Source organism: Amphritea sp. (assembly GCF_048266285.1).
Classification (GTDB): domain Bacteria; phylum Pseudomonadota; class Gammaproteobacteria; order Pseudomonadales; family Balneatricaceae; genus Amphritea.
Genome location: NZ_JBLWZV010000010.1, coordinates 1 through 56538 on the forward strand (window position 1 = coordinate 1; position 56538 = coordinate 56538).

The window sequence follows — 56538 nt, forward strand, 5'->3', positions numbered from 1 at the left end:
GCGCAAAAAAATCATTTAATACAGTGTGCATTGCCTTAGCGAATAAGCTATCGAGAATAGCCTATGCCATTTTAAGTAAGAATGAGCCTTATCAGGTGCAACAAGTTTAATTGGGTTTGCAATAATAGAGCGTGATGATGAAAACGGTTGACCGTCTGGGTAGTAAACCTGTCATAAAAAACAGCTGTTATAAGCTGTCGGCTTTTTTAAGGGCTATCTGGCGCGGATGCTCATCGTGGAGCGGGAATAAAAGCTTCCCAACTTAAGACTCCGAATACATTAGCGCAAAACCACCTCACGATCACAAATCTATGTTGCAATCATGAGGGGAACCATACATTTTTATGTCTGGCATTTGTCGAACTATCAGCTGCGACTATGCCAGTTGCTATTGTGAAGTGATTATTGAAACTATTGTTGAAACACCAGCGCACCATCCAAAAGGGTGTAGCGTACGACGCCTTTCAGTGGAAAATTCATAAATGGCGTATTTGCCCCTGCCGAGCGGCGATTTTCATCGGTCAGCATCCACTCCTGTTGTGGATCGAAGATGCAGATATCCGCCGTACTTCCGACTGAGAGTGTCCCTAGTTCAATACCTAGCACGCTGGCAGGCCCTGAGGTTAGCTTAGCCAGCATTTGCGGCAGAGAGATAAGCTCTTGCTGTACCAGCATTAACGACAGCGACAGCAGCGTCTCAAGCCCTGTCATGCCCGGTTCGGTTGCGGCAAAAGGTGCTTGCTTAGCAGCTAATTCATGGGGCTGGTGGTCGGAACAGATCGCCTGAAAGCCATCGGTGACTAGCGCGTGGCGCAAACCGGCGCGATCAAGTTGGCTGCGAAGTGGTGGAATCAGGTGGAAGCTCGGGTCGAAGCCATTGACGTTTTCATCGGTCAGTAGCAAATTCTGGATGGCAATATCCGCGGTTACTCGCAGTCCTCTATCGCGGGCATCCATGACCATTTTGACGGAACGTTCGCAGGATAGTTGACCAAAGTGCGCCTTCACGCCGGTTTGTTCAACCAGTAACAGACAACGGGCCACTTCGATGGTTTCAGCGCTTTCTGGAATGCCGCTCAGGCCCAGCCGGGTGCAGGTGATATCATCGTGCATGGTGCCGCCGGCGGCTAGGTCAGCGTCCATTGGCTGGAAAATCACCAACAGATCGTGGGTAGCTGCGTATTCTAGGCAGCGCACCAGTGTCAGCGAGCTACGGATCGGCTGCCGAGCGTTGGTAAAGCCGATACAGCCGGACTTACTTAGGCCATACATCGGGCTAAGTTGTTCGCCTTTCAGTTCCTGAGTCAGGGCACCCATCGGCAGTACTCGGGCATTACCCGCTTGCTTGGCTAGATCTTCGATGAGATCAATTACCGCTGAGTTATCCGCGATCGGTTTGGTCAGTGGTGGCATGCAGAGGGTGGTAATCCCGCCAGCTGCAGCCGCAGCCGTTTCGCTAGCGATTGTGCCTTTACGGCTGTAGCCGGGTTCGCGCAGGTTCGCGCACAGGTCGATCAGTCCTGGGCTGACGACCAGATTACGGGCATCGATCTGTTGGTCTGCGACAAAGCCGTCTGGGGCTTGGCCTAAGGCGGCGATCTTGCCATCGCTGATAAACAGGTCGGTGATCGTATCGATCTTGTTAGCAGGGTCGATGACCCGGCCATTCTTGATTGCAATATTGATACTCATAACGTTACTCACTCTCCCGGCGGGCCTGATGTTCTGTCATCTGTCCGCCCATCGCCATCGACATAACCGCCATGCGCACGGCAATACCATTGGTTACCTGTTTCAATATCATCGATTTGGGGCCGTCCGCAACGGAGGTTTCGATCTCAACGCCACGGTTAATGGGTCCTGGATGCATGACAATTGAATCGGGGTGGGTGAGCTTTAGCTTCTCTTCAGTGAGACCGTAAAGGGTATAGAATTCTGATTCGCTGGGCAGTAAAGCGCTCTGCATGCGCTCTTTCTGCAGCCGCAGCATCATTACCACATCGACATCCTTGAGGCCCTGTTTCATATCGGTGAACACGGTAACGCCGAGTGCTTCGATATGTCGGGGGAGCAGGGTGGTCGGCGCAATCACACGTACTTCAGCCGCGCCTAAGGTACGCAATGCATGAATCTGTGATCGGGCTACCCTAGAGTGGAGGATATCGCCGACGATCGCTACTTTAAGCGGTTCAAAAGCGCCTTTATGCTGGCGAATGGTTAGCATGTCTAGCATCGCTTGGGTCGGATGGGCATGACGTCCATCGCCGGCATTAATCACCGCCACATGGGGGGTAACATTGCTAGCGATGTAGTGGGCAGCGCCGCTGTCTGAGTGACGCACGACAAACATATCGGAGTGCATCGCTTCCATCGTCATTAGGGTGTCTTTGAGGGTTTCGCCCTTAGAGGTTGATGACGTTTTAATATTCAGGTTAAGCACATCGGCAGATAGACGCTTAGCCGCCAGCTCAAAGGTGCTGGCGGTGCGGGTGCTGGCCTCGAAAAACAGGTTAACAACGGTTTTGCCTCGCAGCAACGGCACTTTTTTAACCTGCTGTGCGTTCATATCCACAAAGGAGTCGGCGGTATCGAGAATCTCGGTTAGCATCTCCCGACTTAGCCCTTCGGTGGTCAGAAAGTGTTTCAACTGACCGGCGCTGTTAAGCTGGATCAGATTGGGATCTTGTTGTACAAACATGGCAGATTCCGACGATGGGTTATAAGTTAGCTTTCTTGCGGATTTCCAGTGCCAGCGGCTCCGGCCCGGTGAGTTTGACCTGCTCATCATCGGCTAATAGCAGCGTGTCGCCGGTGACATCCGCCTGAATCGGTAGCTCTCGCCGATTTAGATCGAGTAGGGTTACCAGTGTGATGGATGCTGGACGGCCATAATCAAACAGCTCATTCATGGCGGCACGAATGGTTCGGCCGCTCATAATGACATCATCAACCAGAATGATATGGCGGTCTTCAGTCGCACTAGGCAGGGCCGAGGGCTGTACTTTGGGGTTCAAGCCGACGCGGGTAAAATCATCCCGGTAGAATGATATATCCAAGGTGCCTAGCGGACTGTCGAGGTTGAGTTGCTGATGTAGGTGTTCCGCTAGCCAAACGCCGCCGGTGCGGATGCCGATCATCATCGGATCATCAAGTTGTCGCGCCTTGATGAGGGTGGTTAGCTCGGTCGCCATTTTAGTTAACAGGTGATCGACTTTAATTACGCCCGATACCATAAAGGTCCTCCAGTCGGGTTTCACTGGATATCAGTTGGTCTGATTCAAACCAGCTTTCCAGAATCAGTTGAGCGGCAATGCCGTCAACGGAATTTTCTTTAAAATTACTGCTGCCGCCCCGAGACAGACTGATCTGTTTGGCTTCACGAGTCGTGAGCCGCTCATCGATCAGATAGCAGGGGAGTTGGCAGCGTTCTTTGAGACGGTTGGCGAATTTTCGTGCCCGGCGAGACATATCGCTGATACTACCATCCATATTCAGAGGGATGCCGACAACAATGGCAGCGGCCTGCCATTCGGTGATAAGTACTTCAATCACATGCCAGTCGGGAATGCCATCGCGGGCGCTGATCGGCGCTAAGGGGGTGGCTGTGCCGGTGATCGCCTGACCGGCGGCAATGCCAATCCGGGTGGTGCCGAAATCAAAGCCTATTACTGGACCTGAGAGTGTGATCATTCCGCTTCTTTGAGTGGGTGAATGGCGAGGAAGCTGATTAGGCATGGCCGCTTTGGGAGGTTAATAGATTAAGATTAATCCCCATCGTTGCCGCTGCCGCCTGAAGTCGTTCCTCGGCCGGAGTGCGGAACATTATATCTAAATTAGCCGGGCAACTTAACCATGCATTGGCAGACAATTCTTGTTCTAATTGACCTGGACCCCACCCCGCATAGCCAAGGGCCACCAGAAAGGCGTCTGGTCCATGGTTTTCACTGACTGCTCGGAGAATATCTACCGAGGTGGTAAGGGTCACATCTGCGGTGATTTTATAGCTGGAATCCCATTTCGCTATGGTGGGACTATGGAGAATAAAACCGCGATCACTCTGTACTGGTCCGCCGGCATACACAGTAATGTTGGCGGGTGCATTATGGTTGAGTTCGAGTAGTTGGAATAGCTCGTTGAGGTTCATCTCGGTGGGCCGGTTAATGACAATCCCCATCGCCCCGGATTCGTTGTGCTCGCAGATATAGATCAGGCTCTGGGCGAAGCCCGGATCGTCTAAGTGGGGCATAGAGAATAGGAAATGCCCCTGCAGGCTGCCGGGCAGGTAGAGTGAAGAGGCCTCTGTTGTCATAATGAATACCTGCCCTTGAGTTGTGCAGACGGTGAGTAAGTCATCAGGTCTGTTATGCTCAGTTTAGTAAGGTTTTAGTATACCCGGGTCGATTTCTCAAACTTCCAGGTACGGATAATCTCCAAGACATCGGTATTTTTGCGCATCTCAATAGGAAATTTTTGGAACGGTGCGGCCAGTTGCACGATCCGCACGGCGGCATCATCGAGTACCTTGTTGCCGGATGAGTGTAAAATACGAATATCTTTGACGCTACCATCGGGCAACACGCTAACCATCATCCGTAAGCTGCCGTACAGCTGATTCATTTGAGCTTCTTTGGGGTAGTTCAGGTTGCCCACCGATTCAATTTTACGTCGCCAGTTGGCCAGATAAACGGCATCGTTATGGCTTTTGGTGGCCGCTGAAGTCAGTCGTTTCACCCGTGGACGCTTGGCGTATGTCTGCCGCTCAAAATCTAACTGTGCTTGAAGGCTGGCGATCTCAAGGCTGCGGGATAGCAGTGACTGAGAGCTGCCGGGCGGCGGAGGGGGTGGTGCCGATTTATGGCGCTGCTCCAATAGGGTAGAGCGTTTTTTATCTTGTTTAGCGTGGGTGATAATCACCTGCTGTTCCGGCGCACTGTTAATGTTTTGCTCAACGCTTTCGGCAATATCCGCTGGGGCCGGGGCTTTCGCCGGGGTGGGAAGCGGCACCATCTGCGCGGGTTCTGTCAGTGGTTGCAGCGCGGCGGTTTCTTGAATATCTTGATGTTGAAAGTCGGCCTGTTCACGGGTAGATGGCAGCGCTTTCTTGTCAAGCTGGCCGCTGCCCTGCTGGTCAACCTGAGCGAGAAAATCCGCCTCTTCCGGCGGTTTGTCGCTTTTGAACTGCGCCAAGGTGATTTCCAGCGTCTGAGCCGGAGGCACTTTGGGCGTGATGGCAAAGCCAATGCCAAGAATAGCGGCGGCATGCACCGCTACGGCTAAAAACAGAGTAAAGCCGAGGCGGTCGGCTGCGGAAACAGCGGCGACGGCTTGGCTCATCTGAAGTGCCTAACAGGCAGGGAGTTAAGGGCGTGATTATGCATGGCGCTGCTTAAGTTTTTCTTCAATAACATCCATTAATTGCATCCCGATATCTAAACCGAATTGATTATCCAGTTCGCGGATACAGGTTGGGCTGGTGACATTGACTTCGGTGAGGTAATCACCAATGACATCCAACCCGGCAAATAAAATGCCCTGTGCTTTCAGTGTGGGTCCTACCTGTGCCGCGATCCATAGTTCCCGTTCGGTAAGAGGGCGGCCTTCGCCTCGGCCACCGGCGGCTAAGTTGCCTCGGGTTTCGCCATTGGTTGGAATACGCGAGAGACCATAAGGTACCGGCTCGCCATCGATCATCAAGATACGTTTATCGCCATCGACAATTTGAGGCAGATATTGCTGCGCCATAATAGTCTCGGTGCCGAACTTGGTTAGGGTTTCGATAATCACCCCTAGGTTAACGCCCTCTTCCTGAATGCGGAATATAGAGGTGCCTCCCATACCATCGAGAGGTTTGAAGATGACATCTTTGAATTCCGCATGGAATTCGCGCAGCAGGTCGTCACGACGGGTAACCAGTACCGGTGGGCAGCATTGTGGAAAATGGGTCGCAAAGATTTTCTCGTTATAATCCCGCAGCGCCTGAGGTCGGTTGACCATCAGGGTGTTGCCCTGCATCGCGGCCATTTCGAGGAGGTGGGTTGAATAGATAAACTCATTATCGAAGGGCGGATCTTTACGCATCAGCACGGCATCGAGAGTACTTACTTCCTGCACTTGATATTCACCACGATCGAACCATTTATCTGGGTTCATGTCGACGGTCATCGGTGCCATTTTCGCCAATACCTTGCCATCACGCAGATAAAGATCTTTCTGCTCCATGTACCAGATCTCCCAGCCTTTGCTTTGAGCGGCCCAAAGCATGGCGAGAGAGCTGTCTTTTTTGAAGCTGATGGACTCGATGGGATCCATCACAATGCCGATTTTAACTGTCATTGATGCGCCTTGTTTATCTATAAATTAGCTGTCGTTAATGTAGAAGGATTCTACCCGCCTGTTCCGGTCATCACCAGCCTTACTATGGTTGGTTCAGCTTAGCCTAGGTCGCCCCAGAGGTATTGTAATACCGAAAGGGCCGCCACCGGAGCGGTTTCAGTACGAAATACTCGAGGACCAAAGGCTACGGGTTTGAACCCATTTGCTAGCGCGAGTTCCACTTCGGGTTCACTTAATCCGCCCTCAGGCCCAATGAGTAGAGCAATAGAGCTTGGTTTGGTGAAATCGCCTAGGGGCTGTTCGGTATGGTGATGTAGCACCAATTTTAAATCGGCTTCAACTGTATTGATCCAGTCATTTAGGGATTGGGGCTCGCCGATTTCAGGTATATCGCAGCGCAGGCTCTGTTCGCACGCGCTGACGGCCACCTGTTGCCAATGCTGCCGGCGTTTGTCTTGACGTTCGCTGTTTAAGCGTACCTCGCAGCGTTCGGTAAACAGGGGCACCAACTGATTCATGCCGAGTTCGGTGGCTTTCTGTACCGCATAATCCATCCGTTCGCCGCGGGAGACCGCTTGGCCAATCGTCACCTTTAACGGTGATACTCGGTGTGGCTGTGATGCTTGAGTGATACGGGCAGTGGCGTTGCGTTTAGCTACTTCAGTCAGTTCGGCGGTATATTCAAAGCCATCGCCATTAAACAGCGCGAGTGAATCGCCGGGGCGCATACGCAGTGCCCGACAGACATGCTGAACGACGCTATCGCTGAGGCAAAGTTCACTGCCTTCGGTGATAGCTTGAGGCTCATAAAAACGTGGAATTCTCATGTGTATATCAATCAGATCTGCGGTTTAAGGCGCTATTATGCCACGGAGAAAAGAGATCAGTTAGCGGGATATTGATGCTGAAGGCCATTGTGGCGCTCGGTGTCGAGTCGAATGAGGTGTTTTGGGGTGGTTTTTGCGCTGTCGGCATCATTCGGCATCATAAAGATGAATGCTTAAATGAAGAACATAAAAAAGGGCAGAGTAAATAAATACTCCGCCCTTTTTTGATTAGCGCTATTAACAATCGCGATAAGCCTTTAAAGCAATACCTACAGACCGGCTGCTGCGCGCAGTTCGTCGGCTTTATCGGTTTTTTCCCAAGAGTAAGCGGTAAAGGTTTCGTTACCGGATGTCATCTCATAAGGGTTATGACCGAAGTGACCGTAAGCCGCAGTTGGGCGATACATTGGGTGTAGCAGATCTAGCATCCGGGTAATCGCATGTGGCCGCAGATCGAAGTGGTTGTTGACCAGTTCGATGATTTTCGCGTCAGAAATTTTGCCAGTACCGAAAGTGTTGATCGATACGGAGGTTGGCTCTGCTACACCGATAGCGTAAGAGACTTGGATCTCACACTTGTCAGCTAAACCCGCGGCAACGATATTCTTAGCCACGTAGCGTCCTGCGTAAGCCGCTGAACGGTCAACTTTGGATGGGTCTTTGCCGGAGAATGCGCCGCCACCATGACGGGCCATGCCGCCGTAGGTATCAACGATAATCTTACGACCCGTCAGACCACAGTCGCCCACAGGTCCGCCGATAACGAAGTTGCCGGTTGGGTTGATGTGGAACTTAGTGCTTTTGTCGATCCACTCAGCGGGCAGGGTATGCTTGATGATCAGCTCCATCACGGCTTCTTGCAGATCCGCCATGGAGACTTCTGGATTGTGTTGTGTGGACAGTACAACCGCATCGATGCCGACTGGCTGGCCGTTCTCATAACGGAACGTTACCTGACTCTTGGCATCCGGGCGTAACCATGGCAACAGGCCCGACTTACGCGCTTCGGCCTGACGTTCAACTAGACGGTGAGCGTAGCAGATTGGCGCGGGCATCAGCACATCGGTTTCGTTGCTGGCATAACCAAACATCAAGCCCTGATCGCCGGCACCCTGATCTTCCGGGTTGGCGCGGTCAACACCTTGGTTGATATCCGGTGACTGCTTGCCGATGATGTTAAGAACACCGCAGGTCGCACCGTCATAGCCAACGTCGGACGAGGTGTAACCGATATCGCAGATAACGCCACGAACGAGCGCTTCTAGATCGACCCACGCTGACGTGGTGATCTCGCCAGAGACAATCGCGACACCGGTTTTAACCATGGTTTCGCATGCCACACGGGCGTATTTATCTTCAGCAATAATTGCATCAAGAACCGCGTCAGAGATCTGATCGGCGATCTTGTCAGGATGACCTTCGGAAACAGATTCCGAAGTAAACAGGCTGTATTCGCTCATTACGCGTCTTCAATCCTAGCTTATGAGAATTATGTATGGCATCGGACCGATGGCCCGGGTATAAGAATGAACGCTATTTTAATCGTGTTGAGGCCTGATTGCATGGCCGGCGTTCCTGTTTTAGATGATTTTTTTACTTTTTTAGATGAAAACGGCTCATTTTCATTAAATTTCTCTGAAATAGGTTTGAAGCTGACGGACGGTTACGAGAAAATAGCGGCCTATTTTTCATCGGTGCCCAACCTCAGCTCTTCGATAAGAGATGATGGCTCTGCATCAAAACACTTTTTAATCTCAACTTGGGCTTCTTCGGCCCTGGAGTGAATGAATGTCCTCGCGTAGAGAACTTGCCAATGCAATTCGTGCCCTCAGTATGGATGCTGTCCAAAAGGCTAAATCTGGTCACCCTGGTGCGCCGATGGGAATGGCTGATATCGCTGAAGTACTATGGAATGATTTCCTGAAACACAACCCGGCGAATCCGCATTGGCTGGATCGCGACCGTTTTGTTCTGTCGAACGGTCACGGCTCTATGTTGATTTATAGCCTGCTGCACCTGACCGGTTATGATCTGTCCATCGATGATCTGAAAAACTTCCGTCAACTGCATTCAAAAACCGCTGGTCACCCGGAATACGGTTATGCACCGGGTGTTGAAACCACGACTGGCCCACTGGGTCAGGGTATTACCAATGCGGTCGGTTTTGCGATTGCCGAAAAATCCTTGGCGGCGCAGTTTAACCGTGAAGGCCATGAGATTATCGATCACCACACCTATGCCTTCCTTGGCGATGGCTGTTTGATGGAGGGTATCTCCCACGAGTCTTGCTCACTGGCCGGTACTTTAGGTTTAGGTAAGTTGATCGCCTTCTACGATGACAACGGCATCTCTATCGATGGTGAGGTTGAGGGTTGGTTTACCGATGATACGCCGAAGCGTTTTGAAGCTTATGGCTGGCACGTTATTCCGAATGTTGATGGTCACGACGCTGAACAGATTAAAGCTGCCATCGAAGCGGCACAGGATAATGAAGATCAGCCTACTCTGATCTGCTGCAAAACTATTATCGGATTTGGTTCGCCTAACAAACAGGGTAAAGAAGATTGTCACGGTGCGCCGCTGGGTGATGATGAGATCGCCTTGGCTCGCAAACAGCTGGGTTGGGAATACGAACCTTTCGTTATTCCTGAAGATATTGCTGAGCAGTGGAACGGCCTTGAAAGCGGCGCGGTATTGGAAAATGATTGGGAAGAGCGCTTTGCCGAATACAGCAAAGAGTACCCCGCTGAAGCCCGTGAGCTGATCCGTCGTTATACTGGCGAATTGCCAGCTGACTTCTCTGAGAAAGCCGATACCTATATCGAAGAGCTGCAAGCGAAAGGCGAAACGATCGCTTCACGTAAAGCGTCTCAGAATGCACTGAATGCTTATGGCCCACTGTTGCCTGAGTTGTTAGGTGGTTCTGCTGATTTGGCAGGTTCTAACCTGACACTGTGGTCTGGTTGCAAGGGGATCACGAAAGATGATGCTTCCGGCAACTACATGTTCTACGGCGTACGTGAGTTTGGTATGTCAGCGATTATGAACGGTATCGCGTTGCACGGTGGTTTTATCCCTTACGGTGCAACTTTCTTAGTGTTTATGGAATATGCCCGTAATGCACTGCGGATGGCGGCGTTGATGAAGATCCGTGCTATTCATGTGTATACCCATGATTCTATTGGTCTAGGTGAAGATGGTCCGACCCATCAGCCGATCGAACAGATCGCTAACCTGCGCCATACACCAAATATGAGCACTTGGCGTCCAGCGGATGCGGTTGAGTCTGCTGTCGCTTGGAAGTCAGCGCTGGAGCGTGCCGATGGCCCGACCGCGATGATCTTCTCCCGTCAAAACTTACCACATCAGGCGCGTGACGCTGAACAGCTGGCGAATGTTGCTCGCGGTGGATACATCTTGAAAGATACTGTTGGCACTCCCGATGCGATTCTGATCGCGACCGGTTCTGAAGTGGGTCTGGCGATGGATTCAGCGGCGACTCTTGAAGCGGAAGGTAAGCAGGTGCGTGTGGTGTCAATGCCATGTACCGACCTGTTTGATAAACAAGATGCGGCCTACCGTGAATCGGTACTGCCAGCCGCTGTGAAGGCACGGGTAGCAGTAGAAGCAGCACAAGCGGATTATTGGTATAAATATGTCGGTCTCGATGGTGCGATTGTTGGTATGACCAGCTTCGGTGAGTCGGCGCCAGCGGGTGATCTGTTTAAATTGTTCGGCTTTACCGTCGACAATGTCGTTGAGAAAGTGAAGTCTGTTCTATAAAACAGACGGTTCGAAAGGCCAGCTGATTCAGTTGGCTTTTTTTGTTTGACGAGGTGATATGGCTTTCCGGGTTGCAATAAATGGTTATGGCCGGATTGGACAGAGTGTCCTGCGGGCGATCTATGAGTGTGGCTATCGAGATCAATTAAAAGTGGTCGCGATCAATGAATTATCGGATATCGAAACGGTCACCTACCTGACCCGTTATGATACGACCCACGGTCGTTTTCCGTTACCGGTAGAACATAATGGCCGCGATTTATTGATCGATAGCGACGCAATCCGGGTGCTTAACCAGTCCCATCCCGAGGCGATGCCGTGGCAGGAGATGGACGTTGATCTGGTACTCGAATGTTCGGGTTCCTTCAGCGACCGTGTAACCGCTCAGAAACATCTCGATAGTGGTGCACGACGGTTGTTATTTTCTCAGCCCGCCGAAGCCGATGTTGATGCCACTATTATCTATGGCTTTAATCAGCAGCTATTAGCGGCGGATCAAACCATCGTAGCGGCGGGCTCCTGTTCCACCAACTGTATTGTGCCGATACTGAATCTATTGCACCGAGAGTTAGGCATTATCAGCGGTGTGACCACCACGATTCACTCGGCGATGAACGATCAGCCGGTGATTGATAGTTATAACCAGACCGATCTGCGTCTGACCCGTAGCGCTATGCAATCCATTATCCCGGTGAATACGGGTTTGAATCGCGGTATTGATCGTCTGTTGCCCGAATTGGCGGGGCGCTTTGAGTCCCTGCATGTGCGGGTGCCGACCATCAATGTGTCGTTGCTGGATATCTCTTTAAACGTGAGTGAGTCGACCTCGGCGGCGCAGGTCAATGAGATTCTGCGGATGGCGGCCGAAGGCCCTCTGCGCGGCTTGCTGGGGTATACCGAAGAGGCCCATGCATCGGTGGATTTCAATCGTGATGCCCGTTCAGGCATTGTCGATGGTACGCAGACTCGTGTCAGCGGTGGCAAGATGATTAAGCTGATGTGTTGGTTTGATAACGAGTGGGGCTTTGCCAACCGTATGCTCGATGTGGCGCAAGGCTGGTTAAACATTAAGTAATTGAAGGCGATAGGCTGCCACAGGCTGTTGTTGAAATTTTTAGTATTGAGAAGCAGGAATAAGTATGAGCGTATTGAAAATGACCGAGCTGGATCTGAAGGGCAAGCGTGTCCTGATCCGTGAAGACCTCAATGTGCCAGTCAAGGATGGCCAGGTGACCAGTGATGCCCGAATTCGTGCTTCACTGCCCACTATTAAGCTTGCGCTTGACGCGGGTGCCAAGGTGATGCTGATGTCACATTTGGGTCGTCCGACGGAAGGCGTTTATGATGAAGCCAGTTCGTTGGCGCCGGTAGCCCGTCATCTGGGTGGTCTGTTAGGCCGCGATGTTCCGCTGATTAAAGAGTGGCTCGAAGGCGATTTTGATGTGGCTGAAGGCGATGTCGTGTTACTGGAAAACGTCCGCTTTAATGTCGGCGAAAAGAAAGATGATGAAGCCTTGTCCAAAAAAATGGCAGCGTTGTGCGATATCTACGTGATGGATGCATTCGGCACGGCTCATCGGGCGCAGGCTTCGACCCACGGGGTTGCTCAGTTTGCGGCAGTTGCCTGTGCCGGGCCATTACTCGCCGGTGAACTGGAAGCCTTAGCGAAAGCCTTAGGTAATCCAGCACGCCCGATGGCAGCAATTGTTGGTGGTTCTAAAGTTTCGACTAAACTAACAGTGCTTGAGTCACTGTCTGAGAAAGTTGATCAGTTGATTGTGGGTGGTGGTATCGCCAATACCTTCCTTGCAGCCGCCGGTAAGCCGGTGGGTAAGTCATTGTGTGAACATGATCTCGTGCCAACTGCTAAAGCGTTGATGGAAAAAGTAAATATTCCATTGCCGGTCGATGTTGTTGTGGCCACTGAGTTTGCTGAAACCGCTACTGCCACCGTGAAGCTGGTGGATGATGTGGCGGAAGATGACATGATTTTGGATATTGGCCCACAATCAGCGGCTAATCTGGCGGAATTACTGAAAAGCGCCGGCACCATTATTTGGAATGGCCCCGTCGGTGTGTTTGAGTTTGATCAGTTTGGTGAAGGTACCAAAACACTGTCATTGGCCATTGCGGCTAACCAAGGCTTCTCTATTGCCGGTGGTGGTGACACGTTAGCCGCTGTGGATAAGTATAATATCGCTGATCAGGTGTCTTATATCTCGACCGGCGGCGGTGCTTTCCTTGAATTTGTTGAAGGCAAGGTTTTACCGGCCGTGGCAATGCTGGAATCCCGCGCATAATTAAAGCCGAGCGCTTTAATCTTTATGCAAAGGGGATTTAAACAGTTGCAATTTATAGTTGAGTAGCTGGCTTTATAGCTGCTTAAAATAGAATTTATAGCCGCACAGGCTTAATTTAAAAAGGTGAACATATGGCTCTTATCAGTATGCGTCAGTTGCTGGATCACGCAGCAGAAAACGACTACGGTATCCCAGCGTTTAACGTCAACAACCTGGAACAGATGCGCGCTATTATGGAAGCGGCGGACAAAACTAACTCTCCAGTTATTGTTCAGGCATCTGCCGGCGCGCGTAAATATGCAGGGTCTAACTTCCTGCGCCATATGATTCTAGCGGCGATTGCTGAATTCCCGCATATCCCGGTTTGTATGCATCAGGATCACGGCACCACGTCGGCGATCTGTCAGCGTTCTATCGCGATGGGCTTCTCCTCTGTCATGATGGATGGTTCATTGATGGCGGATGGTAAAACTCCGTCTGATTATGAATATAACGTCGATGTAACCCGTCGTACTGTTGAAATGGCGCACGCTTGCGGTGTTTCTGTTGAGGGTGAATTGGGTTGCTTGGGTTCTCTTGAAACCGGACAAGCTGGTGAAGAGGATGGTGTTGGTGCAGCGGGCACTCTGTCCCACGACCAGATGTTGACCGACCCTGATGAAGCGGCTGACTTTGTGGCGAAGACTGGCGTTGATGCGCTGGCGATTGCTTGTGGTACTTCTCACGGTGCTTATAAGTTCACCCGCCCACCGACCGGCGATATCCTGGCAATCGATCGTATTAAGGCGATCCATGACCGTATTCCAGGTACTCATTTGGTAATGCACGGCTCCTCTTCTGTACCGCAGGAGTGGCTGGCGATTATCAATGAGTTTGGTGGTGAGATTCCTGAAACTTACGGTGTGCCAGTTGAGCAGATCGTCGAAGGTATTAAGCACGGCGTGCGTAAAGTGAATATCGATACTGACTTACGTCTGGCCTCTACCGGTGCGGTACGTCGCTTTATGGCGCAAAATCCATCGGAATTTGATCCACGTAAATTCCTTAAGGTAACGATGGATGCGATGAGTGAAATCTGTATCGCTCGTTATGAAGCGTTCGGTACCGCGGGTCACGCGGATAAGATCGTGCCTGTTTCTTTGGAAGGTATGGCGGATAAATACGGTTTGTAATAACGGTATTTAGCGAAAAAAACGCTCCCCAGCTTTTGCTGCGGAGCGTTTTTTTTATCACAGCGATTGTTTAAACTTCTTCTGCCTCGATCACTTCGCTTTCCTGTTGTGCCAGTGATAGCCATTCTTGGCAGGCAGGCAAGGCGAGCATACGATCACAGTATGCTTGCAGTTGTGTGGGCAACTTCACGCCATAGCCGGTCAGGCGGAAAACGACCGGTGCATAAAAAGCATCCGCGATGGAAAAATCTCCGTATAAAAACTGCTCTGAACCACTTTGGGTTAGGGCTTCACGCCATAAAGTATGGATACGTTCGATATCCTGCTGAACGTCAGCCGACACAGTAAAATTATCTACGTGGCGACGACAGTTCATCGGCATGGCGTGGCGCAGTGCCATAAAGCTACTATGCATTTCGGCACAGCTGCTACGGGCATGGGCGCGCAGTGACGGGTCGCTTGGCCAGCCTTTATTTTGCAGGTGCATCTGGCTGATATGTTCACAAATTGAGAGAGAATCCCAGACGGTTGTCCCATTATCTAACAGCACCGGCACTTTGCCCGCAGGATTGTAGGCTTTAATCTGTTCAGCAGAGCCAGGAGTAAAGAGGGCGATGCGGGTAGTATCGAAGGCTAGATCAAAGTGGCGTAGCATCAGCCACGCGCGTAGTGACCAGCTTGAATAATTATGATTACCGATAATCAGTTGCATCTCTAGATTCCTTTTCTCTGCTAAGTCGATTAGTTTAGAGACCAGTCTGGCGTTTAATGTGAGCGCTCTCAAACGAATAAATCTGATAACAGGTATCAATACCCTTGATGTTAGACAATGAACTGCTTCGCAGCTTTATCGCGGTAGTCGATAGCGGCAGCTTCACCCGAGCTGCAGCCCAGCTGTTTCGTACTCAGTCGGCGGTGAGTATGCAGATGAAACGGTTGGAGGAGCAGCTGGATAAAAAGCTGTTCCTAAAGGATGGCCGTGAACTACAACTGAGTGATGATGGCTTAAAGCTGCTGAGTTATGCACGACGGATTATGAAGCTGCATGATGAAGCGCTAGGGGTTATGTCATCAGAGACGGGATCTCGTCCTTTGATGTTAGGTTGTCCGGATGATTATGTCACCGGTGTATTGCCGCAGTTGTTGTCTGAGATCCAGCTACAGATTCCCGGTTTGCAGGTACAGGTGCGCACTGGTACGTCGGCACAACTAAGGGCATTGATTGATCAGGGGGAGTTGGATCTGACAATTCTTACTCGTCGCCCTGAAACCGAGGAGGGCTATCTGTTACTACAGGATCAGGGCGTTTGGGTAGCACCCACGGCGGATTTTATGAAACCGGATCAGCCGCTTCGGCTAGCGCTGGTGGACGCTGATTGTAAATTTCACAGTACCGCCGTGGATGGTTTGAGCAAGCAGGGGCGTAATTTTGAAGTGATCTGTATTAGCGGTAGTTGTGCATTGTTGATTGAGCTGGTTAGGCGGGGTGAAGCGATGACCACCTTGGCGTCTTGTTGTGTGCCTGAAGATCTGTATCGTCTGCCGGTAGAATTAGGCTTACCGGAACTGGCAACGGTGGCGGTGGTATTGCAATCGGCGGCACGGCCGCATAAAGCATTAGGCACTGACCGTATTGTCTCACTGGTGGAGCAAACAGCCCTACGATTGAGTGTTTGAGTCGCTGTGGGTGTGTAGCCGCCTAGGCTAGCAGCCAGGCGGTCTCGATTGAATCCGGTCCAGCCGGATACGCAATTGTTGGCCGTTCTGGTCGGCGGCAACAAGAAATTCGGCACCATCACGGGTATCGGTGTTGATAAAGCGCAGTTTATCCCGTTGTAAACGACCGTCGTCGTCCTGCCAGATCACCTGATCGACCAGTTTACGCATACAGGCCATTTCAAAGCCATCATGCAGATCGCATTGAATCGGTTTGTAATCAGTCATAGCACCACTCTTATCGTTTCTCTTATTTTTATAAGGCGGTACACCATAGCAGATAACGTCGGGTAGTTAACACTCTCTGCGCACTGTTTTGTGGCAATGGGGGCCATGATGGTGGCCCTCATTAGGTGACTTTTGCACTGTTGAGCGAGTTGTAGGCCGATTGGCTAGTTAAGCAGGGCTTCGTAGCGCTTATCGGTGAGGGTTTTCATAAAGGCAACCAGTGCGTCGATCCGCTGATCGGTCAGTGCTGGGCCGCTTTCGAGTTCTTTAAGGGATAAATTCTGGCTCACTTCGGGCGCTTGCCACGCTTGTCCTGTTTCCGGATTGATCTGTCGGGCGCGGCTACGGCTGTTGTACTTGTTGTAAAACAACACCACGGTTCGCAGATCTTTAAACACACCGTTATGCATATAGGGGCCGGTGACGGCGACATTGCGCAGTGTCGGTACTTTAAATTTACCCGCTTGAGCTGGATCGGAAACGGCGGGGTTTTCCAGTAATCCCCGGTCGATATGATCACTGGCAATACCATTGACTGCCCGAGCCGCGTGGTTAATCGGCACACCGATATTGTGGTATTCATAATTACTGAAGGTTTCACCTTCAGCTCGCTGGCTGGTTTTTAGCTGGTGGCACTGGTTGCAGTTGGTAAACTGTTGCGAGAAAAACAGTGTGCGACCGAGCTCTTCTTGCTGACTGAGTTGATATTCGCCGCGTAAGAAACGGTCATATTTAGAATCAAAGGGAGCAAACAGCTCGGTGCGTTCAAAGGCAGCGATGCTGTCGGTCATAGCGCTGTAAGCGTTATCCGGTTGATTAAAAATATCCTTGCCGTAAAGCACCGTGAAATTTTTCCGGTAGAGCGGGTTCTCTTGCAGACGTGCCACTAATGCAGCGGCCGATGGCATACCCATTTCAATCGGGTTAGTGGGTGGTCCGCCGGCTTGTTCTTGTAGGTCTTTGGCGCGGCCATCATGAAATTGACCACCTTTATAGACCCCTTTATCGCTGCGTTGAAAATCGGGACTGAACATCGCATAAGCGGCCGTTGGGGCGTTGCGATCCCCTAATGAATGGCCATCATCACCCAAGGATACCGCCCCCTGGGCAGCGTTGCCGCGCGGGTCGACAAAGCCTGCTTCTGGGGCATGACAACTGGCGCAGCTTTCACTGCGGTTGGCGGATAAGTTGGTATCAAAATACAGCTGTTGCCCCAGTTCGGCTTTATTCAGCAAAGGTTGATCCGGCGGCGTATCAGAGAGGGTGCAGCCGGTAATCATGGTGGTTAAACTAAGCAGAAGTGCGGTGTATTTCATGGCAAATGCAAATGATAGTGAATCGTATTTGCAATATTATCAGAATCGTTTGGTGTTACGGGAATTTTTTCAGCCAGATCATCCTATTAACTGACCTGAGTCAGCCTAATTCTGCTGGATACACCAATTGAGCAGTCTTTGTCCGGCCGCCAGTACGCCAGAGAGTGATAATGAGGTTTAGCTGTTCACTAGCTCGCCGGACAGCTGTAGCGGTGCTGCAGGTTCGCTGACGATGGTCATGGTAGGCCACTCGAGTAACTGTAGTTTGCCGCTGTCAGTTTCGACCAGTGCCGTACAGTGTTCAACCCAGTCACCATCATTACAATACAGCGCGCCTTTGCGGTGGGTAAATCCAGCCTGATGAATATGCCCGCCAATATACCCATCTAGCGATTGTCGTCGGGCTTCGGTGCAGGCGGCATCTTGGAAGTGTTCGATATAGCGCTGGGCGCTGCTAAAGCGCTGTTTAATCATCGCCGCTAGAGAACGGTAGGGCATCTTCAGCCATTGGCGTACTCGGTTATAGCTGCGGTTTAACCAGAGCAGCAATTGATGCCCATGATCGCCCAGCAGTAGCATCAATGGATGAATACGTACATGACCATCAAACTCATCCCCATGAGAAACTAAAAAGCGGCGGCCATCGCGGGTTTTATGAATCGCTTTACGGCGGATCTGCAAGGTGCCTAGTTTCAAACCGCAAATTTTGCGCAGAGGGGCGTCATGATTACCCGGAATGTAGATAATGTCGCAGCCCTCTCTGGCCATCTGCCATAATTGTCCAATCAGTAATTGCTGATCCTGAGGTAGGATGGCTTTACGGCGCATGGCTGCTAGATCGATGATATCCCCAACCAGATAGAGCTTTTTCGGCGCAAGTTGTTTCAGTGCATCACTAAGCAGTTTGGCCTGACAATCCGGCGTTCCCAGATGTACATCTGAGATAAACATGGTGTGGATATTTTGCATAATGCTGCCCAATATTCGGTTTAGAGCAGTATGCTGTGACTTGATGACAGCGCCTTTTAAAATAGATGAACAGATGGTTACAGCGGCGGTGATTATTCGTGATGCCGGTTTTGCTGGGGACGAACTAGCTGATCCGAGGTTGAATCAGTACACTGTTAGGTCGTGATGGGTTATCCGCAACCCATCAAGCCCCGGTTTAAGTGAGGGAATGGAAGATGGAATCTGATCAGCAGTTGATTGCACGGGTGAAAGCCTGTGATATCTGCGCTCCCTTTCTGCCCGATGGCGTACGGCCAGTGATTCAGTTCGATCCTGCCGCGCGCATTCTGATTGCCGCTCAAGCGCCGGGTCGTCGAGTGCATGAAACGGGCATTCCCTTTAATGATCCCAGCGGTGAGCGTTTACGCGCATGGATGGGGATCACCGCCGAGACTTTCTACGGTGCCAAGCAGTTAGCGATTCTGCCGATGGGATTTTGTTACCCCGGCACCGGCAAATCTGGTGATCTACCTCCCCGGAAAGAGTGCGCTCCGCAATGGCGACAGCTGTTATTAGATCGCCTCCCTAATTTGCAACTGATATTGGTGATCGGACAGTATGCTCAGGCTTGGCATCTGCATGAAAAAGGGTCGGTAACACATATCGTATCTCATTGGCGAGATTACAGTTGTTCAGGCCAGTCTCCCGCCGTATTTCCCATGCCCCACCCTAGTCCGCGTAACAACATCTGGTTGCGCAAGAACCCTTGGTTTGAAGCGGAATTAGTGCCCGCGTTACAGCAACGGGTTCAAACGGTGCTGACCGGTGAATAACATGCCCGAAGGGCTAGTAAAGCTAGTGATCGTGGTGCTGCTACCAATGGTGATGTGCTTTGGTTATTACTCGGTTGGTGTGCAGGCCGCTTCAGGCTGGGTGGTGTTTTTGGCGATGTTGGCGTTGCCGCTGTTGTTGTTAGGTATTGGTGGCCTTGTTTGGAGTTATTCTGGTGGTATTCAGCGGCTAAAGAGTGTTTGGTGGAGTTGCATCATTGTGGCTGTCGCCAGCTTAGTCTGGATTTGGGGCTAGTGATCATGATCAGGGTGTGGCAATTGAATGGTTTTTCGGCTTCAGGCACACTCTACGGCATCCAATCGAGTGTTGAGTGAGACATACGTAGCGGATTGCCATTGTCTGTGGATAACCATGGTTGCATGGCTCAGGCCTCGCTATAGTTAAACGGCTTGGCGATAATATGAAAGGTTTCGATCAACCGCTTAATTGATCGAGTGAACGATGGAATGAAGATGAACGAGATAAAGCAAAAGATAGCCCTGTTTATTGATGCGGATAACGCACCCGCCAGTAAATTTGAGGATGTCCTCAGTGAAGTGGCTAAATATGGTGTGGTCACTATTCGTAAAGCCTACGGCAACTGGAAGTCGCCGACCCTAAAGTCTTGGGAAGAGCTACTGCATGAGTATGCGATTCAGCCGGTACAGCAATATGATTTAATCAAAGGAAAGAACGCTTCGGATATCGCCTTGGTGATTGATGCTATGGATGTGATGTACACCAAAGATATCGATGTAATGTGTTTTATCTCATCTGACTGTGATTTTACCCCAATGGTGACCCGTGCCCTAGCCGAAGGCAAAATGGTGCTAGGCTTTGGTGAACGTAAAACCCCCTCGCCGTTTGTGAATGCCTGTTCAAAATTCCTCTTTCTGGATCAGCCTGAAGCGGTGGAAAGCGCCAATAACACCAAGCCTAAAAATATTAAATCAGATACCAAGCTGGTTAACTTGTTGCGACAAGCCATTGAAGCTAACGAAGATGAGGATGGCTGGGCGCCTCTGGGACCAGTGGGAGCCAATATTTCCAACAGAACTTCGTTTGATTGCCGTAACTACGGTTTTAAGAATTTAAGCAGCCTGTTTAAAGCGGTCGACCTGTTTGAACTTAAGCGCGGTCAAGGCCGCTCGTTTCTGGTGCGGGATGTGCGTAAGAGTAAGAAAGGCTGAGGCTATTAGCGTTGGTTAGTCGAACAGTGAGAAATTGAGCGGGTCGCTTTATAGGCTATATCTTGAGGTGAGGGTTAGCTATTAAGCTGCAATATTGTTAATTCATTATCAATTATTGAGTCGTTATGAATATAAAAAGAATATCAATAGAAGCGTTAGATGATTTAGTCACACTTTTTGACCAATATATGGTTTTTTATCAGCAACCTTCGGCGCCTGAAAAATATAGCAAGTACTTGCATGAGCGTTTATCAAATAACGAAGCAACCGTCTTTATTGCTTATAGTGCAGAGAGCGATCCCGTTGGTTTTGTTTTGAATTATCACTCATTTTCGTCAGTTTCCCTTGGAAAAGTGATCGTGCTGAATGACTTATTCGTATTACCCTCTCAGCGCCAAAAAGGCGTTGCCAGCGGCTTAATTGATTCCTCCATTCAGCTAGCCAAAAGCACGGGTTCCGTTCGAGTCGATTTAGGAACCGCGAAGGATAATTATTCAGCGCAATCGTTATATGAAAAAATGGGCTTCGTTAAGGATACCGAATTCTTTTCATATAGCTTGGCTGTGGAATAGTACGTTGATTGATGCTCATATGAATCAGTGCTGGATCGGATTGAAGTGGGTCAACAGAAGGGGCATATAAGCAAAGCACTTTAGAAATGCGGCTTGTCATTATTTATGAATAATTATCAGAGTAAAGTCATAAAAATATTATCGATTTATTGAAATAAATATCTACCGTATAAACCTGTTTAGATTATTATAAGGATTTAATATGAAAATAATTTTGCCTGAATTGGAAATAAAGCCGGATGCAGGTTTTTCGACTGATATTGATATTTTTAAAAGAGCAGGGTTTGGTGAGCGTCTATCTAATTTAATTGCAAATGCAGATGACTATCCTGTAATAGCTCTTGATTCTGGATGGGGGGAAGGTAAAAGTACATTTATAAAAATGTGGCGTGGATATCTAGAGAATCATAGAAATACTAGGATCAAGACTATTTATTTTGATGCTTTTGAAAATGATTATCAAAAAGATTCATTTTTGACACTTGCATCAGAAATCTATCAGCTTATTTCGTCTGAAGACGAAGAAAAACAAGTTGAATTTAGAGAGAAAACAATTAAGGCTTTTAAGTCATTCAGTCGTGGTGCAATTAAAATTGCAGTAAAGGCAGGAACTGCAGGGGTGGTTGACGGAAGTGCATTTGATTCTGTTGAAAAAGAAATTTCCAATTTAGTATCTGAGCAAGTTGATGACATAGTAAAAGATAAATTTAAAAATGTACAAAGAGACAAATTGGCGCTAAAAGAGTTTAAGAGTTACTTAGAGGTTTTTGCGGAGACTGCCGGTGAAGGTAGTCCAATTATATTCATAATCGACGAGTTAGATCGTTGTAAACCTGATTTTGCATTGAGTTTACTAGAGCAAATTAAGCATTTGTTTTCGGTGAATGGAATATCCTTTCTTTTGGTGACAAATAGAGTTCAGCTTGAAGAGATCATAAAAACTAAATATGGTAAAAATATAAATCCAACAAACTATTTGCATAAGTTTATTAATCTGTGGTTATCACTCCCAAGAACTAGTGGGCAATATAATGATGATGGTGTGGTTTTTTTAAACTATGCAATAAAATCTATGATGGTAAATGATGAGAAAATTGTAAATAGTAGAACAATTGAAGCTTTTACTGAAATAGTAAAATATCGACAGCTTTCTTTTAGAGAAATTGAGCGGATGTTGTCATATTATTCAGTGATTCAAAATATGACTGGTGAGACAAAGTACTATAATAGTTACCAGATTTTAATAGCTTTGGCTTGTTTTTTAAAAGCAAGCCATCCTGAAGCTTTAAAGGAACTAAATGGAAAGCTTAATTATGATGATATCATAAAACTATCTAGGTTGGATGAATTGGTTGATGAAACGGAATACAATACTCTTTTTCATATGAAAAAATTATTGCGCTTTGATTTAGGTAGTGAAGAAGTGCGAAGTAAAATGATGGATGAGAAGGAAATTCAAGCTGATAGCTTTAGGGGGATATCGAAAAATATTATTGTTACTATTAATAAGTGGTTATCAGATATTAATCATAATTAACAATTTTGAGTATGGTCGCAAAGAATAAAAACTATATTTCATATATAACTAAAAAAAGAGAGCCATAAGGCCCTCTTTAATCTTTTGATCTTATGCTTTTTCAAGCCAAGTCTCAGTTCTTGATGCTTAATGCACTTCCGCATATTTGCGCTGTATCGCCACCAGCGCAGGCTGGGCTTCCAGTGGGGCATAGGCGATGGCTTGGTCGAACAGTTCTTTGTTCTCTTCGGAGAGGCGCTCTTCTTCGTTCATTGCAGAGAGTTTCTGCATGGCTTCAACAAACTTGGGGTGCTGTTTCTGTTTTTTGGCCGGTTTCATAGGAACTACCTCTTTAAGTTGGCGACTTTTATCACAGACTTATCGTTAGCTGCGATAGAGGGTCTGAATAAGATGAAAACCAAATTTTGTTTTCACCGGTCCGTGGATCTCCAGTAATTTCTTGCGGAAAACCACATTGTCGAATGCTTTAACCATGGTGCCAGGCCGAAATTCACCCAGATCACCACCCCGTTTGGCAGAGTTACACAGAGAGTGTTTTTTTGCCAGACGGGCAAAGTCCTCCCCTTTCTCCAGTTGTTGCTTCAGCTTTTCAGCCTCGGCCTTTGTTTTTACCAGAATATGCCGTGCTGATGCTACCGCCATATTAAAATACCTTTGCTAACACAGTAAAACGTTTTATAGCATTCTTACTTTAAAACGACGGCCTTTGATCTTGCCTTCGAGTAAGCGGCTATGGGCTTTACGGGCTTCTTCACGCTTAACGGCGACATAGGCGGCATAATCGTAAATGTTGATTTTACCCACCGCACTGCCATCAATACCGGCTTCGCCGGTGAGCGCGCCAAGGATATCGCCTGGACGTATCTTATCCTTTCGACCACCGGCGATGCAGAGAGTTCGCATAACCGGCTTAACAGGCTCTTCAGAACTGGTTTTTTTCAGGCTGCTGAGGGATTTAGTCTCGAGCGTCTGCGACAGGTATTCGCTGATGATATCCATCTTGTACTGTTCAGAATCTCGGAACAGGCTGATGGCCATCCCCTCTTTGCCGGCGCGGCCAGTACGACCGATACGGTGAACGTAGATCTCAGGATCACGGGGTAGGTCGTAGTTGATCACCAGTGATAGATCACTGATATCCAGTCCACGGGCGGCCACGTCGGTGGCGATCAGAATGGTGTTACTGCGGTTGGAAAACTGCACCAGCACCTGATCGCGGTCACGTTGGTCCAGATCACCGTGGAGCGCGGCGGCAAAATAGCCCAGATTGCGCAGGTGTTCGGATACTTCACGACACTGATCTTTGGTGTTACAGAAGATTACCGTGGATTCAGGGCTGAAATGGCTGAGAATACGTGCTAATGCTTCGGGCTTTTTGGTTTGCTCGAGTGCATAGAAGGATTGTTCGATCTGACTGGTGCTGTGCACCGCTTCGACGGTCACCTCCACCGGATCACGCTGCAGGTCGGCGCTGAGCTTCTTAATGCCGTCGGGATAGGTGGCCGAAAACAGCAGGGTTTGACGCTGCTTAGGTGTGTGGTTGATCACCCCTTCAATCTGCTCATAAAAACCCATGTCTAGCATGCGGTCGGCTTCATCGAGCACCACGGTGCCGCAACGGGATAGGTCGAGTTTGCCTTTGCGGATCAGATCCTGAATCCGGCCGGGTGTGCCAACGATAATATGCGCGCCATGTTCCAGTGAACCAATTTGTGGGCCGACGGATTGGCCACCACAGAGAATCACCAGTTTCAGGTTGTCTTTAAAGCGTGCTAGCCGACGAATCTCCTGCGCCACCTGGGTGCTGAGCTCCCGCGTAGGGCAGATAACGAGTGCCTGAGTGCCGAAATCCCGCTGATTAATATTTAGCAGTAAGCCGATAGCAAAGGCCGCGGTTTTACCACTACCGGTTTTTGCTTTGGCTATGAGATCTTTGCCGTCTAGCACATGTGGCAGGCTGCGGGCCTGAATGGGAGTCATCTCGTTATAGCCAAGGTCAGCAAGGTTGCTAAGCATGGTAGGAGGCAGGTTCAGGGAGGAAAAAGCGGTATCAGACACAGTTGTACTCGGAATCAGGATTCAATTGGCCGCCAGTATACCTGATACGTACGGCTATCGCTGCTTTGTTAAGCGGGTTGTTCACTTAATGAGCAGTAAAGTTGAGGCTAAAGGCGCTGATCTAACGCGCTGACGCTGGGTGTCAGAAAGGCGCTGATATCGCCATCGAGTTTTAAGCTAAGGAGTTCATCGGCGCGGGTTTTTCCGTGGGTGATGGCGGCAATGGGGATGTTTCGTTGCGCGGCTTGTTTACAGAAGCGAAAGCCGGAATACACCATCAGCGAAGAGCCAATAACGAGTAACGCATCGGCTTGTTCTAAGCTATCGAGGGCGCTAAATACCCGTTCTTTAGGGACATTATCGCCGAAGAACACCACATTCGGTTTGAGCATACCGCCACAGGCAGCGCAGCCGGTGACTTTAAAATGGCTAAAGTCGACGCCTTCTAAGTCGGCATCGCCATCCGGTGCGGCACTGGCGGTATAGTGAGCAAAGGCTGGGTTTTCAGCGGCCATCTGTTGGTGTATCTGGTTGCGATCATGCAGTTGCTGGCAGTCCATACAGATGACTTGGTCAGAACGGCCGTGAAGGTCAATGACCTGTTGCTGGCCAGCCAGTTGATGTAACCGGTCTACGTTCTGTGTGACCAGTTGCTGACAATAGCCTTTTTGTTCCAGTTGCTGCAGGCTGTTATGCACACTATTGGGCCGGGCATTGGCCATTAACGGCCAGCCTATCAGGCTGCGAGCCCAGAAACGTTGGCGGGTAGCGTGGCTGGTGAGAAAGTCACGATGCTGCACCGGCGGTTGGCGTTTCCACTGACCATTGCTATCGCGGTAGTCGGGAATGCCCGATTGAGTACTGCAACCGGCACCGGTCAGGATAAACAGACGTGGATGCTGGTGGATAAAATCACTGAGGGGCTGGCTGATAGCCACAGCGTTTACAGACGAGTGTTTAAGTGTCGGCATAGGGGTAGATGGCATAGGCGTAACTTGTTTTGGAATCGATGGCATAGGGATAGTGTAATCCATAGTGGCCGTGCTTGCGCGTTAACTAATAGCTATGTTCGTCGATGACCTGTCTGACGGTTTCTAAGGCGCTCTGTAAGCGTTCTAGGCAAACCGACCCGAGTGCTAAGCGAATAGCATGGGGTACATGCTCACTGGTGGAGAAAGGGTCGGCCGTTGAGACGGAAATATTGGCATTACTGAGGGCCATCACGACTTGATCGGCGCGGGCCTCTTCTGGCAAATAGAGCCAGATAAAATATCCGTTAGGGTGGCTGGCCTGATGTAACCCTTTAAACACTTTATGGGCCAGTGCTTGCCGAATGGCGGCATCTTGGCGTTTATCCGTTTCGAGTTGCGCGACAGTGCCATCTTCGATCCAGCCACAGGCGATAGCGGTGATCAGTGCTAGGGTATTCCAAGCGATCGCTCTGATGGTGCGTTCGAGCAACGGTACATCCGCCAGTGGGGCAGCAATAAAACCGATGCGCAGGCCTGTGGCCACACTTTTCGATAACCCCGAAACATAGAATGTGCGTTCTGGCGCTAGCGTCTGTAATGGCGGTGGCGGATTGTCTGCGAGGAAGGCGTAGGCAGCATCTTCGATGATTAATAGTTGGTGTTGCCGGGCTATGGCAACCAGCTGCTGTCGCTGTGCCTGCGTCATTATCCAGCCGAGCGGATTATGTAGTGTTGGCATTGAGTAAACTGCCTTGACCCGCCGCTGTTGGCAGAGTTGGGCTAAGGCTGTCAGGTTAGGCCCGTCATCATTGATAGGAATGGGTACTAACTCGAGATGATGAAGTTCAGCCAGTACTTTAAATCCAGAGTAAGTGAGGGCATCCACAGCAATGACATCGCCGGGCTGTAAGCGTGACATAACGGTGGCCGCTAGCCCCTGTTGGGCGCCACTAACAATAACAATATTGTCGGCACGGACATTCAGGCCTCGGGCATCAAGGTGGTGGGCAATAATCGCTCGTTCATGGGTACGTCCAGCGTGGGGTTGATAATGCAATAGGGCATTGATATCGCCGGAGATCGCTACTTGACGCAGCGCTTTACGCAGCATTTCTGTTTGCCGGGGTAGTGCCGGTGAGTTGAAGTTAAGGTCGATCATACCTTCGCGTGGAGCGAGTTGGTCGATACCGTGCCCAGGCGGTAGCGCGGTTTCTCTGACAAAAGTACCACGGCCCGTTTCACCGCTGACCAGCCCCATACGCTCGAGTTCGGTATAAACCCTTGAGGCGGTGACTAGGGCAATTTTTTCTTGGCGAGCTAGTTGGCGATGGGTTGGTAGCTGAGTGCCGGGGGACAGAAGTCCGTTGTGGATATCTGCCGCGAGGTTATCAACTAGTTGCTTGTAACGGGCCTGCACCATCTACATTGTATCCATGACAATAATTTTATCGTCATGAATTTAGGTCATATAATCGGTTAACGCAACTGATCTTATAGGCTTAACCGGTTAAATAGTAGGGTTTTATGCCGGCTGCATATCTAGAAGGAATCCCATGATGCATATTGCTATTCTAACCTTTGATGGTTTTAATGAACTTGACTCCTTGATCGCACTGGGAATTTTAAACCGGGTTAAGCGACCCGGTTGGCGAGTGTCTATCGCCAGCCCGACATTAAGGGTTGAGTCGATGAACGGTGTCATATTGGAACGGCATATCGATTTGAGTGAAGCCAGCGAGGCGAATGTCGTCTTAATCGGTAGTGGCATGAAAACCCGCGAGGTGGTGGCCGATGCTGATTTGATGTCGCAGCTCGAGTTAGACCCAACGCGCCAGTTAATCGGTGCGCAATGCTCTGGAGCGTTGCTGTTAGCTTCGCTTGGATTATTGAATGGGATACCCGCCTGTACTGATTTGACCACTACCCCTTGGGTTAAAGAGGCGGGGATTGAGGTGTTACCGCAGGCCTTTTTTGCACAGCATAATATCGCCACTGCCGGTGGCTGCTTGGCCTCGCAGTACTTAGCTGCTTGGGTGCTGACTAGGTTGGAAGGAATAGAGGTGGCGCAAGAGGCATTGCATTATGTTGCGCCGGTGTCAGAAAAAGATGACTATGTTGCCCGAGCAATGGCTAATATCAGCCCTTATATCATGGGTGAATAATCTTAATTGTTGGCAATAAAAAACCGCGCGGGGCGCGGTTTTTAGTCGGTGAAGGGCTAGAGCTTACGCGTTCTGCTTGGCCTTCGCTTCTAAGCGGCGACGGTGCAGAACGGGCTCGGTGTAACCATTTGGCTGAATCCGGCCTTGAATGACGAGTTCTAATGCCGCTTGGAAGGCAACACTCTCATCGAAGTTCGGTGCCATCGGCTGGTACAGTGGATCAGCTTCATTCTGACGGTCAACCACGGCCGCCATGCGCTGCATGGTTTCCATGACCTGCGCTTCGGTACAGATATTGTGATGTAGCCAGTTAGCGATATGCTGGCTGGAGATCCGCAGTGTTGCACGGTCTTCCATTAGGCCGACATCGTTGATATCCGGTACTTTAGAGCAACCCACACCTTGATCGATCCAGCGCACCACATAGCCAAGGATACCTTGAGCATTGTTGTCCAACTCGTTCTGAATCTCTTCAGCTGACCAGTTGGTGCCGGTTGCTACTGGGATAGTCAGAATATCATCTAAGCTGGCACGAGGGCGGCTTTTCAGTTCTTCCTGACGGGCGAAAACATCAACCTTATGGTAGTGCAATGCGTGCAGTGCAGCAGCCGTTGGTGATGGTACCCAAGCGGTATTGGCGCCGGACATCGGATGCGCGATCTTAGCGGTTAGCATGTTGGCCATCTGATCGGGGATAGCCCACATGCCTTTACCAATCTGTGCGCGTCCTTGCAAGCCGCAAGCGAGGCCGTTATCGACGTTCCAGTCTTCATAAGCACCGATCCATGCCGCGGCTTTCATTTCACCTTTGCGGATCATGGGGCCGGCTTCCATTGAGGTATGGATCTCGTCACCGGTACGGTCGAGGAAGCCGGTGTTAATAAAGACCACCCGGTCTTTGGCTGCGCGGATACACTCTTTCAAGTTAACCGTGGTGCGGCGTTCCTCATCCATGATGCCCATTTTGATGGTGAAGTTTGGCAATCCTAGGGCGGTTTCTATCCGACCAAACAGGGTATTGGCAAAGGCAACTTCTTCGGGGCCATGCATTTTCGGTTTGACGATATAGATGGAGCCAGTGGTGGTGTTGCTGAACTGCCCCGTGCCCTTAACATCGTGAATTGAGATCAGGCTGGTCAGCATGCCATCGAGGATGCCTTCAGGAATCTCGTTACCGTCTTTGTCGAGAATTGCATTGTTAGTCATTAGATGGCCAACGTTACGCACAAACATCAGGCTGCGGCCTTTGACGCTCACTTGAGAGCCATCAACGCCGGTATATTGACGATCGGGGTTCATGCGGCGGGTGAAGGTTTTACCGCCTTTAGTGACGGCCTCGGTGAGGTCACCTTTCATCAGTCCCAGCCAGTTTTTGTAGGCGACTACTTTGTCTTCCGCGTCAACGGCGGCAACGGAGTCTTCACAGTCCATGATCGCTGTAAGAGCGGCTTCGACGATAATATCGCTCACGCCAGCTGCATCGGTGGCACCGGTTTGGCTATTGCGATCGATTTTGATATCGAGGTGCAGGCCGTTGTGTTTTAGCAGAATAGCGTCCGGCGCAGTGGTTTCGCCGTTGTAGCCGATCAGTTGGGATTCATCCTGTAGACCGGTTTCGCCACCGTTTGTCAGGGTGACGATCAGTTTGCCGTTGTCGATGCTATAACGGACCGCGTTTTTATGGCAGCCGTTGGCTAGCGGAGCCACTTGATTCAATACATTACGGGCAAATTCGATGACTTTAGCGCCGCGCACCGGGTTGTAGCTTGCGGTGATCTCTGCGCCATCATCTTCGGCGATAGCATCGGTGCCGTAGAGGGCATCGTATAGGCTTCCCCAGCGTGCATTCGCCGCATTCAGAGCGAAACGGGCATTCATGACGGGTACCACTAACTGTGGGCCGGCCATGGTGGCCATTTCTGGGTCAACATTGCTGGTGGTGGCGCTGAAGTCTTCGCCTTCCGGTAGCAGATAGCCGATTTCCTGCAGAAATGCTTTATAGGTAGCCAGATCAAAGCCGTTGGCGCGGTTTTCGCGGTGCCAGTTGTCGATCTGTTCTTGAATGGCATCTCGTTTTGCCAGCAGGGCACGGTTTTCGGGGGCCAGGTCGTGGACGATGGCATCTAGGCCAGACCAGAACTGCTGTTCGGTAACGCCGGTGCCTGGAATAACCTGCTGGTTAACAAAATTGTAGAGAACTTCAGCAACCTGCAGGCCGCCTGTTTGTATCCGTTGACTCATAATGTACTGCCTCATTTGTAATCGTCCAGCTTCCGGTGCGAGGCAACCGGAACAGGTGATTTTTTGTATGCCGCAATCCAGTGGCTCCTATCAGCGCAACTGGTATTTCGGCTTGTGCGTCGCAACAATATCGCACTTTGCAGAGCCTGTCCCCTATAGCAATGCTAAAGTATGAAGCTAAGGCGAGGTATTCATTTCACATCGTGAGATGGCCACCGCAAAGTTACTGCTACGGTGGGTGCTAATAAATAAAAAGCTGCCAACGGCAGCTTTAATAGTGGGCTGTGAGTGCCGTTATTAAAACAGCCAGCTGGTGGGTTGCGGCAGAGGCTGTTGTTTGTCCAGCGCACTTAGGCCTTTGATGCAGCGGACAATAAACCACACAACATTCAACAGTAAGATCAGAAAGCCGATCAGGAACGAGGTCGTGATGATACCAATCACGGTATAGAGCAGAGCGATCCAAAAGGTGCGGATCTGCCATTGATAATGGCTTTTTAACCAATCTGGGGCATCGCCTTTATAGACATAGGCCATGATCAAGCCAACGAGGCCGGTAATGCCGAAGACGAGACTGGCCAGATAGAGAATATAGACAATCTTAGCGTTGCTGCCTTTATCTGTGGATTGTTGTGTAACGTTGTTCATGGTGAAAAAGGTCCTCGTTATGAAATGCTATTACGGATAGCGTCTGGCAGGGGAACGGAGCGGCCTGTCTTATGGTCCATCCAGACGACTTTGGAATAACCTTCACTGCAGATCAAATCAGGCTCATCGGTGGTACTGAGTTCATACCAGGTCATAAAGCTGCTGCGGCCAATCTCGCCAACAAAAATCTTAATATTCACGGTAGCCGGATAGCTGATGGGCCGGAGAAAGGTGCAGCCCACATTGATGACCACCGGATCAGTGCCGTTGCCATCAACCGCTGCGCCAATAGCGCCGAGAAACTGAACCCGCGCTTCTTCTAAATAGCGCATATAGAGTGCGTTGTTGACGTGACCGTAGGCGTCCATATCGCCCCAGCGAACGGCTATCTGACATTCATGTAGTTGTCGGCGGTTCTGGTTGTCACTCATTGCAAAGCTCCCTCAATTGTCATGGTTAGCGATGGATATTAACTTATTTTGGCGCATCATGGTCGGCGTTTTTATCGCTGTCGTTGCTTCTTAGATGCAGATCCAACTGGGGAAAAGCGATCTCGATGCCGTGTTCACGAAACAGCAGATCAATGGTGCGGTGTAGGTCATGGGTGGCCTGATTACGTTTATCCATCGAACTGATATAGGCTCGCAGCTCGAAATCTAAGGTGCTGTTGCCGAAAGATAAAAAATACGCCAAGGGTTGCGGTTCGCTAAGCACGTTCTTGTTGCCCGCCGCGGCCTGTAGGAGCAACTGGGTGACTAATCCGGTATCGGAACCATAGGCTACCCCCACCGGTACAATAATACGGGTGATAGGGTCGGTTAGGGACCAGTTGATCAACTGGTCGGTGATAAAGGTTTTGTTGGGAATAATCACCTCTTTACGATCCCAATCGGTAATGGTGGTCGCACGGATATGAATTCGGCTGACATTACCGGTGACACCACCGATGGTGATGGTGTCACCAATACGGATGGGCTTTTCAAATAGAATAATCAGGCCTGAAACAAAGTTTGCGACGATCTCCTGCAAACCAAAACCAAGACCGACGCCCATAGCGGCGATTAACCACTGCAGTTTGCCCCATTCCAAACCAAGGAAGTTCAGGAAGCTGATAAGGCCGATAATATACAGGGTGTATTTCAGCAGGGTGGAGATGGCAAAGCCGGTGCCGGGCGCTAGGGGTAGATAGTTCAGTACCAGCAGCTCGAAGAGTCCTGGTAAGTTACGTGCGGCGATAAAGGTGATGGTGAGTGCCGCGAGGGCAAAAACAACCTGCTTGAGGGTGATAAAACTGAGCACGCCACTATCACTGCTGCCAGTTGACCAGAGGGTCACCGAATCCAGTACATCGAGGGCTGGTAGGGTCCAGCCGAGAACCAGCCAGGCGAGGCTAATAAACACCAAGGCGGTCACGGTTTTAATGAGCATGTGGCCCTGTTCAGAGATCGTTTGAATATCAATGAAGTTTTCTTTTACCGGCGGAGTATCTTTCTGTTCTTCCCGGGCGGAAACAATCTCGGCTCTGCGGGCGAGTGTCCGATTAAAGTAGAGTTTACGTTCCTCTATTAATAGCCAGCGTCTTCCCAAACTAAAGATCAGGTAGGCGAGGATGGCGATACAGATCAGCAGGAACATCAGCCCGGTTAAAATGCCGGCGGAGAGCATATAACCCCATAGGGTCAGCCCGAGCATGGCGATATTGAAACCGATGATCAGGCCGATCCAGGCACGGGTGTTACTCCAGAATCGCGGTTGTTGCTGATTCAGGTTTGGTTGGGGTATGGCACGCCAAAGACTCAGCCAGAATAGGATAAAGGTGAGGGTGATACATAACAGAGTGAGCCGAGTGGGGCCGGCAATCACCATGTCATTGCTGCTGGGGTCGAGAATAAATAACAGCGCAATTAAGGGGGTGTTGGTCCAGAAGAGCATCCGCAGCCGTTTGCGCAATGTAGTGGTGAGCTGTTCAGGTAAGCCAAACTGCCCCTGTATCAACCCGTAGGAGCGCTGCATCCAGCGCATTACAGTTAGGTAGAGCCAACTGATAAAGGCAATAATATACAACAGGTTACTGATCGAGGGGGCATCGCTACCAAACTGCCTACCGAGAGCATAGATGAATAACGGGATCGGCAGTGTAACCACTGGTTGATACAGCAGTGGGCGTAGGGTGTGGCGAATATGGTCGAGAGTGACATTACCGATCTGTTTGCACCACTGGGGCTGGCGCTGTGTGAGGTAGCGTCGACAGAGCACCGAGAACGGTAGCGAGAGGATGAATAATCCTAGTGGCAGTTCTATTTTGCTACTCAACTGCGCAAGGTAGGGCTGCAGTAATTGGGGCAGTTCATCGAACAGTGCGATAAAACCTTTAATGATCACCCCTGGCCATTGGAACGATATCGGTTCAGTGCTAGGTAACCACAGTAGATGTTTGTTAAACAGTGCCCGACTATCAATAATCTGAGCGTTAAATTGATCCTGCATCAACAGCAGTTGTGACAGTTCACTAATGAGCTTTTGTTGCAGTGAGCGTTGTTCAGAAATCAGCTCGACATAGCTTTGATTGAGTTGGTTGAGTTTGCTCTGTTGTGCCGGTGATAGTTCGACAATGCCGGCCGGTTGAAGGATGGGTTGGCTGAGGCTAAGTTGGCTCAAGCGTAACGCTTTGAGGCGGTCTTTTGTGCCGTCTAATGTCAGCGTTTTCGGTAGCTTTTGGATATGTCTACGAATTTCTGAGCCGGTATAACCAAAGCCGAGTTCTAACTGTGCCTGAATGGCTTGATAGGTTTGCCGAATGACCTGTAGTTGCTGTTCTAGCTGCTTGCGTTGCTGGTTGGTTTGTTCGGCTTCGACAAAGCCTTGGCGGATCAGGTTGGCGGTTTCACTGTTGCGGGTTAGCGCCTGCTGTAGGATCGGGTTGCTGTCGGTGTCGGCGGTTTCTACCTGGCTCAGGGTCTTTTCTGCATCGGCACGGTTTTCCTGCTGTAGACGTTCCTCTGCGCTGTTAATCCACGTATTGTAGTGTTGAATCTGAGTTTGTAGATTGGTGAGATTGAGGCTGGCTAATTCTGCCCGGCCCGGTAGGGCAAGGATTTCCAGTTCGCTGACTTCCAGTGCGAGTTCCAATGCCATTTGTTGATATTCGCTGGCTTTGGCGCGAGCCTTCTGTAGGTCGGTGGACGGTGTAGCGATCAATTTACTGGGGCCGTTGAGTTGTTGTTCCAGCGAGGCTCGTTTGGTGCGTTGATTCAGCAGTAATTTATCGTTGTCACGAATCGTCTGCCGCAGCTCATCTTGGTTTTTTTCCAGGTCAATCAGGCGGGCTTTTACCTTGACTAGTAATGACTGTAGCTCGTCTTTAGGTAAGGGGGCATTTGACATCAGTGAGTCGGCTGCCGCTGTTTGCTGACGGGCCCGTTCTCGTTGTTGCGGTTGCGCTTCTATCTCTGCGCGCAGGTTTTGCGCCTGCTGGCTCAGCGAGATAACGTCTTGTAAGTGTTGCAGTGTGAGCTGATAGGTTTCTTTGAGCGGATTGTCCGGATCATTATCGAACTGCTGTAATTGGTTCCGAAGACGATCTAAATCGGCATTAAGGTCCGGTGTTTCGGCGAACCCTTTAAGGCTGAAAAGGATAAGAAAAACAATTAACAGTCGCATGGGTCTTACCTTCAGGTGATGAAGTTTACTATATACAGCAATTGCCTTAGCACAAGGAATAAGTTGTAAATATGGCCTAAATTATAGGCAGTAACGCATGTTAAATGCGCTGGGCCGATGGTTCAGAAGGAAATCTATTATGCAGATGTTAGATGCCAAATGCTTACGTAGCAGACTGCCTGTGTATAACCATGAAGATGGCGCTAATAGCAGTGAGTTGCTAGAAGAGTATCTCAATGGCTATCAATTAAACTCGATCATTCATGCTGGTCATAAGTTATTTGCGTCGCGGCAAACGGTGCTGGGGTGTACGTTGTTTGTGCAGCAGTATTGTTGTCGTGATGTAAGCCGAGGTACAGCGGTGGTGGTACATGGTTATTTTGATCACAGTGGCTTATATCGCCATCTTATCTCCTATCTGCTGGAGATCGGTTGGGATGTGTTGATCTATGATTTACCGGGGCATGGTTTGTCGCAAGGGCCGCCTCTATCGATCGATAGTTTTACCACCTATGCTCGACAATTAACCGAGTTGCTCGATAGTCGCAAGGAGCGCTTAGTCGGGCCTTGGGCGTTGTTAGGTCAAAGCACTGGCGCGGCGATCTTGATGGAGCAACAACTAAAATTCGGCCATCGTGACTGGCCAGTGAAGCATCAGGTTTTTTTAGCACCGTTGGTGCGTCCCTGTGGTTGGTTGCAGATCGTGAGTAAATATCGCTGGTTACGGTTTGTTTTGCGTTCGGTGCCGCGTACCTATGGGGTTAGCTCGGCTGATGAAGCCTTTTTGCATTTTGTGCGTTATGAAGACCCGCTACAGCATCGACGGATTCCGGTGCGCTGGATCGGCGCGATGTTGCGCTGGATTAATGAGGTAGAGCAGTCCGGTAGTTTGCCTACGCAACCGTTGTGTATTCAGGGGGTGGACGATGACACCGTTGAATGGCGGCATAACTTAGGGGTGATCGGGCGACTTTATCCTGGATTGGAAATTAAGCTATTGCAGAAAGCGAGGCACCATCTCGTCAATGAGGATGCCAATATTCGTTTGCAGGTGTTTGATCTGATTAAGCAGAAGATTAGCCCATCAGAGGCGCATTAAAAAAGGCAGCTTAAGGCTGCCTTTTGATCAATCCGAATACCCGTTATGTCATTAGAAAAGGCGACGGCAGCGGATAGTGCCTTTAACTTGTTTTAGTTTGCTCAGCGCAACCTTAGACGTTTCAGCATTTACATCGATGACCACATAACCCACTTTTTCGTTGGTTTGTAGGTACTGACCGCTAATGTTGATATCGTTTTCAGAAAATACGTTGTTAATAGCGCTCATGACGCCGGGAATATTTTCATGAACATGTAGCAGACGGTGAACATCAGGATATTCTGGCAACGCCACTTCAGGGAAGTTAACAGAGGTGATTGAAGAACCGTTATCGCTGTATTTGATCAACTTTTCGGAGACTTCATAACCGATATTTTCCTGAGCTTCCAAGGTTGATCCACCCACGTGAGGGGTCAGGATAACATTGTCGAATTCGCGCAGAGGAGAGATGAACTCATCATCATTTGAGCGAGGCTCAACGGGGAATACATCGATAGCTGCACCTAATAGGCGTTTATCAGCCAGTGCTTTACAAAGTTCATCGATCACCACAACGGTACCGCGCGCCGCATTGATGAAGATTGAATCTTGTTTCATCTCTGCGAACTGTGCTGCGCCCATCATGTCTTTGGTTGATGGGGTTTCTGGCACGTGTAGAGTGACGATATCACAGGTTGCTAACAGCTCTTTCATCGTCCCCAACTGAGTCGCGTTACCCAGTGGTAGTTTGGTGATGATGTCGTAGAAATAAACATGCATTCCCATGGCTTCAGCGATTACACTCAATTGAGAGCCAATGCTGCCATAACCAATGATACCCAGCTTTTTACCGCGAATCTCGTAAGAGTTCTTCGCTGATTTCTGCCATTCACCCCGATGTGCTTTAGCGTTCTTCTCAGCAACGCCGCGCAGTAGCAGGATCGCTTCAGCGATGACCAGTTCCGCGACTGAACGGGTATTTGAGAACGGGGCGTTGAATACCGCTACACCGCGCATGGTGGCCGCTGTTAGGTTAACCTGATTGGTGCCGATACAGAAACAGCCGACCGCGACTAGCTTTTTAGCCGCATCAAATACTTTGTCAGTCAGTTGGGTACGAGAACGGATACCGATAAAGTGAACATCTTTCACTCGCTCTAGCAGTTCTTCTTCAGGCAGGGAGCCGGTCAGATATTCGATATTGGTGTAGCCGTGCGCATTCAGGGTATCCAGTGCTGACTGGTGCACGCCCTCCAGCAGCAGAATCTTGATCTTGCTTTTTTCCAGAGAGGTTTTTGGGCTCATGGTATGGATCTCTTTTTAAGTGGGATAACCCTGTGTGTGGCAGGTATCCCCGGATTAGCCGATAAAAGAAAGGGCGCTATGTTAACACAGTGTTAGCGCAAAAGGGTGAGGCTGGGGACGGCGCGATGGTGAATTTTTATTCAACCAAACATGAATCAAAATCACTTAGTGAAATAAAGAGTGATTCGGATTCATGTTTTGCCTCCGATTAAAGCGTGCTATCAGCTATAAATACACAGGTATGCGGTCGGTTGCGCGACCTGCAGCTGGAATGTCTGATTGGCTGCTACGCGAAATTCGCTGCCGCTTGGAAAGGATTGCCACGCATCGCTGCCGGGTAGTTTGACCACGAGTTCGCCACTGATCACTTTCATCAGTTCGTTTTCAGAGGTGCCAAATTCATAATCGCCCGCAGCCATCACCCCGGAAGTTACTTTGCCTTCCGCATTTTCAAAGCCGATAGATTTTACCGCACCATCAAAGTATTCGTTCACGGTTAGCATGTTATTACTCCTATAAATGGGAGCGCTATAGTAGATATCTTTGGCGATATTGTCATCTATTTGAGCGACTTGAATGTTTCAGTAGGTAATCAACAAAGGCTTGGTTAGCACGGGATAGGTAGCTTTGTTTGCGCCAAGCGATACTGAGATCGAAGCGCAGCGGTGTTTCAAAGGGCAGACCGATCAGGTCGCGGGCATCATCGATGGCGGGGCGCAGCAGGGCCGAGATGCCAAAGCCATGACGGACGACAGATTGAATCAGCGGTATAAGGTTGGTCTCAAAGGAGATTTTTGGCGTCATATGATACCGCTTTGCCAGTTGCTCGGTGACCTGTCGATGAAAAAATCCCTCTTTAAAGAGCACCAGCTCTTCCTCAAGAAAGGCTGTGTAGCTGACACTTTTCTGTTGCGCCAGCGGGTGGTCTGGGCTGACGCACACCAGTATCTCTTCTTGTAAGAGGTGGATCTTTTCGAGTTCATCGGCTTTGCCGTCATCGACCACAATGCCGATATCCAGCTCCCCCTGTTCGATCTGTTTCCGAATATGGGTGGTGCCGCCCTCCACCACGGAGAGCTGAATATCGGGATAGCTGTGACGAAAGCCCATGAGAAACTCCGGCAGATAATAAGAGCCGAGCATGCTGGGAATACCGACCCGGACTTGGCCCTTGGATAGCCCGGTAAGTTCCTGCATTTCGAGTTCAGCATCTGCGACTGCCTGGAGTATTTTATCGGCATGCAGGCGTAACCGTTCACCTTCGTCTGTCAGGGTGATACGCCGCTCGGTACGATGAAACAGTTTTAGGCTAAGTTGTTCTTCGAGCCGTTTGATCGACATGCTAACTGCGGGCTGGGCGAGATGTAGTTTTTCGGCTGCACGAGTGAAATTAGCCTCCCGGGCAACCATTTGAAAGCAACGTAGCGCACGAATATCCATACTTCACCTAAAGACCGTAACGATGTGGCGGTTGTTAATAATACATCACAAGAATTTATAGATATTATCATTTTTATATATTTCTGTGATTTTATAACGACTGCTAAGCTGACACTCTCTTTTTTGCGAGCACTGACATGATCGAATCGGGTAGTAAACAGTTCTGGCGGGCCACGATTGCCCTGTGCATTGGCTCATTCATGATTTTTGCAAATGTCTATGTCACCCAGCCGATATTGCCGGAGCTGCAGCGGGAGTTTGGCTTGACGACGCTGGAAGTCAGTTGGTCCTTTACCATCACCACGCTGATGTTGGGTTTGTCACTACTGTTTTACGGCCCCTTGTCGGATGCGCTAGGGCGACGTTCATTAATGCTGCTGAGTATGGCCGGGGTATGCCTCTGTACACTGTTATTATCCCAAGCCGATAGCTTTGCCTCGTTGGTGATTTTAAGGGGTGTGCAAGGGCTGTTCCTCGGTGGCCTGCCGGCGATCGCGATTGCCTATATGGGAGATGAGTATTCCCGCAAAGCGCTGCTGTTAGCGGTGGGTTTGTATATCAGCGGTAACTCTATAGGTGGGATTTCTGGTCGCTTAATCGGTGGTTTTGTCGGCGAGTGGCTCGGTTGGGCCGATCTGTTTTTGATGATGGGGGTTGTTAGTGTGGTCTGCTTTATACTGTTTTGGTGGCTACTACCGACGTCGAAACAGTTTACAGCTCAGCCTTTGCATCTGCCGACAATGCTGTCACGTTTGAAAGGTCATCTGTTGAATCCGTTACTGCTACTAGTGTATCTGATTGGCGGGCTGAACTTTTTTATCTTTATAAATCAATATAGTTATATCACTTTTGTGTTATCGGATGCGCCTTACCATCTGAGCCCTATCTGGCTTGGGTTGTTATTTTTAACCTATTTGACCGGCACCGTCGGCTCGACCCTATCAGGCCGCATTGCCCAGCGGGTGGGGCAGCTGAACTGCATTAAAGCAGGTATTGTTATTTTAATGAGCGGTAGCCTGTTAACTTTGAGCGATAGTCTACCGTTGATTGTACTGGGCTTTTTTATCAACAGTTTCGGCTTCTTCTTTGCTCATTCCAGTGCTAGCAGCTGGGTTAGTCATCAGGCTACCCATGCCCGAGCCAGTGCCTCATCGTTGTATCTGGTGTTCTATTATCTGGGGGCGAGTAGTGGGGGCTTCTATCTTGATCCTTTCTGGCAGTGGCTAGGCTGGGAGGGCGTGGTGCTAGGGTCGATTATTGTCTTGTTGCTAACCTTGTCGTTAACCTTAGCATTGAGCTCGCTGTGTGCCAGAGGTATGATCAAAGCCCATTGAATCACGGGATTCTCCGTGCGTTGATAGAATATCTTTTGCCGGCGATGCCGAATTTATTGTCAGACTTCCTAAAGGGGATGGAGCATTGATCATGCAGTATAAACATCAGTATATAGATGGCGTTGCCGCCGATCTGCCAGTAGGCAAAGTGGTATGTGTTGGGCGCAACTATGCCGATCATGCGGCCGAGTTGAATAATCCGATCCCAACAACCCCGATGTTGTTTATCAAGCCCTCAACGGCCGTTGTGCCGATGGCCGAGTCTTTTACTGTACCCGTGGACTTTGGATCGGTGCATTTTGAAACTGAAATGGCGATTTTGATCGGCCAGCCACTGAAGAATGCGACCCATGATGAGATTGAGGCCGCCATTGCGGGTGTTGGTGTTGGTCTTGATCTGACACTGCGGGAAGTACAGGGTAAACTGAAAGAGCAGGGATACCCTTGGGAAAAGGCCAAAGGCTTCGATGGTTCATGTCCGCTATCGGCGTTTTTAGAGCCATCGGTGGCCGGTGACCTGCAAGATCAGCATATCCGCTTGACGGTGAATGGTCAAGTTCGCCAGGACGGTAATAGCAGCCTTATGCTGAACAAGGTTTATCCACTGATCGCGTATATGAGCCACTATTTCACCCTGTTACCGGGCGATGTAGTGCTGACGGGTACTCCAGCCGGTGTTGGTGCAGTGAACCCTGGGGATAAATTGTTGGTTGAGTTGGGTGATAAGCTGCGTGTTGCAACACAGGCGATCTGAATAACGGCTTCATGATAGGGCTGAATAAGCCCTTATCTATGCCTTTTAATACGCTCTAAGATAAAAGGAATCGTACTGATGCTATGGGTCAAGGTGTTTCATATTCTTGCAATGACCAGTTGGATGGCGGGTATCTTCTATCTGCCGCGGATTTTTGTTCATTATGTCGAGGGGCGGGAAGCGGGGCAGGATGTTGCGCGGTTGGAGGTTATGGCCGCCAAGCTATTTGGCTTTATGTCGATTATGGCGTTGTTTACCCTAGGCTTGGGCTTGTGGCTTTGGCTGGGCTATGGTATTGCCGGTGGCTGGTTGCATGCTAAGTTGTTGTTTGTTGGCTTACTGATTGGCTATCACTTCTGGTGTTTTGCTTACCTGAAGAAGGCGCAGGCCGGTACTTTGGATAATACCGGGCGTTATTTTCGGTTTTTCAATGAGTTGCCGCTGCTGATCTTTATACCGATTCTAGTGTTTGTGGTGGTTAAACCATTCTGAGATGGGCGACGGGTGCTGCCCGTTAGCCTTCAATCTTTTGGCGTAGCCGTTCGATTCGGGCGGCAGCTCGATCGGTTTCTTGCCGTAGGCTGTCTGTCTGTGAGGCAAACCGATTGATTTCTGGGCGGCTCGGTAAGAGGCGCAACTCCTCTTTGACATACTCTTCGACATTACGCATCAGACTATTGCCAGTGTGCAGGTAAAATGTCGCTTTCCACTTGAGATAGCGGGCCAGTTCGTGGGCCGGTAGATCACCCAGAATCTGTGCCAGAAGGCCTTCCCAATCTAATGCGGTATCAATCAATATCTGGCTGAAACGGGTGGCGAGGGCATTATCGCCGCTCACCTGAATCGTTTTGCCGAACATCGCTGCGCTATTATCTGTGGCACTGAGCAGGCGTAGGAAGTCGCTTGGGCTGCCACTGAGGGTTACATCGGCATCGGCCCGCTCGATCATATCCAGTTGGATGCCGTTATGGCTTGGCTGCAAGGAAAGCGAGATGGTGGGCGCTGTGAGCTGGATAGCAATCACCTTGCCATCCAGTTGGCCAAGCTGAGCGACGCTCTCTGGGTTGAGTAACAAGAGGCGATTAAGCGCCTCTTCCGCCAGTGTCAGTATGGTTGCATTGAGGGTTCCGATACTCATCACGAATTACGGCTTAATGCCGGTATGCAAGGCGACGATACCGCCGGTCATATTCTGGTATTTACACTGGGTCAGTCCGGCTTCTTCCATCATTCCCTTAAGGGTTTCTTGGTCGGGGTGCATGCGGATCGATTCGGCGAGGTAGCGATAGCTTTCTTCATCGCCAGCAATCAGTTTGCCGATTTTAGGCAGCAGATTGAATGAATAAATATCATAGGCTTTGGTTAGCAATGGGTTATCGGTTTTGGAAAACTCCAACACCATAACCTTACCGCCGGGCTTAAGTACCCGCGCCATCGATGCCAAGGCTTTTTCTTTGAAGGTCACATTGCGCAGACCAAACGCAATGGTAATGCAGTCAAAGGTGTTGTCGGGGAACGGCAGTGCTTCGGCGTTGGCTTGGACAAACTCAACGTTTCCGGTAATGCCGCGGTCCATCAGTCGATCACGGCCCACTTTTAGCATGGAATCGTTGATATCGGCGAGGACGACCTTGCCTTCTGCGCCGACTAAACGGGAGAAACGCATGGTCAGGTCGCCGGTGCCGCCAGCAATATCTAATACTTTATGACCGCGCCGCACGCCGCTTTGCTCGATTGTTAAGCGTTTCCAGATGCGGTGAATCCCGCCGGACATCAGATCGTTCATGATGTCGTACTTGCTGGCGACAGAGTGAAAAACGTCAGCAACCTTGTCCTGTTTTTCGTCCACTTTTACTTGTTCGAAGCCAAAGTGGGTTTTGTCCTGAGATTCTTTCTGGTCAGTCATGGGAAACCTGTAATCTGCATAATTCGCGTTGTCGCATTCTACCTTTGCAACCGGCAATTGTCTTCACTCTTACCGCATCAACTGATCTGGCTTAAGATAAAGCGTATGAATGACCCGGTATGGAGGTTAGCCCTTCGCGATCATATTGCCATGTCGGGTTTGGCCTGCTTCAGCGAGATTAGCCAGGTAGCGATCCCAATAGGTATCATAATGTTGGCACAGGTCGTACAGGTATTCCCAGGTGTACAGGCCGCTATCATGGCCATCATCAAAGATGATTTTGAGCGCATAGTTGCCGACGGCTTCCACGCCTTTGATGCCGACCAGTTGTTTACCGGTTTGCAAGGTGCCGTTACCGATCCCGTGACCACGCACTTCGGCTGATGGCGAGTGAACGCGCAGATACTCAGCACTCAGCTCAAATTGTTCCCGATCACTGTAGATCAATTCAAGGGTTTTTGATTTAGCGTGTAACTTGATGTCTTTAGGCAGTGGTGCGCTCATGAGCAGACTCCGGTGACGGAGCGCAGGGCTCCGTCACCTTGGGGTGGATTACAGAATGTAGTGACTTAGATCTTCGTCCTGGCTCAGTTCGGCGAGATACTGATCAACAAACTCACGGTTGACGTTAATGGTGCTGCCAGCGTTATCGGACGCGGTGAAAGAGATCTCCTCAAGTAGGCGTTCCATCATGGTGTGCAGACGGCGGGCACCGATATTTTCGGTTTTCTCATTTACCTGATACGCCAGTTCAGCGATCCGATCGATACCATCTTGAGTATATTCAACCGTGACCCCTTCGGTGGCCAACAGCGCGCGATATTGCTCTGTGAGCGATGCATTAGGCTCGGTCAGGATGCGACGGAAATCATCCGGCGTGAGCGCTTGCAGCTCGACCCGAATAGGTAGTCGTCCCTGTAGCTCGGGGATAAGGTCGGAAGGTTTAGACAGATGGAAGGCGCCAGACGCAATAAACAGAATATGGTCGGTTTTGATGGTGCCATATTTGGTGGTGACGTTACTGCCTTCGATGAGAGGTAGTAGATCCCGTTGTACACCTTCGCGAGACACATCGGCACCGGTGCCTTCCCGTTTACAGACTTTATCAATCTCATCGAGGAAGACGATACCGTTCTGCTCAACGGCGTCGATTGCCATCTGTTTTAGGTCGTCATCGTTAACCATTTTGGCGGCTTCTTCATCGATAACCTGTTTCAGCGCATCTTTAACCTTAATTCGCTTGCTCTTGGTTTTGTTGTTCCCCATGTTAGAGAACATGCTTTGCAGTTGGCTAGTCATCTCTTCCATGCCAGGAGGGGCCATGATTTCGACGCCAACCGGCGCTTGGCTTAGATCGATATCGATCTCTTTGTCATCAAGCTTGCCTTCCCGTAGCTGTTTACGCAGCAATTGGCGGGTGGCGCTATCGGGTTTCTGCTCGGGTTGTTCGTCAAAACCGGTCGGGCGAGCGGGTGGCAGCAGAGCATCGAGAATGCGCTCTTCGGCGGAGTCTTCGGCACGGAATTTAACCTTGTCCATCTCCTGCTCGCGCAGCATTTTGATCGCCATATCGATCAGATCACGGATGATGGTTTCAACATCACGGCCAACATAGCCAACTTCAGTAAACTTGGTCGCTTCAACCTTAATAAAAGGCGCATTGGCCAGCTTCGCCAGACGTCGCGCAATTTCGGTTTTACCCACGCCGGTAGGGCCGATCATCAGAATATTTTTGGGTGAGACTTCGGCACGCAGCTCGGGCTCTAGCTGCATGCGACGCCAGCGGTTACGTAGGGCGATAGCGACAGAGCGTTTAGCGTCAGATTGACCCACAATGTGGCGGTCTAGCTCGGAAACAATTTCACGGGGTGTCATATTGGACATCGTAGTTCTCTCAGGCTCAGGCTGCGGTGGATTGCAGCTGCTCAATCGTTAGATTGGCGTTGGTGAATACACAGATTTCGGAAGCGATCTGGAGGCTTTTTTCGACAATATCTCTGGCGTTGAGGTCGGTATTAGCGACGAGGGCACGGGCTGCGGAGAGGGCATAGTTGCCACCGGAACCGATCGCGATAACCCCATCTTCGGGTTCAATAATATCGCCACTGCCGGAAATTAGGTAGGTTTTGTCTTTGTTAGCCACAAGCATCAGTGCTTCAAGCTTACGCAATACCCGATCGCCGCGCCATTCTCGCGCCAGGCTGACCACTGCATTGAAAATATTGCCCTGATGTTTTTCTAGTTGCTGCTCAAACAGATCGAGTAGTGTTATGGCATCGGCGGTACTGCCGGCAAAACCGGTAATCACATCGTGCTTTGCCAGGCGGCGAACTTTGCGGGCGGTGCCTTTCATTACGGTGTTGCCGAGGGATACCTGGCCGTCACCGCCAACAACGACCTGGTCGTCGCGACGTACAGAAACAATTGTGGTCATGGGTGCGTTTTCCCGAATAGGTGTACTCAATTTGCAATGAGTATAGATATGGGAGCGCTGGACGTTATTTCAAGGTTATGAATAACCGATGACAAAAGGTTTTAGTCGATTTGCCGCACAAGAGGCTGAATATTCATTCGGACTAAGCGATCTTCGGCTTTACTCAGCATCGAGCGGTTTTCAAACGGCCCTGCAAGTACTTGATACCAAATACTGCCGTTGCTGTTGGTGACGCGCTTGGTACGAACATTGGGCAAGCCTTCGAGAATAAGACGAGCACGGAGTTGTTCGGCATCTTTGTTGCTTTGGAATGAGCCAGCTTGAAGCACATAGGTATGCTTCGACTTGGCACTTTTAGGGGTCGATTTATAGGGTTCGACATTAGCCGTATCGACTTCGCTTTCTGGGAGGATTTCATAGAAATCGAACCGTTCGGATTGCTCTTCGATGGGGACTGACGGTGTTGTACTGGCTTTATTGCTAGTTTTGTTTTCGGTTTTACTCTTTGCCGGTGCGGGCTTGGGTTTGGCTACCGTTTTAGCGGCTGGTTTTTCGGCAGTTTTTGCGGGAAGCTTAACCGGTGTTGAGGTGCTGCTCTTAGCGGGGGCGATTGCACCGTTATCGGGTTTAACGGAGGTTAATTGCCACAGCACATAAATAAAGCCGACAAGAAAGGCGAGGCTGATAACGGTTCGCACCAAAGGGAATGGTTTTTTGACGGGCGCACTCTTACTTTTAGCATTACTGCGAGTGGTTCGGCTGGCTGCCGAACCACTGTTGCGTTTTTTTGCGAAGTCTTTGCGCGCCATGAGTCTGCCTTCTTACATCTGATCCGGCGCGGTAACGCCGAGCAGGTCTAGACCGTTGGCCAGTACATGGCGAATCGCCACCGCTAGCGTCAGACGTGCGTTACGGAGGTCGGCATCGTCAACGAGGGTCTTCTCAGAGTTGTAATAGGTATGGAAATCGCTGGCCAGTTCATATAGGTAGGTGGCAATCAGATGAGGTTCACGAACATCCGCTGCGCGCTTAATGACTTCTGGGTAACGACCTAGTTTGATCGCCAGACGTTTTTCTGATTCCAGTTCCAGTCGATCCAATACTTGCAGGCCAGTGGCTTCATCCCATTGCTGTTTGTTTTCCGCCAGTTTGCGGAAGATTGAGCAGACACGGGCATGGGCGTACTGAATGTAGTAAACCGGGTTGTCGGCGGATTCCGAACGGGCCAGATCGATATCAAAATTTAGATGGCTATCGGACTTGCGGGCAGCGAGGAAGAAGCGGGTCGCATCTCGGCCAACCTCTTCAATCAGGTCGCGCAGCGTCAGATAGCTACCAGCCCGTTTAGATATTTTCACCTCTTCGCCGCCGCGCATAACGGTCGCCATCTGATGCAAGACATAATCGGGCCAGCCTTTAGGAATGCCGGCATTAAGAGCCTGCAAACCAGCGCGGACGCGGGTGATGGTGCTGTGATGGTCGGCACCCTGTTCATTGATCACGGTGTCGAAGCCCCGTTGCCACTTGTTCATATGGTAAGCGACATCGGGTACAAAGTAGGTGTAACCGCCATCGGTTTTACGCATAACCCGATCTTTATCATCACCAAAGTCGGTGGTACGCAACCAAAGAGCGCCACCTTCTTCATAGGTGAAACCGTTTTTAATGAGGGTCTGTACGGTTTCTTCTACTTTGCCTTCGTTATACAGCGAGGACTCTAAGAAGTAGACATCGAAATCAACGCCAAAGGCTTTCAGATCGAGATCCTGTTCGTGGCGCAGGTAAGCGACAGCAAAGTGACGAATGCCTTCGAGATCATCGGCATCTTTCGTGCCGGTGAAGCTTTGGTCGGCTGACTCAACGGTATCGCCGCGCATAAAACTGTCGGCTAGTTCGGTAATGTAATCACCGCGGTAACCATTTTCAGGCCAGCTAGGGTCTTCCGGTGTCAGGCCTTTACAGCGTGCTTGCACAGAAAGAGCGAGATTGTTGATCTGCTGGCCGGCATCGTTGTAATAAAATTCGCGGGTAACATCCCAGCCCGTGGCTTCCATTAGGCGGCTCAGGCAGTCGCCGACCGCTGCTCCACGTCCGTGGCCGATATGCAGCGGTCCGGTTGGATTGGCGGAAACAAACTCAATCTGCACTTTTTTACCCGCGCCATCGTTATTGCGGCCGTAGTGGCTGTTTTGTTGCAGAATGGTTTTGATCAGATTGCCGGTGGAGGCGTCACTGACAAAGAAGTTAATAAAACCCGGGCCGGCGATCTCTGTTTTTTCCACATTCTCAGAGTCTGGCAGTGCTGCACATATCTTTTGGGATAGTTCACGAGGATTGCTTCGGGCTGCTTTAGCCAGTGTGAGCGCAATGTTTGAGGCGAAATCTCCGTGAGACTTGTCGCGGGTGTTTTCCACCATGATTTTAGGCTGAGTGTCGGCTGGCAGTGTGCCATCTTCAATCAGCGAGGTCAGGGCAGTACTAATCAGGTCCGCAATGTGTTGTTTCATGCTCAAAAGATACCGGGTTATATTCTGGAGTCAGATGCAAAGGCGCAGGCTGAAAAGGTCGTATTAAAAACCGACTCAGGGCTTATTAAGCCCGAACTGCACAGTTGTCTGTAAAAAAGACCGCGTATTATCCCTTTTCAGCTGCCTTTTGTTAACCCCCGGCGGGTTTATTTGTGGCTAAAACATATCCACCGGGTCCACATCGATCGACCAGCGCACTTTGCGTGCCTCTGGATCACTATCGACTTGGCAAATAATATTGTGCAGTTGTTGGTGCAGGGCTTTGCGGTCGTGGCTTTGTAAGACTAGCTGAGCGCGGTATTGGCCGGCGCGTTTCTCCATCGGTGAGGGGAGTGGGCCAAGCCACTGAATACCTTGGGGTTGGAGGATGTCATCCGCTAATAACTGGCGCAGCCTACCGAGAAAACGTTCAGCCTGACCTTGGTGGTTAGCTTCGGCCCGGAACATGGCGCAATAGATCGAGGGTGGTAGTTGTGCTGAGACCCGTTGGCTGAGTTCCTGTTCGGCAAAGGCCTGATAGCCTTCGGTGACTAGGCTGGTAATGATGGGGTGGTCGGCATGGTGTGTTTGCATCACGACTTTACCAGGGTGGTCGGCCCGTCCGGCCCGCCCAGCGACCTGTAGAATGAGTTGGGCAGTACGTTCCATACCGCGAAAGTCAGCACTGAATAAACCGCTATCGGCATTCAGAATAGCCACTAGGGTGACTTTCGGGAAATGATGCCCTTTGGCGAGCATCTGGGTGCCGATGAGAATGCAGGGATGACCTTGATGCACCCGGTCCATAATATGTTGCATTGCATTTTTACGCTGGGTGGTATCTCGGTCAACTCGGATGACGGGAAAATCCGGAAATAGCGCCTGCAATAACTCTTCGGTACGCTCGGTGCCGGCTCCGACCGGTTTAAGATCGGTGCTGCCGCAGCTATCGCAAACGGTGGGTACGGGCCGCTGGCTGTCACAGTGGTGACAGTGTAGATGGAAAGGTTTGCGGTGCAACGTCATATGCGCATCGCACCGACGGCAGTCGGCTAGCCAACCACAGTCATGACACATCAGGGTGGGGGCGAAGCCTCGGCGATTCAGGAATATCAGCACCTGAGTCCCTTGCTGTAGATGAGCTTTAATCTGTTGGATAAGCGGCTGAGATAGACCGTCCTGTAGCGGAAGTTGGCGAATATCCAAGAGTTCAAATTTTGGCGGCAGCGCATCACCAGCGCGTTTGTTCAGCTTTAACCACTGATAGCGGCCCTGTTTGGCGTTGTAGAGGCTTTCTATTGCCGGCGTTGCTGTACCGAGTACTACCGGAATCTGTTCGAAGTGGCCGCGCATAACGGCCAGATCTCTGGCGTTGTAACGAAACCCCTCCTGCTGTTTAAAGGAGGTGTCATGCTCTTCATCAATAAAGATAACCCCCGGGGTGCGCAACGGGGTGAAAATCGCCGAGCGGGTGCCGATGATAATCCGAGCGACACCCTCTCTGGCCTGTAACCAAGCATCGAGTCGCTGATTGTCGGTGAGATTGGAGTGCAACACCACTACCGGTAGATTAAACCGAGCCTTGAAACGTGCCACAGTCTGCGGCGTTAGACCAATTTCGGGCACTAGAATCAAGGCCTGTTTACCCTGACGAATGTAGTGCTCGATCGCCTGTAGATAGACTTCGGTTTTACCGGAGCCTGTGACGCCCTGTAATAAATAAGTTTTAAAGCCAGCGGTGGCGGTAATCTGTTGAACCGCCTGCTGTTGTTCTGTATTAAGCGTCAGTGGGGCTTCATGCAGTGGCTGATCATTATGTTCGGTATGATTCGGCTTGTGGATAAAGGATTCGGCTAGGCATTTATCGACGAGCTTTTTTAAGAGGCCGGTTTGGCCTCCTTCGGCGCGAATGGCGCCCTCGCTGATTCCGTTGGGGTGTTCCATTAGAAGCAGCAGCAGTTCTCGTTGGCGTGCCGCGGTTTTACCTAGTTGAGATATATCGGCCTCGGCCGTGGCGCGCCACAGGTACTGGTGGGTATATTCGCAGGGCTCACCTTTGCGCAGTAAAACCGGCAATGCCTGACTGAGGGCATCGCCGAGGGGGTGTTGATAATAGTTGCCGGCCCAGCGTGCCAGTTTCAACACCGCTTCGGGCATCGGTGGCGTGTCATCGAGAATGGCGATGGCGGGCTTTAGCTTATTGAGTGGCACCTCGGTGGTTTCGCTGACCTCAATGAGCACACCAGTGACTTCTCGGCGACCAAAGGGAACCTTAACCCGTACGCCGGGCTGCAGTGCGGCTGTATCACAGTCTTGCGGCGGCAGGTAATCGAATAGCCGACGCAGCGGTGAGGGTATGGCTAGTCGCAGGTAAGGCATAAAAAGGGAGGCTCGTTTCAAGGTAAGATGGCACAGTGTATGTCTTTTTGTTTTCGCTGTTAACCAGTGCCTTTGTTAACTGAAGGTAAATGCTTGCTGGGCTAGAAAGCTGTATGTATAATGCTCGCCCTTAATCCTATAAGGCTTAACTTCATAGTAAAAGCCTGCATGCGGTGCCTGGCAAAAGATCAGGTGGCGGCATACAAAACAACTGAGGTTCCAATGAAAAAAGATATCCATCCAGAATACGTAGAGATCAGCGCAAGCTGTTCTTGTGGTAACGTTGTTAAAACACGTTCAACTATCTGCAAAGACATTCATATCGATGTTTGCAGCCAGTGCCACCCGTTCTATACCGGTAAGCAGAAAGATGCGACTACCGGTGGTCGTGTTGACCGCTTCAACAAGCGCTTCGGTGGCCGTGGTCTTAAGAAGTAAGCAGTACTTTGTGATTGAAAAAGGCATCCTTTGGGATGCCTTTTTTGTTTCTGGTCAATTTAGACTGATTTTTATTAAACTAAAGAATAACTGGCTAAATTCTCTGTTTTTACCAACTCTCCCTTATATAAAATCTGTTTACTCCCTCGAAAGTAGTAGAAAAGTCACTGAATATCGATAAATTTTCAGAGATATGAGCTATTTTGTCAGTTGAGAGACAGGGATCTTTTCTATATGATCCCAAGTCCGAATTTCTATAACATAAGTTGGAACCGCGACCATGTCTGAAGATATGAAACAAGCTGCACTCGATTATCACGAGTTCCCTCGCCCAGGTAAGATCAGTGTAGAACTGACTACTGCTGCTGAGTCTGCCCGTGATCTAGCCCTGGCTTATAGCCCTGGTGTTGCTGAGCCTGTGCGCGCTATTGCAGAGAACCCTGATAACGCATACCGCTATACAGCTAAAGGTAACCTGGTAGCTGTCATTACTAACGGTACTGCGATTTTGGGTCTTGGCGATCTGGGACCTCTGGCATCCAAGCCGGTTATGGAAGGCAAATCGCTGCTGTTCAAGCGCTTTGCTGGAATCGATTCTGTTGACATTGAAGTCGATTCTGAGAGTCCTCAGGCGTTGATTGATACGGTTGCGCGTATTGCTGATACCTTTGGTGGTATCAACCTGGAAGATATTAAAGCGCCAGAATGCTTTGAAGTTGAACGTGCGCTGATCGAACGTTGCAGTATCCCTGTTTTCCATGACGATCAGCACGGTACTGCTATCGTAACCGCTGCCGGCATGATCAATGCGCTGGAAATTGCCGGTAAGAAACTGGAAGAAGCACAAATTGTTTGTCTGGGTGCCGGTGCAGCTGCGAATGCTTGTATGACGCTGCTGGTTAACATGGGTGCTAAGGTCGAAAACATCTACATGATCGACCGTACTGGTGTGATTCACTCTGGTCGTGAAAACCTGACACCGCAAAAAGCGGCGTTCGCGTCTGAAACAGATAAGCGTACGCTGGATGATGCTATTGACGGTGCGGACGTGTTTGTTGGTCTGTCGGGCCCTAATCTGCTGAGCGCTGAACAGCTGGCTAAGATGGCACCAACACCTGTTGTGTTTGCTTGTGCTAACCCTGATCCAGAAATTACACCTGAACTGGCTCACTCTGTCCGTGATGACGTTATTATGGCGACAGGTCGTTCCGATTACCCTAACCAAGTTAACAACGTATTGGGCTTCCCGTTCATCTTCCGTGGCGCGCTAGATGTTCGTGCTTCTGCTATCAATGAAGAGATGAAAGCCGCAGCGGTTCGCGCTTTGGCCGGGCTGACTAAAGAGCCTGTTCCACAGGAAGTGCTGGATGCGTACGAGCTAGACTCTCTGGAATTTGGTCCTCAGTACATTATTCCTAAGCCAACTGATGCTCGCCTGCTGGGTGTTGTCTCTGAAGCGGTTGCACAGGCTGCAATTGACTCAGGTGTTGCACGTCTGCCGTTGCCTGCTCATTACCCGCTGACAACTGTTGATGCGCTGCTTAATCGTTAATCGATTGTGGTTATAAAAAAACCGGCTGATGCCGGTTTTTTTGTGCCTGTTATTTCGACCAGCCGTTTTAGAAGATGTCTTCCGTGCGCGTTGTGCCTGAAGTATTGGGCATTAATGGGTTTCTAGCGGTTTCTGTTGGTACGCTGGCTGCGGGGAATATCTCGAAGATAGCGTTTTCTTGGCCGGGATAGGCAAGCAGGCTTGTTTTCGGATCGATCCGAATGCTCACTAGGCCGTCAGGCTGCGGAATTGGCAGATCGGGAATATCTTCCAATGCGGTTTCCATAAAGTCTATCCAGATCGGCAGGGCGGCGGTGCCACCAAATTCACTTCGTCCTAGGGTGGTGGGTTGGTCAAAGCCTACCCATGCAGAAGCGACAACCTCTTTATTGAAGCCTGAGAACCAAGCGTCTTTCTGATCGTTAGTTGTGCCGGTTTTGCCGGCGAGGTCTGAGCGTTCCAACACGCGTGCTCGGCGACCTGTACCGCGGGTGATAACGTCCTGCATGATGTTATAGATCATGTAGGCGGTTTGCGGTTTCATAATGCGATTGGCGACCGGAAGGTTGGTTATTTGCTGTCCGGTAAGCGGCGTAACGGGGGCTAACTCGGTGAGGTTTTGCTCTTCAGTGTATGTTTCTTTCGCTGATATTTCTTCTTGAGTGCTGGGTAATGTCGAGTTGGTAAGTGTTTGCTTACTGATCATTCGGAAGTCTGACGGGATGCTTGAGTCATTGGCAACATAGGTACAGTCAACACACACAGTCGTAGGTTGTGCCTGATAGAGCACATTGCCCTCGGTATCCTCTATTCTATCAATAAAGTAAGGCGTGATCTTGAAGCCTTGATTGGCGAGGCCTGCATAGCCAGTAACCAGCTCTAGTGGCGTTACATCGGCGCTACCGAGAGAGAGTGATAGGTTGTTCGGTAAGCGGTCTTTATCGAAGCCGAAGCGGGTTAGGAATTCCGTTGCTGTATCGATGCCAATGGATCTGAGAATACGAATAGAGACTAGGTTCCTTGATTTATACAGTGCTTCTCTTAGGCGAGTGGGGCCATAAAATTTCTTGCTATAGTTTTGTGGTCGCCAGTTTGATTCGAGGTTGCTGTCGTGGAATACCACTGGAGCATCGTTGATCAAGGTTGCCGGTGTATAACCTTGCTCGAGAGCGGAGGCGTAAATAAATGGTTTTAGGTTGGACCCCGGCTGACGTTTTGCTTGAATTGCGCGGTTGAACTTGTTGTGGTTGAAGTTAAATCCACCGACCAGTGCTCGTAATGCGCCGTCCTTAGGGGATAAAGCAGTAAAGGCACCCTCTACCCGTGGGACCTGTGTTAGGCGCCAGTCGCTCTCGCCGTCTGCTCGTACTCTGATCAAGTCGCCAGGAGCTAAGATATCAGAGGCTAATTTAGGTTTGCGGCCTAAGCGGTTCGGCCCTTTGTATTCTCGTGCCCATTGCATACCATCCCAGGTGAGTGTTGCCGGACCGTGATCTTTAACGAAGACCTCGGCTTGTTGCTCATCTGTGCTAATAACGATGGCCGGCTGTAACGAGCCGAAGGTGCGTTGCTTATTCAAGGTTGCGATTATATTAGCTTCGGTGAGCTGTTTTACTGCAGCTGCTTTTTCGGCACCAAAATAACCATGTCTTTCGGTATAGGCTAATAAGCCGTTTTCAACGGCGAGGTTTGCGGCTGCCTGCATTTTGCTGTTAAGAGTGGTGTAAACCCGGAATCCGTTGGTATATAAACTCTCATCGAAATATTGATATAACTCATTGCGAACCATTTCTGCAACAAACGGAGCATACAGTTCAATCTGTGTACCGTGATATTCTGCCGTTACTGGTTCGTTTTTAGCTGTGTTGTACTCTTCATCGTTGATAAAGCTCAGGCTGTGCATCCGTTTAAGGATCCAATTGCGGCGTTCAGTTGCGCGGCTCGGGTTGGTGATGGGGTTGTATGCGGAGGGCGCCTTAGGTAAGCCTGCAATCATGGCAACTTGAGCTAAACTAAGTTCATCGATGTTTTTGCCATAATAGATATTGGCCGCCGCTTGGATACCGTAAGAGCGATGGCCGAGGTAGATTTTGTTGATATAGAGTTCGAATATTTCCTCTTTTGAGAGTTCTTGTTCGATCTGCAAGGAGAGTAGTATCTCATTGAATTTACGAACGAAAGATCGTTCACGGGTGAGGAAGTAATTTTTAGCCACCTGCATGGTGATAGTGCTGCCGCCGCTTTGGATGCGACCGGTGCTGGCTAACTGGAATACGGCGCGAAAAAGACCTTTAATGTCTATACCGATATGGTTGAAGAAGTTTCGATCTTCGGCTGCAAGAAGGGCATTAACATAGTTTTGAGGAATTTGATCAAAACTAATAGGTGAACGACGCTTCTCGCCAAACTCTGAAATTAGTTTGTTATCTTCAGAGTATATTCTTAGCGGGGTTTGTAGCTGAACGTCGCGAAGCGTTTCGACATCAGGAAGCTTAGGTGCGTAGTAATAATACGCGGCAGCCAGTGCTAGGCAGCCGATAAAAGCACCTAGTAGGAATAGTTTTAAGCCGAGCTTGAGAATCGATGTCAATAGTTTCATGTATAAGTTATTTAAAGTTAATTTTTTTGTTGCCGAGTTATTATATCTGTAAGAAAGTGTCGTCCACTAGTGAAACAGTGGTTTAATTTTTAATGAAACCGCGCTAGAGTCAGTATAAGGTCGGTTTATGCGGGATTTTTTAAGGATAATTTACTGTGCTTAGCTTTCTTAGCAAACAGGAAAAAGGATGGGTCGGCATAGATATCGGCTCCTCATCAATAAAAATGGTGGCGCTTTCGAAGCGAGGACGAGGGTTACGTCTCGACTCCTATGCAATTGTGCCTTTACCTTCATCCGCTGTGATTGAAAGCAGTATTCAGGATGTTGCTCAGGTATCCGATGCGGTAGAGGCAGGTTTGAAAATTTGCGGCGGTGGGCTTTCGACCTGCGTTGCAGCAGTTCCCTCTTCAGCGGTTATTACCAAAACGATTCAGTTGAGCAATGCTTTTACTGATTACGAGCTCGAAGAGCAGGTAAAGCTAGAAGCGGATCGCTTTATTCCCTACCCCTTGAATGAAATTGCTTTGGACTTTGAAGTGCTTGGTCCAGCAGAGGGGAGCCCCGAACTCAATGATATTCTTCTTGTTGCCTGTCGACGTGATGATGTTGAAATGCGCGAAGATGCGATCAATAGCAGTGGTTTGAAATGTGAAGTGGTGGATGTTGACCGCTTTGCCACCGAACGAGTGGTTCCGCTGCTAGAGAAAGGTGATCATGAAGGTCGTTTAGTTGGGTTGGTTGATATTGGCGCATCAACTCTAACGCTGAATGTGTTTAAAAACGGCAGAGTTGTTTATGACCGTGAACAGGCCTTTGGTGGGAATGATCTGAGTAACCTTATTCATCAGCAGTCGGGTTTGGAGGCGGGCGAGGTTGAACATCTGCTACGCAGCGGTGAGCTGTCAGATGAACTAAAGGAGAGTGTCGTGTTGCCGTTTCGGAGTACGGTTTCGCAACAGGTTTCCCGCTCATTACAGTTCTTCTACTCTTCAGGTCCCCACAACGAATTAAGTAAGCTCTATATCTTGGGCGGTACGGCTGCCATTGATGGTTTGGCCGAGCAGATGCAAGCTGAAGTCGGGGTTGAGGTTGAGGTTGCTAATCCATTTACAGAAATGGATTTGGATTCGAAAATAAATGCAGGTCGGCTGAAACAGGATGCTCCTACCCTGGTAAAAGCCTGTGGCCTTGCGTTACGAAGTTTTGAAGGGTAGCGACTATGGCAAAGATTAACTTAAGGGCCTGGCGCGAAGAACTGGCTGCTGAGAGGCAAAAACAGTTTGTTGTGAATTTGGTCGCTGCTGCATTTTTTGCTGCTGTTGTGGTGTTTCTCATCGGTTTTTATATCGATATGCAAACCGACCGACAGAAAGCACGTAATAACTTTTTGCGTCAGGAAATTAGCCAGCTCGATAAACAGTTAGCCGATATTAAAGCCCTCAAACAACAACGCGCGCGTTTGATCGATCGTTTGAATGCTATTCAGGAGTTGCAGGGAACACGACCTTTGATTGTGCGTAGCTTTGATGAAATGGTCCGTGTGCTGCCTGATGGCGTGCATTACCTCTCTCTGAGACGCAGTGGCGATACCATTAATTTGGCGGGACTCGCGGAGAAAAGTGATGACGTGTCAAGTCTCATGCGACATATTTATGCCAGCATCTGGTTTGGCGAACCTAACCTTTCCACCGTTGCCAATGATGGCCGTATGAAAAAATTCAACTTGAGTGTTCCTGTGTTGAAGCCCTCGCTGGAAGAGGTGAACTGATTATGTCTATGGATGCACTGAAAAACAGTTTCAAAGGGTTTGATGCGGATAACCTCGATGTCAGTACTGCGGGTAGCTGGCCTAGCGGCGTTAAATTCATCGCCTATCTTTTAGTGTTCTCTTTAGTGGTGGGAGCAGGATATTACTTCTACATTACTGATAAAGAGAAAGGCCTTGGGCGGGAAGTGAGCCAAGAGTCAGGACTGAAACAGCAGGTGTCGATAAAAACGACTCAGGTTGCCAGCCTTGATCAGCTTCGAGAGCAGATGGCAGATGTGCAGGGGCGGTTTGCTGAACTATTGAAACAGCTGCCAACGGAAAAAGAAGTACCCGGCTTGCTGGAAGATATTACTGAAATTGGTCGCTCTAGTGGTTTGGAAATTCAATCTATTTCACTGGGTGGAGAGAAGCGCAATGAAATCTTTATTGAGTTGCCGATCAATATCAAAGTGAGTGGTACTTACCACCAGATGGGGCAGTTTGTTAGTGGCGTCGCCGCAATTCCGCGGATTGTGACACTGCATGACTACAGTATAAATCCTGCTGGTGGC

The 56538-nt window shown here is 49.9% G+C and carries 56 protein-coding genes (1 of these 56 only partly in view); 22 read left to right on the forward strand and 34 right to left on the reverse strand.

Annotated features, from left to right (window positions below; genetic code table 11):
• Positions 1-411 precede the first annotated feature (411 nt).
• From ACN0T0_RS12085 to ACN0T0_RS12120, 8 genes are all read right to left on the reverse strand, one after another.
• Entirely contained in the window at positions 412-1692 is a 1281-nt protein-coding gene (locus tag ACN0T0_RS12085; RefSeq protein WP_417226405.1) for a dihydroorotase, read from the reverse strand.
• Positions 1693-1696: 4 nt separating this feature from the next.
• Positions 1697-2698, reverse strand: coding sequence for an aspartate carbamoyltransferase catalytic subunit (locus tag ACN0T0_RS12090; RefSeq protein ID WP_417226407.1), 1002 nt, complete (start codon positions 2696-2698; stop codon positions 1697-1699).
• A gap of 19 nt (positions 2699-2717) precedes the next feature.
• Complete coding sequence (pyrR, locus tag ACN0T0_RS12095; RefSeq protein WP_417226409.1) at positions 2718-3233, reverse strand: bifunctional pyr operon transcriptional regulator/uracil phosphoribosyltransferase PyrR; 516 nt, start codon at positions 3231-3233, stop codon at positions 2718-2720.
• Positions 3214-3690, reverse strand: coding sequence for a Holliday junction resolvase RuvX (ruvX, locus tag ACN0T0_RS12100; RefSeq protein ID WP_417226411.1), 477 nt, complete (start codon positions 3688-3690; stop codon positions 3214-3216). Before ruvX ends, pyrR begins: the two co-directional genes overlap by 20 nt.
• Before the next feature lie 37 nt (positions 3691-3727).
• Positions 3728-4309 carry a YqgE/AlgH family protein gene (locus tag ACN0T0_RS12105; protein ID WP_417226413.1) on the reverse strand — a complete coding sequence of 194 codons (582 nt, stop codon included), beginning with the start codon at positions 4307-4309 and terminating at the stop codon, positions 3728-3730.
• Between the two features lie 74 nt (positions 4310-4383).
• Positions 4384-5334 (reverse strand): energy transducer TonB, encoded by a 951-nt coding sequence (locus ACN0T0_RS12110; RefSeq protein ID WP_417226415.1) that lies wholly within the window; start codon positions 5332-5334, stop codon positions 4384-4386.
• 36 nt (positions 5335-5370) lie between these two features.
• Positions 5371-6333 carry a glutathione synthase gene (gshB, locus tag ACN0T0_RS12115; protein ID WP_417226417.1) on the reverse strand — a complete coding sequence of 321 codons (963 nt, stop codon included), beginning with the start codon at positions 6331-6333 and terminating at the stop codon, positions 5371-5373.
• Positions 6334-6431: 98 nt separating this feature from the next.
• Positions 6432-7160, reverse strand: coding sequence for a 16S rRNA (uracil(1498)-N(3))-methyltransferase (locus ACN0T0_RS12120; RefSeq protein ID WP_417226418.1), 729 nt, complete (start codon positions 7158-7160; stop codon positions 6432-6434).
• Between the two features lie 74 nt (positions 7161-7234).
• On the opposite strand from ACN0T0_RS12120, the gene ACN0T0_RS12125 reads away from it, so the two are divergent.
• A complete protein-coding gene (locus tag ACN0T0_RS12125) occupies positions 7235-7369 on the forward strand; it encodes a hypothetical protein (RefSeq protein WP_417226420.1) in 135 nt (44 codons plus the stop codon).
• Between the two features lie 60 nt (positions 7370-7429).
• Here the strand turns inward: ACN0T0_RS12125 and metK are convergent, their stop codons facing one another.
• Complete coding sequence (metK, locus tag ACN0T0_RS12130) at positions 7430-8620, reverse strand: methionine adenosyltransferase (protein ID WP_417226421.1); 1191 nt, start codon at positions 8618-8620, stop codon at positions 7430-7432.
• Positions 8621-8686: 66 nt separating this feature from the next.
• Between metK and ACN0T0_RS12135 the strand changes: the two genes are divergently transcribed.
• The 5 genes from ACN0T0_RS12135 to fba all read left to right on the forward strand — a co-directional run bounded on the left by ACN0T0_RS12135 (position 8687) and on the right by fba (position 14415).
• Positions 8687-8944, forward strand: coding sequence for a hypothetical protein (locus ACN0T0_RS12135; RefSeq protein ID WP_417226422.1), 258 nt, complete (start codon positions 8687-8689; stop codon positions 8942-8944).
• Between the two features lie 4 nt (positions 8945-8948).
• Positions 8949-10943: a transketolase gene (gene tkt / locus ACN0T0_RS12140; protein ID WP_417226424.1), complete on the forward strand. Its 1995-nt coding sequence runs from the start codon at positions 8949-8951 to the stop codon at positions 10941-10943.
• A gap of 58 nt (positions 10944-11001) precedes the next feature.
• On the forward strand, positions 11002-12018 hold the full coding sequence (locus ACN0T0_RS12145) for a type I glyceraldehyde-3-phosphate dehydrogenase (protein ID WP_417226426.1): 1017 nt from the start codon (positions 11002-11004) through the stop codon (positions 12016-12018).
• Positions 12019-12082: 64 nt separating this feature from the next.
• On the forward strand, positions 12083-13243 hold the full coding sequence (locus ACN0T0_RS12150; protein WP_417226428.1) for a phosphoglycerate kinase: 1161 nt from the start codon (positions 12083-12085) through the stop codon (positions 13241-13243).
• Positions 13244-13374: 131 nt separating this feature from the next.
• A complete protein-coding gene (gene fba, locus ACN0T0_RS12155; protein ID WP_417226430.1) occupies positions 13375-14415 on the forward strand; it encodes a class II fructose-bisphosphate aldolase in 1041 nt (346 codons plus the stop codon).
• Positions 14416-14485: 70 nt separating this feature from the next.
• Here fba and ACN0T0_RS12160 read toward each other — a convergent pair whose 3' ends face one another.
• On the reverse strand, positions 14486-15127 hold the full coding sequence (locus ACN0T0_RS12160; RefSeq protein ID WP_417226432.1) for a glutathione S-transferase family protein: 642 nt from the start codon (positions 15125-15127) through the stop codon (positions 14486-14488).
• A gap of 107 nt (positions 15128-15234) precedes the next feature.
• On the opposite strand from ACN0T0_RS12160, the gene ACN0T0_RS12165 reads away from it, so the two are divergent.
• Positions 15235-16092 carry a LysR family transcriptional regulator gene (locus ACN0T0_RS12165; protein ID WP_417226434.1) on the forward strand — a complete coding sequence of 286 codons (858 nt, stop codon included), beginning with the start codon at positions 15235-15237 and terminating at the stop codon, positions 16090-16092.
• Positions 16093-16119: 27 nt separating this feature from the next.
• On the opposite strand, the gene ACN0T0_RS12170 is transcribed toward ACN0T0_RS12165, so the two are convergent.
• From ACN0T0_RS12170 to ACN0T0_RS12180, 3 genes are all read right to left on the reverse strand, one after another.
• Positions 16120-16359: a Rho-binding antiterminator gene (locus ACN0T0_RS12170; RefSeq protein ID WP_417226436.1), complete on the reverse strand. Its 240-nt coding sequence runs from the start codon at positions 16357-16359 to the stop codon at positions 16120-16122.
• Between the two features lie 164 nt (positions 16360-16523).
• Positions 16524-17675, reverse strand: coding sequence for a cytochrome-c peroxidase (locus ACN0T0_RS12175; RefSeq protein ID WP_417226438.1), 1152 nt, complete (start codon positions 17673-17675; stop codon positions 16524-16526).
• 177 nt (positions 17676-17852) lie between these two features.
• A complete protein-coding gene (locus ACN0T0_RS12180) occupies positions 17853-18644 on the reverse strand; it encodes a UDP-2,3-diacylglucosamine diphosphatase (protein WP_417226440.1) in 792 nt (263 codons plus the stop codon).
• A gap of 215 nt (positions 18645-18859) precedes the next feature.
• Here ACN0T0_RS12180 and ACN0T0_RS12185 point away from each other — a divergent pair, with 215 nt between their 5' ends.
• The 5 genes from ACN0T0_RS12185 (at position 18860) to ACN0T0_RS12205 (ending at position 22753) form a co-directional block, all read left to right on the forward strand.
• Positions 18860-19456, forward strand: a complete 597-nt coding sequence (locus ACN0T0_RS12185; RefSeq protein WP_417226442.1) for a uracil-DNA glycosylase family protein — start codon at positions 18860-18862, stop codon at positions 19454-19456.
• A complete protein-coding gene (locus tag ACN0T0_RS12190; RefSeq protein ID WP_417226444.1) occupies positions 19449-19709 on the forward strand; it encodes a hypothetical protein in 261 nt (86 codons plus the stop codon). Before ACN0T0_RS12185 ends, ACN0T0_RS12190 begins: the two co-directional genes overlap by 8 nt.
• Before the next feature lie 218 nt (positions 19710-19927).
• On the forward strand, positions 19928-20644 hold the full coding sequence (locus tag ACN0T0_RS12195) for an NYN domain-containing protein (protein ID WP_417226445.1): 717 nt from the start codon (positions 19928-19930) through the stop codon (positions 20642-20644).
• 125 nt (positions 20645-20769) lie between these two features.
• Positions 20770-21216 carry a GNAT family N-acetyltransferase gene (locus ACN0T0_RS12200; RefSeq protein ID WP_417226447.1) on the forward strand — a complete coding sequence of 149 codons (447 nt, stop codon included), beginning with the start codon at positions 20770-20772 and terminating at the stop codon, positions 21214-21216.
• 202 nt (positions 21217-21418) lie between these two features.
• A complete protein-coding gene (locus tag ACN0T0_RS12205; protein ID WP_417226449.1) occupies positions 21419-22753 on the forward strand; it encodes a KAP family P-loop NTPase fold protein in 1335 nt (444 codons plus the stop codon).
• Between the two features lie 126 nt (positions 22754-22879).
• Here ACN0T0_RS12205 and ACN0T0_RS12210 read toward each other — a convergent pair whose 3' ends face one another.
• The 5 genes from ACN0T0_RS12210 to ACN0T0_RS12230 form a co-directional block, all read right to left on the reverse strand.
• Positions 22880-23071, reverse strand: coding sequence for a hypothetical protein (locus ACN0T0_RS12210; RefSeq protein ID WP_126157184.1), 192 nt, complete (start codon positions 23069-23071; stop codon positions 22880-22882).
• A 45-nt stretch (positions 23072-23116) separates the two neighbouring features.
• Positions 23117-23395 (reverse strand): peptidylprolyl isomerase, encoded by a 279-nt coding sequence (locus ACN0T0_RS12215; protein WP_417226451.1) that lies wholly within the window; start codon positions 23393-23395, stop codon positions 23117-23119.
• A gap of 33 nt (positions 23396-23428) precedes the next feature.
• Complete coding sequence (gene dbpA, locus ACN0T0_RS12220; RefSeq protein ID WP_417226453.1) at positions 23429-24811, reverse strand: ATP-dependent RNA helicase DbpA; 1383 nt, start codon at positions 24809-24811, stop codon at positions 23429-23431.
• A gap of 107 nt (positions 24812-24918) precedes the next feature.
• Positions 24919-25797, reverse strand: a complete 879-nt coding sequence (locus ACN0T0_RS12225; RefSeq protein WP_417226455.1) for an NAD-dependent protein deacetylase — start codon at positions 25795-25797, stop codon at positions 24919-24921.
• A gap of 70 nt (positions 25798-25867) precedes the next feature.
• A complete protein-coding gene (locus tag ACN0T0_RS12230; RefSeq protein ID WP_417226457.1) occupies positions 25868-27202 on the reverse strand; it encodes a PLP-dependent aminotransferase family protein in 1335 nt (444 codons plus the stop codon).
• Between the two features lie 136 nt (positions 27203-27338).
• Here ACN0T0_RS12230 and ACN0T0_RS12235 point away from each other — a divergent pair, with 136 nt between their 5' ends.
• Positions 27339-27944: a DJ-1/PfpI family protein gene (locus tag ACN0T0_RS12235; RefSeq protein ID WP_417226459.1), complete on the forward strand. Its 606-nt coding sequence runs from the start codon at positions 27339-27341 to the stop codon at positions 27942-27944.
• A gap of 63 nt (positions 27945-28007) precedes the next feature.
• Here the strand turns inward: ACN0T0_RS12235 and ACN0T0_RS12240 are convergent, their stop codons facing one another.
• The 4 genes from ACN0T0_RS12240 to ACN0T0_RS12255 form a co-directional block, all read right to left on the reverse strand.
• Entirely contained in the window at positions 28008-30185 is a 2178-nt protein-coding gene (locus ACN0T0_RS12240; RefSeq protein WP_417226461.1) for a malate synthase G, read from the reverse strand.
• A gap of 297 nt (positions 30186-30482) precedes the next feature.
• Entirely contained in the window at positions 30483-30833 is a 351-nt protein-coding gene (locus ACN0T0_RS12245) for a DUF4870 family protein (RefSeq protein WP_417226463.1), read from the reverse strand.
• A 17-nt stretch (positions 30834-30850) separates the two neighbouring features.
• Positions 30851-31264 carry an acyl-CoA thioesterase gene (locus ACN0T0_RS12250; protein ID WP_417226465.1) on the reverse strand — a complete coding sequence of 138 codons (414 nt, stop codon included), beginning with the start codon at positions 31262-31264 and terminating at the stop codon, positions 30851-30853.
• A gap of 43 nt (positions 31265-31307) precedes the next feature.
• Positions 31308-34493: a mechanosensitive ion channel domain-containing protein gene (locus ACN0T0_RS12255; RefSeq protein ID WP_417226467.1), complete on the reverse strand. Its 3186-nt coding sequence runs from the start codon at positions 34491-34493 to the stop codon at positions 31308-31310.
• Between the two features lie 139 nt (positions 34494-34632).
• Here ACN0T0_RS12255 and ACN0T0_RS12260 point away from each other — a divergent pair, with 139 nt between their 5' ends.
• A complete protein-coding gene (locus tag ACN0T0_RS12260) occupies positions 34633-35592 on the forward strand; it encodes an alpha/beta hydrolase (protein WP_417226469.1) in 960 nt (319 codons plus the stop codon).
• Positions 35593-35643: 51 nt separating this feature from the next.
• Here the strand turns inward: ACN0T0_RS12260 and serA are convergent, their stop codons facing one another.
• From serA to ACN0T0_RS12275, 3 genes are all read right to left on the reverse strand, one after another.
• Positions 35644-36876 carry a phosphoglycerate dehydrogenase gene (gene serA / locus ACN0T0_RS12265; protein ID WP_417226471.1) on the reverse strand — a complete coding sequence of 411 codons (1233 nt, stop codon included), beginning with the start codon at positions 36874-36876 and terminating at the stop codon, positions 35644-35646.
• A 221-nt stretch (positions 36877-37097) separates the two neighbouring features.
• The gene (locus ACN0T0_RS12270; protein WP_417226473.1) at positions 37098-37379 is read right to left on the reverse strand and encodes a pyrimidine/purine nucleoside phosphorylase; all 282 of its coding nucleotides are present in this window, start codon (positions 37377-37379) and stop codon (positions 37098-37100) included.
• 52 nt (positions 37380-37431) lie between these two features.
• Positions 37432-38316 (reverse strand): LysR family transcriptional regulator, encoded by an 885-nt coding sequence (locus ACN0T0_RS12275; protein ID WP_417226475.1) that lies wholly within the window; start codon positions 38314-38316, stop codon positions 37432-37434.
• A gap of 137 nt (positions 38317-38453) precedes the next feature.
• Here ACN0T0_RS12275 and ACN0T0_RS12280 point away from each other — a divergent pair, with 137 nt between their 5' ends.
• The 3 genes from ACN0T0_RS12280 to ACN0T0_RS12290 all read left to right on the forward strand — a co-directional run bounded on the left by ACN0T0_RS12280 (position 38454) and on the right by ACN0T0_RS12290 (position 40896).
• The gene (locus ACN0T0_RS12280; RefSeq protein ID WP_417226477.1) at positions 38454-39650 is read left to right on the forward strand and encodes an MFS transporter; all 1197 of its coding nucleotides are present in this window, start codon (positions 38454-38456) and stop codon (positions 39648-39650) included.
• Between the two features lie 91 nt (positions 39651-39741).
• Positions 39742-40404, forward strand: coding sequence for a fumarylacetoacetate hydrolase family protein (locus ACN0T0_RS12285; protein ID WP_417226479.1), 663 nt, complete (start codon positions 39742-39744; stop codon positions 40402-40404).
• A gap of 78 nt (positions 40405-40482) precedes the next feature.
• Complete coding sequence (locus tag ACN0T0_RS12290; protein WP_417226481.1) at positions 40483-40896, forward strand: CopD family protein; 414 nt, start codon at positions 40483-40485, stop codon at positions 40894-40896.
• A gap of 22 nt (positions 40897-40918) precedes the next feature.
• Here the strand turns inward: ACN0T0_RS12290 and ACN0T0_RS12295 are convergent, their stop codons facing one another.
• The 8 genes from ACN0T0_RS12295 to ACN0T0_RS12330 form a co-directional block, all read right to left on the reverse strand.
• Entirely contained in the window at positions 40919-41542 is a 624-nt protein-coding gene (locus tag ACN0T0_RS12295; protein ID WP_417226483.1) for a ubiquinone biosynthesis accessory factor UbiJ, read from the reverse strand.
• 6 nt (positions 41543-41548) lie between these two features.
• Positions 41549-42310 carry a bifunctional demethylmenaquinone methyltransferase/2-methoxy-6-polyprenyl-1,4-benzoquinol methylase UbiE gene (ubiE, locus tag ACN0T0_RS12300; protein ID WP_417226485.1) on the reverse strand — a complete coding sequence of 254 codons (762 nt, stop codon included), beginning with the start codon at positions 42308-42310 and terminating at the stop codon, positions 41549-41551.
• Between the two features lie 126 nt (positions 42311-42436).
• Complete coding sequence (locus ACN0T0_RS12305) at positions 42437-42814, reverse strand: gamma-butyrobetaine hydroxylase-like domain-containing protein (RefSeq protein ID WP_417226486.1); 378 nt, start codon at positions 42812-42814, stop codon at positions 42437-42439.
• A 48-nt stretch (positions 42815-42862) separates the two neighbouring features.
• Entirely contained in the window at positions 42863-44194 is a 1332-nt protein-coding gene (gene hslU / locus ACN0T0_RS12310; protein ID WP_417226488.1) for an ATP-dependent protease ATPase subunit HslU, read from the reverse strand.
• 16 nt (positions 44195-44210) lie between these two features.
• Entirely contained in the window at positions 44211-44744 is a 534-nt protein-coding gene (gene hslV, locus ACN0T0_RS12315; protein ID WP_417226490.1) for an ATP-dependent protease subunit HslV, read from the reverse strand.
• Between the two features lie 101 nt (positions 44745-44845).
• Positions 44846-45553 (reverse strand): SPOR domain-containing protein, encoded by a 708-nt coding sequence (locus ACN0T0_RS12320; RefSeq protein ID WP_417226491.1) that lies wholly within the window; start codon positions 45551-45553, stop codon positions 44846-44848.
• A 12-nt stretch (positions 45554-45565) separates the two neighbouring features.
• Positions 45566-47251, reverse strand: coding sequence for an arginine--tRNA ligase (gene argS / locus ACN0T0_RS12325; RefSeq protein WP_417226493.1), 1686 nt, complete (start codon positions 47249-47251; stop codon positions 45566-45568).
• A gap of 177 nt (positions 47252-47428) precedes the next feature.
• Positions 47429-49630, reverse strand: a complete 2202-nt coding sequence (locus ACN0T0_RS12330; protein WP_417226495.1) for a primosomal protein N' — start codon at positions 49628-49630, stop codon at positions 47429-47431.
• 222 nt (positions 49631-49852) lie between these two features.
• On the opposite strand from ACN0T0_RS12330, the gene rpmE reads away from it, so the two are divergent.
• Positions 49853-50068, forward strand: a complete 216-nt coding sequence (rpmE, locus tag ACN0T0_RS12335) for a 50S ribosomal protein L31 (RefSeq protein WP_417226497.1) — start codon at positions 49853-49855, stop codon at positions 50066-50068.
• Positions 50069-50348: 280 nt separating this feature from the next.
• Entirely contained in the window at positions 50349-51620 is a 1272-nt protein-coding gene (locus ACN0T0_RS12340; RefSeq protein ID WP_417226498.1) for a malic enzyme-like NAD(P)-binding protein, read from the forward strand.
• 67 nt (positions 51621-51687) lie between these two features.
• Here the strand turns inward: ACN0T0_RS12340 and ACN0T0_RS12345 are convergent, their stop codons facing one another.
• On the reverse strand, positions 51688-54219 hold the full coding sequence (locus tag ACN0T0_RS12345; RefSeq protein ID WP_417226500.1) for a penicillin-binding protein 1A: 2532 nt from the start codon (positions 54217-54219) through the stop codon (positions 51688-51690).
• 155 nt (positions 54220-54374) lie between these two features.
• Between ACN0T0_RS12345 and pilM the strand changes: the two genes are divergently transcribed.
• The 3 genes in view from pilM to ACN0T0_RS12360 are tightly spaced (at most 5 nt apart) and all read left to right on the forward strand, a layout consistent with a single transcriptional unit that may run on beyond the window.
• Complete coding sequence (gene pilM, locus ACN0T0_RS12350) at positions 54375-55433, forward strand: type IV pilus assembly protein PilM (RefSeq protein ID WP_417226502.1); 1059 nt, start codon at positions 54375-54377, stop codon at positions 55431-55433.
• A 5-nt stretch (positions 55434-55438) separates the two neighbouring features.
• Complete coding sequence (locus tag ACN0T0_RS12355; RefSeq protein ID WP_417226504.1) at positions 55439-55987, forward strand: PilN domain-containing protein; 549 nt, start codon at positions 55439-55441, stop codon at positions 55985-55987.
• 2 nt (positions 55988-55989) lie between these two features.
• Positions 55990-56538 carry the 5' portion of a type 4a pilus biogenesis protein PilO gene (locus tag ACN0T0_RS12360; RefSeq protein ID WP_417226506.1) on the forward strand. Its footprint extends 54 nt past the window's final position, so 549 of the gene's 603 nt are visible here — the first part of the coding sequence; its start codon is at positions 55990-55992; its stop codon lies off the right edge, out of view.

Coding starts and splice junctions, on each gene's coding strand:
- ACN0T0_RS12085 (WP_417226405.1), bottom strand. CDS start 1,692: ATGAGTATCAATATTGCAATCAAGAATGGCCGGGTCATCGACCCTGCT.
- ACN0T0_RS12090 (WP_417226407.1), bottom strand. CDS start 2,698: ATGTTTGTACAACAAGATCCCAATCTGATCCAGCTTAACAGCGCCGGT.
- pyrR (WP_417226409.1), bottom strand. CDS start 3,233: ATGGTATCGGGCGTAATTAAAGTCGATCACCTGTTAACTAAAATGGCG.
- ruvX (WP_417226411.1), bottom strand. CDS start 3,690: ATGATCACACTCTCAGGTCCAGTAATAGGCTTTGATTTCGGCACCACC.
- ACN0T0_RS12105 (WP_417226413.1), bottom strand. CDS start 4,309: ATGACAACAGAGGCCTCTTCACTCTACCTGCCCGGCAGCCTGCAGGGG.
- ACN0T0_RS12110 (WP_417226415.1), bottom strand. CDS start 5,334: ATGAGCCAAGCCGTCGCCGCTGTTTCCGCAGCCGACCGCCTCGGCTTT.
- gshB (WP_417226417.1), bottom strand. CDS start 6,333: ATGACAGTTAAAATCGGCATTGTGATGGATCCCATCGAGTCCATCAGC.
- ACN0T0_RS12120 (WP_417226418.1), bottom strand. CDS start 7,160: ATGAGAATTCCACGTTTTTATGAGCCTCAAGCTATCACCGAAGGCAGT.
- ACN0T0_RS12125 (WP_417226420.1), top strand. CDS start 7,235: ATGCTGAAGGCCATTGTGGCGCTCGGTGTCGAGTCGAATGAGGTGTTT.
- metK (WP_417226421.1), bottom strand. CDS start 8,620: ATGAGCGAATACAGCCTGTTTACTTCGGAATCTGTTTCCGAAGGTCAT.
- ACN0T0_RS12135 (WP_417226422.1), top strand. CDS start 8,687: ATGAACGCTATTTTAATCGTGTTGAGGCCTGATTGCATGGCCGGCGTT.
- tkt (WP_417226424.1), top strand. CDS start 8,949: ATGTCCTCGCGTAGAGAACTTGCCAATGCAATTCGTGCCCTCAGTATG.
- ACN0T0_RS12145 (WP_417226426.1), top strand. CDS start 11,002: ATGGCTTTCCGGGTTGCAATAAATGGTTATGGCCGGATTGGACAGAGT.
- ACN0T0_RS12150 (WP_417226428.1), top strand. CDS start 12,083: ATGAGCGTATTGAAAATGACCGAGCTGGATCTGAAGGGCAAGCGTGTC.
- fba (WP_417226430.1), top strand. CDS start 13,375: ATGGCTCTTATCAGTATGCGTCAGTTGCTGGATCACGCAGCAGAAAAC.
- ACN0T0_RS12160 (WP_417226432.1), bottom strand. CDS start 15,127: ATGCAACTGATTATCGGTAATCATAATTATTCAAGCTGGTCACTACGC.
- ACN0T0_RS12165 (WP_417226434.1), top strand. CDS start 15,235: ATGTTAGACAATGAACTGCTTCGCAGCTTTATCGCGGTAGTCGATAGC.
- ACN0T0_RS12170 (WP_417226436.1), bottom strand. CDS start 16,359: ATGACTGATTACAAACCGATTCAATGCGATCTGCATGATGGCTTTGAA.
- ACN0T0_RS12175 (WP_417226438.1), bottom strand. CDS start 17,675: ATGAAATACACCGCACTTCTGCTTAGTTTAACCACCATGATTACCGGC.
- ACN0T0_RS12180 (WP_417226440.1), bottom strand. CDS start 18,644: ATGCAAAATATCCACACCATGTTTATCTCAGATGTACATCTGGGAACG.
- ACN0T0_RS12185 (WP_417226442.1), top strand. CDS start 18,860: ATGGAATCTGATCAGCAGTTGATTGCACGGGTGAAAGCCTGTGATATC.
- ACN0T0_RS12195 (WP_417226445.1), top strand. CDS start 19,928: ATGAACGAGATAAAGCAAAAGATAGCCCTGTTTATTGATGCGGATAAC.
- ACN0T0_RS12200 (WP_417226447.1), top strand. CDS start 20,770: ATGAATATAAAAAGAATATCAATAGAAGCGTTAGATGATTTAGTCACA.
- ACN0T0_RS12205 (WP_417226449.1), top strand. CDS start 21,419: ATGAAAATAATTTTGCCTGAATTGGAAATAAAGCCGGATGCAGGTTTT.
- ACN0T0_RS12210 (WP_126157184.1), bottom strand. CDS start 23,071: ATGAAACCGGCCAAAAAACAGAAACAGCACCCCAAGTTTGTTGAAGCC.
- ACN0T0_RS12215 (WP_417226451.1), bottom strand. CDS start 23,395: ATGGCGGTAGCATCAGCACGGCATATTCTGGTAAAAACAAAGGCCGAG.
- ACN0T0_RS12225 (WP_417226455.1), bottom strand. CDS start 25,797: ATGCCATCTACCCCTATGCCGACACTTAAACACTCGTCTGTAAACGCT.
- ACN0T0_RS12230 (WP_417226457.1), bottom strand. CDS start 27,202: ATGGTGCAGGCCCGTTACAAGCAACTAGTTGATAACCTCGCGGCAGAT.
- ACN0T0_RS12235 (WP_417226459.1), top strand. CDS start 27,339: ATGCATATTGCTATTCTAACCTTTGATGGTTTTAATGAACTTGACTCC.
- ACN0T0_RS12240 (WP_417226461.1), bottom strand. CDS start 30,185: ATGAGTCAACGGATACAAACAGGCGGCCTGCAGGTTGCTGAAGTTCTC.
- ACN0T0_RS12245 (WP_417226463.1), bottom strand. CDS start 30,833: ATGAACAACGTTACACAACAATCCACAGATAAAGGCAGCAACGCTAAG.
- ACN0T0_RS12250 (WP_417226465.1), bottom strand. CDS start 31,264: ATGAGTGACAACCAGAACCGCCGACAACTACATGAATGTCAGATAGCC.
- ACN0T0_RS12255 (WP_417226467.1), bottom strand. CDS start 34,493: ATGCGACTGTTAATTGTTTTTCTTATCCTTTTCAGCCTTAAAGGGTTC.
- ACN0T0_RS12260 (WP_417226469.1), top strand. CDS start 34,633: ATGCAGATGTTAGATGCCAAATGCTTACGTAGCAGACTGCCTGTGTAT.
- serA (WP_417226471.1), bottom strand. CDS start 36,876: ATGAGCCCAAAAACCTCTCTGGAAAAAAGCAAGATCAAGATTCTGCTG.
- ACN0T0_RS12270 (WP_417226473.1), bottom strand. CDS start 37,379: ATGCTAACCGTGAACGAATACTTTGATGGTGCGGTAAAATCTATCGGC.
- ACN0T0_RS12275 (WP_417226475.1), bottom strand. CDS start 38,316: ATGGATATTCGTGCGCTACGTTGCTTTCAAATGGTTGCCCGGGAGGCT.
- ACN0T0_RS12280 (WP_417226477.1), top strand. CDS start 38,454: ATGATCGAATCGGGTAGTAAACAGTTCTGGCGGGCCACGATTGCCCTG.
- ACN0T0_RS12285 (WP_417226479.1), top strand. CDS start 39,742: ATGCAGTATAAACATCAGTATATAGATGGCGTTGCCGCCGATCTGCCA.
- ACN0T0_RS12290 (WP_417226481.1), top strand. CDS start 40,483: ATGCTATGGGTCAAGGTGTTTCATATTCTTGCAATGACCAGTTGGATG.
- ACN0T0_RS12295 (WP_417226483.1), bottom strand. CDS start 41,542: ATGAGTATCGGAACCCTCAATGCAACCATACTGACACTGGCGGAAGAG.
- ubiE (WP_417226485.1), bottom strand. CDS start 42,310: ATGACTGACCAGAAAGAATCTCAGGACAAAACCCACTTTGGCTTCGAA.
- ACN0T0_RS12305 (WP_417226486.1), bottom strand. CDS start 42,814: ATGAGCGCACCACTGCCTAAAGACATCAAGTTACACGCTAAATCAAAA.
- hslU (WP_417226488.1), bottom strand. CDS start 44,194: ATGTCCAATATGACACCCCGTGAAATTGTTTCCGAGCTAGACCGCCAC.
- hslV (WP_417226490.1), bottom strand. CDS start 44,744: ATGACCACAATTGTTTCTGTACGTCGCGACGACCAGGTCGTTGTTGGC.
- ACN0T0_RS12320 (WP_417226491.1), bottom strand. CDS start 45,553: ATGGCGCGCAAAGACTTCGCAAAAAAACGCAACAGTGGTTCGGCAGCC.
- argS (WP_417226493.1), bottom strand. CDS start 47,251: ATGAAACAACACATTGCGGACCTGATTAGTACTGCCCTGACCTCGCTG.
- ACN0T0_RS12330 (WP_417226495.1), bottom strand. CDS start 49,630: ATGCCTTACCTGCGACTAGCCATACCCTCACCGCTGCGTCGGCTATTC.
- rpmE (WP_417226497.1), top strand. CDS start 49,853: ATGAAAAAAGATATCCATCCAGAATACGTAGAGATCAGCGCAAGCTGT.
- ACN0T0_RS12340 (WP_417226498.1), top strand. CDS start 50,349: ATGTCTGAAGATATGAAACAAGCTGCACTCGATTATCACGAGTTCCCT.
- ACN0T0_RS12345 (WP_417226500.1), bottom strand. CDS start 54,219: ATGAAACTATTGACATCGATTCTCAAGCTCGGCTTAAAACTATTCCTA.
- ACN0T0_RS12355 (WP_417226504.1), top strand. CDS start 55,439: ATGGCAAAGATTAACTTAAGGGCCTGGCGCGAAGAACTGGCTGCTGAG.